Raw genomic sequence first — 56,917 nt, forward strand, 5'->3', positions numbered from 1 at the left:
GAAGTGCTGCCGCCGGGCAGCCGCCGTCTGTACTGGCGGGGTTCGGTCGACACCCAGGTGCGCGTGATGGCGCTGGGTGACGAGCCGCGCATTCCGGCGGACGTGCAGCAGCGCCTGGGCCAGTTGGGCGTGCTGCCGCGTGTGGCAGTGATCAGCACCGTGCCGAGCGAGTCGGTCGGCCTGCTGTTCATCGATGGCACGCTGCGACAGACGCTGGACGCCGGCCTGCACGCGTTCTGGAACTTCAATGGCAACGTATCGGTGGAGCGTGTGGAGCTGCGTGCACGTTCGCTGGACGTGTCCGGCCAGGAACTGCTCAGCCGCGACAAGGTGACCCTGCGGGTGAACCTGGCCGCGACCGTGCAGGTGGTCGACCCGGTGCGTGCACACCGTACGCTCAGCAATGCCGACGAGTTCGTCTACCGGCAGCTGCAGTTCGGCCTGCGCCAGGCGATTGCCGCGCGCAGCCTGGACGAGCTGCTGGGCGACAAGGCGGCACTGGACGGCGAGATCGCCGCGCATGTGCAGGCGGCGATCGAGGGCCACGGCGTGCGCTTGCTCGGCGTGGGCATCAAGGACGTGATCCTGCCGGGTGAGATGAAGGAGATCCTCAACGGTGTGGTGCTGGCCGAGAAGCAGGCCCAGGCCAGCGTGATCCGCCGTCGCGAAGAGGCCAACGCCACGCGTTCGCAGCTCAACACCGCAAAGCTGATCGAGGACAACCCGGTGCTGATGCGCTTGAAGGAGCTGGAGGCACTGGAGAAGGTCACCGAGAAGATCGACAAGCTCACCGTGTTCGGCGGCCTGGATGGCGTGCTGAAGCAGCTGGTGACGATCAGGTAGGGGGTCGCGGCGGCGCAGGGACGCGCCGCCGGCCCATCAAGGACAAACACGAAGACATGGACACTCAACACAACTATCAATGGCTGCACGCCGAGGGCACCACGCCGATCAAGGGCTGGGTCAACGGTGTGCCGCTGGAAGCGCAGGCGCATGAGCAGCTGCGCAACATCGCCGCGATCCCGTTCGTCGGGCCGTGGGTGGCCGTGATGCCGGACGTGCACCTGGGCAAGGGCGCGACCGTGGGCTCGGTGATCCCGACCCGCGGTGCGATCATCCCGGCGGCGGTCGGCGTCGACATCGGCTGCGGCATGGCCGCCGTGCGCACCACGCTGCGTGCCAACGACCTGCCCGATGACCTGCGGCAGCTGCGCAACAGCATCGAGCGCAGCATCCCGGTCGGCAACGGACGCGGCGGCGAGCACCACCGCATGCCCGACAGCATCCACACGCGGCTGGTGCAGTCCGGGCTGGCCGCCGGCCTGGAGAACATCAAGGACAAGCACCGCAGAATCCGCACCGACAAGCTGGACCGCCAGCTGGGTACGCTGGGCGGCGGCAACCACTTCATCGAACTGTGCCTGGACGAGACGGACACGGTGTGGGTGATGCTGCACAGCGGATCGCGCGGCACCGGCAACCTGATCGGCACCTACTTCATCGAGAAGGCGCGCGAGGAACTGGCCCGGCGCGTGCTCGGCTTCCATCTGCCGGACAAGGACCTGGCGTTCTTCATGGAGGGCGAGCCGCTGTTCGATGACTACGTCGAGGCGGTGTCGTGGGCGCAGGACTATGCCCGGCAGAACCGCGAGGCAATGATGTCGCGGGTGCTGGCCGAGATGCGCCACCGGCTGCCGAAGTTCCAGCTGGCAACGATGGCGGTGAACTGCCATCACAACTACGTGCAGAAGGAGACGCACCACGGCCAGGAACTGCTGGTGACGCGCAAGGGCGCGGTCAGCGCGCGCGAGGGCGAGCTGGGCATCATTCCCGGCAGCATGGGCACGCGCAGCTACATCGTGCGTGGCAAGGGCAACGCGGACAGCTTCCACAGCTGTAGCCACGGTGCCGGCCGGGTAATGAGCCGTGGCGCTGCGCGGCAGCAGATCACGCTGGCCCAGCACCGCGAGGCCACCGCGCATGTGGAATGCCGCAAGGACAGCGGCGTGCTGGATGAGTCGCCGGCCGCGTACAAGTCGATCGACGATGTGATGGCCGCGCAGCTCGACCTGGTCGACGTGGTGCACACGCTGCGGCAGGTGCTGTGCGTGAAGGGATGATGGAACGGTGCCGGCCTCGGCCGGCACCTGCTCGACGGGCACGGGCGACTGGATGCCCGGGATCCGTAGCGTCGAGCTTGCTCGACTGCTCTTCCACGCCATGCGTGGATGAAACGGCGCCGACCAAGGTCGGCATCTACCAGAGCAGCACGTCGCGTCGGGGGTCAGCGCGGCACGCTGTCCTCGGCCACCAGCGCATGATGCACGCCGATCCCCGCACGCACGCCCTCGGCGGTGGCCAGGGTGATGTTGCCGACCGTGGTCGCATCGCCTGCGGCATACACGTTCGGCACCGAGGTCTGCTTCATCATGTCGACCTCGATCAGCACCCCCAGCGGGCTCTCGACCAATGTGCACCCCAGCTGCTGCACCAGCGGCGTGGCCATCGCCTGGGTAGCCGGCACGAACAACGCACGCTGTGCGATACGGCGGCCATCGGCCAGCTCCACTTCCAGCCAGGTAGGCTGGTCGCCCTGCACACCCAGCACGGGTGACGTCTCGATGTGCACGCCACGCTGCTGCATGGCGGCGCGTTCCTCATCGGTGATCTCCAGACCCATGCTGAAGAACGTGACATTGCCCCAATCGGCGAACAGCGGCGCCTTGCTGGCGGACATCGGATGGCCGCCGAGCAGGCCGATGGCACCACCACCGACTTCATAGCCGTGGCAGTAGGGGCAGTGCAGCACGGTGCTGCCCCAGCGCTCGGCCAGTCCGGGCAGTTCCGGCAGCTGGTCGGCGATGCCGCTGGCCAGCAGCAGCTTGCGCGCGGCCAGCACCTGGCCATCGGCGGTACGCACTTCCACACCTTCGGCGGTGGTGCGGGCGTGCTCCACTTCGGCATGCACCCAACGCACCGTGGGGTAGTCCAGCAGCTGCTGACGCGCGGTCTTCAGCAGCTCGGCGCCACTGATGCCATCCAGCCCCAGCACCCCGTGCGAATGACTGGCGAAGCGATTGCGCGGTGAACCGGCATCGATGACGGTGACCGGGCGACGGGCACGGGCCAGGATCAGGCCGGCGGCAATGCCGGCGTAGCTGCCGCCGACGATGAGCACATCAGGATTCATGGTGACCTTCCAGGGAACGGTGATGGGCAAGATGGCGGGCGAAGTCGGCGCCGAGCTGGTCCAGCGTGGTCGCCTGCAGGCGCTGCTCAAGCAGCCGCTGCGCCTCGCGCGCGCCTTCGAGCAGGGCGCTGTTGACCAGCTGCTGGATCGGGCAGCCACCGCCGGAATCGCGAGCGCCGACCTGGACCAGCGGCGGTGCTCCCACCGCCAGATAGATGTCATGCAGGGTGATCGCCGCGGCATCGCGTGCCAGCAGGCTGCCGCCGCCGTGACCACGGGTGCTGCGCACCAGGCCGGCCTTGTGCAGCTGTGCCAGCAGACGACGGATCACCACAGGATGGGTCGGCAGGCAGGACGCCAGCTGTTCGGACGTGCGCGGGGCGGCATGGCCGACCAGATGCGCCATCACGTGCAGGGCGTCGGAGAGGGGGTTCGCGGATTTCATGTAACAACATTAGTTACATTTAATTCCTCTGTCGAGGGTCTGCTTTCGTTCCATATGGACACATCTGTCCTATGAAACATCTCCTTCACATCACTAAACGAAACGCGAATGTGATCAACATCCCACTTCAGGGCGTGCGCAGCGGGTCGATACCGCAGTGCCCCTTCCCGAGAGTTCTTCCCCATGAATGCGTCTGTCCGTGCTCCGCGCCTGCAGTCCAAGCTGCTCGGCGCGGTTTCTGTTGGTCTGGCTGTGGTCCTGCTGTGCGCTCTGGCCGGCCTGGCCTCCGCCTGGTTGAAGTTGTCCACCGAGGTTCCACCCGAAGTCGCGCACAGCCGCGATGCCGAACGCCTGCAGCGCGAGTTCCGCGGCCAGGTGCAGGAATGGAAGAACGTGCTGCTGCGCGGCCACGACGACGCGTTGCGCCAACGCCACCTGGACGCCTTCGACAGCGAGGGTCGTCTGGTCGAGCAGCTGGCCAAGGGCCTGGTCAGCAGCCCGGATGCACGCACGCGCGAACTGGCGCAGGCCTTCATCGGCCTGCATGCGCAGCTGCAGCAGGACTATCACGCGGCGCTGCAGGCGTTCGCCGAGGCCAGCTACGATCCCGCCGCCGGCGACAACCTCGTGCGCGGCAAGGACCGCCCGGTGGCAACCGCGCTGGATGCGTTGAGTACGCACGCCACGCAGGTGGCCGAAGCGGCGGTAGCGGCCCGTTCGCAGCAGGCGCGGCAGACGCTGCTGCTGTGCGCGGCGCTGACCGTGCTGGCCGCCGTGCTGCTGCTGATGGGCCTGGGCTGGTGGCTGCGGCGTGCGGTGGTGCAGCCGGTGCTGGCGGTGGAAGCCGCTGCGCGTGCAGTGGCCGCCGGTGATCTGCAGCATGTGGTGCAGGTGCGCAGCCGCGATGAGATCGGTCGGCTCGCGCAGGCCATGCAGGCGGTGCAGTCCACACTGCGCGGCGTGCTCGATGCGCAGGCCACGATGGCACAGGCGCATGAAGCCGGCACCATCAGCCACCGCATGGATGCCAGTGCCTTCCCCGGCGCATTCGGCACGATGGTGGCCGATAGCAACGCGCTGGTCGATGCGCACATCCAGGTGAAGCTGCGCGCGATTGCGATCATGGGCCGTTACGCCATCGGTGACCTCAGCCAGGACATGGAACGCCTGCCCGGCGAGAAGGCAGTGATCACCGACGCACTGGATACCGCCAAGGTCAATCTCGGCATGATCAATGGCGAGATCCGCCGCCTGGCCGAAGCCGCTGCCATGGGTGACTTCGGCCAGCGTGGCGACAGCGCGCGCTTCGAGCATGACTTCCGCGCGATGGTCGACGGCTTGAACCGATTGATGCAGACGACCGAACTGAACCTCGGCGAGGTCTCCAGCATGCTGCGCGCGATTGCCGATGGCCGCCTCGGCGCGCGCATGCATGGCGATTTCCAGGGCGTGTTCGCGCGCATCGCCGGCGATGCCAACACCACCGCCGCGCAGCTGGCGACCATCGTCACCGACATCAAGCACGCCTCCGGCAACATCCACACTGCGGCTGCAGAGATCGCCGCCGGCAACAATGATCTGTCGCGCCGTACCGAGCAGCAGGCGGCCAATCTGGAAGAAACCGCCGCGTCGATGGAAGAACTGACCTCCACCGTGCGCCAGAACGCCGAGCATGCACGCCAGGCCAACCAGCTGGCGATCGGCGCGCACACGGTCGCCTCGCAGGGCGGCAGCGTGGTCGGCCAAGTGGTGGCGACGATGGGTGCGATCGAGACCTCGTCACGGCAGATCGCCGAGATCATCAGCGTGATCGATGGCATCGCGTTCCAGACCAACATCCTGGCGCTGAACGCGGCAGTGGAAGCCGCGCGTGCCGGCGAGCAGGGCCGCGGCTTCGCGGTGGTCGCCAGTGAAGTACGCACGCTGGCGCAGCGCTCGGCGGCGGCCGCGAAGGAGATCAAGGCGTTGATCGAAGCCTCGGTTGAGCAGGTCGGCCACGGCGCGCAGCGCGTGCGCGAGGCCGGTGACACCATGGCCGAGATCGTGGCATCGGTGCAGCGCGTGACCGACATCATGGCCGAGATTTCAGCGGCCTCGCAGGAGCAGAGCGCGGGCATCGAACAGGTCAGCCAGACCGTGATCCAGATGGACGGCACCACCCAGCAGAACGCGGCGCTGGTGGAGGAAGCCAGTGCCGCCGCACGCAGCCTCGAACAACAGGCGAACCGGTTGATCGACGCGGTGGATGTGTTCGATCTGTCGACCACAACAGCGGCGAAGGACGCGTTGGCGCGTGCGGCCTGAGTGATCCGGTTGCCGGCCAGCGGCCGGCACTACCCGTGCGATGTGCCGGCCGCAGGCCGGCAGCGTCCACCGCCACTTGGGTAGCGCCCGACCGTTGGTCGGGCGACGGCAGGATCAGTGCGGACCAACGGTCCGCACCCACCAGAGCGGCCGCGCCCACCGGCGCGTGCGGTAGTGCCGGCCGCTGGCCGGCAACCTCCGCCCCAGCATGGGTAGCGCCCGACCATTGGTCGGGCGACGGCAGGATCAGTGCGGACCAACGGTCCGCACCCACCAGAGCGGCCGCGCCCACCCGCGCATGCGGTAGTGCCGGCCGCTGGCCGGCAACCTCAGCGCACGTAGTCGCTCTGCGCCATCGCGTCGGCCAGGTAATCCACGAACGAGCTGATCCGCGACGACACGGCGGTGTTGCGGTAGTACACCGCATGGATCGGCTGGTACACATCCAGCGTCTGCGCCGCCAGCACCTGCACCAGGGTGCCGGCGCTGCGGTCGCGATCGGTGACGAAGTCAGACAGGCAGGTGATGCCCACACCTTCCACCGCCAGCCGGCGCAGCGTCTCGCCACTGGATACGGCAATATCCGGGCGCACCAGCAGCAGCCCATCCGACTCTCCGGGCAGCGGCCAACGGTTGAGTGATTCCGGCTCGTTGAAGCTGACCAGCGTGTGCTGGCCCAGCGCGGCGACGCTGGCCGGTTCGCCGTGCCTGGCCAGGTAGTCCGGGCTGGCCACCAGCCGCAGCTGGCAGCGGCCCAGCAGCCGCGCATGCAGGGTGGAGTCGGCCAGCGGGCCGATCCGGATCGCCAGATCGGTGCGCCGTTCGAGCAGGTCGATGTAGCGGTCGGAACTGTTCAACTCCAGCTGTACTTCCGGGTAACGCGCGCGATAGCCGGCCACCAGCGGCGCAATCACGTGCAGCACGAACGGCATCGCCGCATCCACGCGCAGGCGCCCCGCCGGGCGCTCGCGGCGCGCCGCCATCTGTTCCTCGGCCGATTCCACCGCATCGATGATCGCGCGCGCATGGCGCAGGAACGCCTCACCCTCGGCAGTCAGGTGCAGGCGGCGGGTGGTGCGGGTCAGCAGGGTGATCCCCAGCTTGTCCTCCAGCCGCCCCAGCGCGCGGCTCACACCCGAGGGCGTCTGCCCCAGCTGCTCGGCGGCAGCACTGATCGAACCGCTGTCGATCACCGAAAGGAACGCCTGCATTTCATCGAGAGTGGTCTTCATGCCCTTATTATTGACTGCACGGCAATAGTGATTGGCGTGAAGACCGGTTTTTCAGCAAAGGTCGGCGGCGCAGACTGCGCAGCCTCTTCCTCCTGCTGGACCCTGTCATGATCCGTGGCATTCCCCTCGCCCTGCTGGCGTTGACCCTCGGTGCCTTTGCCATCGGCACCACCGAATTCGTCATCGTCGGCCTGATCCCGACCATCGCCGGCGACCTGCAGGTCAGCCTGCCCTCGGCCGGCCTGCTGGTCTCGCTGTACGCGCTGGGTGTGGCCATCGGTGCGCCGGTGCTGACTGCGCTGACCGGACGCGTACCGCGCAAGCAACTGCTGGTGGCGCTGATGGTGTTGTTCACGCTCGGCAATGTCGTCGCCTGGATGGCACCCGGCTATACCTCGCTGATCATCGCCCGCATCCTCACCGGCCTGGCGCACGGCGTGTTCTTCTCGATCGGCGCGATCATCGCCACCGCCGTGGTGCCGAAGGAGAAGGCGGCCAGCGCGATCGCCATCATGTTCACCGGCCTGACCGTGGCGCTGGTGACCGGCGTGCCGCTGGGCACCTTCATCGGCCAGCATCTGGGCTGGCGCGCGACCTTCCTGGCGGTGGCCGGCCTCGGCGTGGTCGCCCTGATCGGCGCGCTGCTGTTCGTACCGCGCAACCTGCCGCAGAGTGCGCCGGCCAGCCTCCGCCAGCAGCTGGCAGTGCTCGGCCAGCCACGCCTGCTGCTGGTCTATGCGATGACCGCGCTGGGCTACGGTGGCACCTTCCTGGCCTTCACCTACCTGGCACCGATCCTGCAGGACGTCACCGGCCTTCCGGCCAACGCCGTGAGCCTGGTGCTGCTGGTGTACGGCGTGTCGGTGGCGATCGGCAACCTGTGGGGCGGGCGCATGGCCGACCGCTTGGGCCCGGTGCCCGCGCTGAAGCGCATCTTCGGACTGCTGGCATTGGTGCTGTTCGTGCTCACGTTCACTGCCTACAACACCTGGTTGATGCTGCTGACGGTGCTGGCGCTGGGTGCGGTGGCATTCGGCAACGTGCCCGGCCTGCAGGTCTACGTGGTCAAGCAGGCGCAGCGCTATGCACCGCAGGCCACCGACGTGGCATCGGGCCTGAACATTGCCGCGTTCAACGTCGGCATCGCCATGGGCGCCTCGCTGGGCGGTCTAGTGGTGGAGCACATCGGCCTGATGCATACGCCCTGGCTGGGCGCGCTGGTGGTCGTACTGGCCTACGCGCTGACCGTGCTCAGTGGCCGCCTCGACCGCCGCGATGGCGTCGACCACCGCGCCGACGGCATTGCCGCCACCGCGCATTGATCCATGCAATGCACCGTTGCCGGCATGCATACGGTGCCTGTCCTAACCTCTTCCCTCTGCTACTCCCTTCCCCCCGTTGGAGCTTCCCATGACTGTCCCCGCTTTCGGTCTCGGCACCTTCCGCCTCAAAGACCAGACCGTGATCGACTCGGTGCGCAACGCACTGGAGGTCGGCTACCGCGCCATCGATACCGCGCAGATCTACGGCAATGAAGCCGAAGTCGGCCAGGCCATCGCCGAGTCGGGCGTGCCGCGTGATGATCTGTACCTGACCACCAAGGTGTGGATCACCGAGTTCAAGCGCGATGCGCTGCTGGCCAGCCTGCGTACCAGCCTCGAGAAGCTGCGCACCGACCGCGTCGACCTGGCGCTGATCCACTGGCCGTCACCGAATGACAAGGTCGATGTGCCGATGGAGGAATACCTGCCGGCACTGGCCGAAGCCAAGGCGCAGGGGCTGACCCGCGAGATCGGCATCTCCAACTTCACCATCGCGCAGACCCGCAAGGCGATCGAGATCCTCGGCGCCGAAGCCATCGCCACCAACCAGATCGAGATCCACCCGTACCTGCAGAACCGCCTGCTGGTGAAGTTCCTGCAGGACAACGGCATCCACATCACCGCCTACATGAGCCTGGCCTATGGCGAAGTGCTGAAGGACCCGGTGATCCAGGCCATTGCCGGCCGTCACCAGGCTACGCCGGCGCAGGTTGCGCTGGCGTGGGCGCTGCAGCAGGGCTTCTCGGTCATTCCGTCGTCGACCAAGCGCGAAAACCTGGCAGCCAACCTCGAAGCAGCGGCCGTACGCCTGACCGACGAAGACATGGCGCAGATCGCCAAGCTGGATCGCGGCCATCGCCTCGCGAATCCGGAAGGGATTGCCCCGGCCTGGGATTGAGGCATTGTTGTAGAGCCGAGCCCACGCTCGGCTCCGGGCCGTCTGCAGCCGAGCATGGCTCGGCTCTACAGGTAGATGCCGACCTTGGTCGGCACTGGCCTCTGGTCAGTCGATGACACATCGTGCCGACCAAGGTCGGCACCTACCAAAGGCAGCGCTATCCCTCGCCTTGCAGCAACCACCCACGCATGGCCGCACTGACCTCGTCCGGCTTTTCCATCGGTGCCAGGTGCCCGCAATCGGGCACCACCACCAGCTGCGAGTGCGGCACCAGGGCGTGCATCTCCTCGCTTACCGCCAGCGGCGTGATGCGGTCGTTCGCACCGCAGACGATCAGCAGCGGATCGCGGTAGCCGGCCAGCACGTCATGGCCGTCGCGGCGCTCCAGCGCGCTCTGGCGCAGGAACACTTCGGCGCCCAACCGCGCGGTCATGTCGCGCACACGCTGCACCAGCACGTAGTCATCCAGCCGAGAAGCATCGATGTAGCTGCGCATCAGCACGTCACCGAAGCCGTGGAATTTTCCCGGAAGACGCACGCTGGCACGTTGGCTGCGGCGCTGCTCGGCACGTTCCGGCGAATCGGCATGGATCGAGGTATCGATCAGCGCCAGCTGCAGCACACGTTCCGGCGCGATGCGCAGGATCTGCTGGGCGACGAAACCGCCCAGCGAGAAACCGGCCAGCGCAAAGCGCTCCGGCGCCTGCGCCAGCACGTCCTCGGCTACGCCCTGCAGGGTTTCACCGCGGGTCTGGTCGCCCACCGTGCAATCGGCGATGTCGGCCAGGTCAGCCAACTGTGAGCGCCACAGCTCGGCATCGTTGAGTAGGCCGGGCAGCAGCAACAGGGGGATACGGTCGGTCATGGGGCTATTGTCGCGCCATCACGGTGACGGAGCCATGCCAGCGACCGCGCAGAGCGCGGGGACGTGCCCCGGATGAGCCAGGCACGCCGGACCGGCGCCCGCTTCTGGATACCCTGTGGGACGCCAGTCAGACCGATGCCGCGCCTGCTTCCTCGGCATCGGAAGCAGGCGCCGTCGACGCCTCACGCTGTGGCCGCACCTCCTGGACGATCCGCCCCTGCTCCATTATCAGGACACGGTCGGCGCTGCTTATGGTCTCCGGCCTATGGGCCACGATCACCTTGGTCAGCTTCATACGTTGCACGGCTTCGTTGACCAAGCGCTCGCGCATGACATCAAGATGGCTGGTGGCCTCATCCAGAAACAGAATCCGAGGCCGGCGGTAGAGGGCACGGGCCAGAATCACGCGCTGTTTCTGACCGCCTGAAAGCGAGTTGCCCATGTCTCCGATAAGACCGTGATAGCCCATCGGCAGCCCCGCGATATCGTCGTGCACGGCTGCCATCCGAGCAGCTTCCTCGATGCGCTGTTCATCGAAGCCGCTATCGAAGCCGCTGATGTTGTCGGCAATGCTTCCGGCAAACAACTGGTCATCCTGCATCACCGCTCCGATCATGGAGCGGATGCCACGTGGACCGTGCTTCTGGATATCTACCCCGCCGATGCTTACGCTTCCTTCGCTGGGCTTGAGCAATCCGAGCAGCAGTTTAATCAGGGTCGACTTGCCGCAACCCGATGCGCCCACGATGGCCACTGCTTCACCCTGTTCCACGCGGAAGGAACAGTTGCGGACGATCCAGGGCTCACCTTCGGCGTAACGGAAGGAGAGATTCTCGACCTCGATGGAGGACGAAATTGGTACCACTGTCTCGATTTGATCGAGATCCTGGTCAGGTTCACTCAGAACGACATCCGCCAATCGCTCGCCATGCAGCCGAAGCATCCTGAACTCGACGGCCTTGTCGATCAGACCGGCCATTCGTAGTGCGAACTGGTCCTTGTACGCAAGATAGGCTACCAGCATGCCGACCGAGAACAGATTGTTCATGGTCAGCACCGCGCCAATCCAGATGACAGCAATCCTCTCGACTCCGAAGATCAGCTGACTGGTAACGGTGAAGCCGAGCGTCAGCTTCGAAAGCCTAACTTCCTCATTGACCGTGCCAACCATCAGGTTCTCGTAGGCTGCCCTCCGCATCGGCTCCTGGACGGCGATCTTGATGCTCTGCATGCCGCGGATCGACTCAAGCAGATGCGATTGCTGCTTTGCACTGGCAACGAGCTGGCGCTCGGTACGATTGCGAACTGGCGCGTACGCGGTGGCGCGGACCAAGGTGTACAGCACCACCGCCGCCAGCGTCACCAACGCCAGCTTCCAGCTGTAGAGAACCATGACTCCTAGCGTGACGATCGCCATCAGGCCATCGATGAGCGCTTCGACGAAACTGGTCGTTAACGTCTTCTGGATGGATTGCACCGACGAGACCCGAGAAATGATATCGCCCAGGTGTCGCTTCTCGAAGAAGTCCAACGGCAATCGCAGCAGATGCCCGATAACATTCCCCATCCATCTCAAGCCCAGAGTGGAGGAGAGATAAATGACAGACCAACCGCGCAACAGCCCGATGGCCACCTGCAACAGCATGGCAAGCCCGAAGCTTATCCCCAGTACCGTAAGCAGATCCCGATCTGCCGAAACCAGTGCCTGATCCACCACCCACTGGGTATAGAACGGCGCAAGGACCACGAAGATCTGGAGTGCGACCGAGAGAAGCAGGACCAACGCCAGTGAGGGCCACAGACCGTTGATCTGCCCCGTCAGCTGCCGTAGTGAGATCGGGGCCGGCCGGGCCTCCTTCTGGAACTCCGCAGTGGGAGTCAGCTCAAGCGCCACACCCGTGAAGTGCTCGGACACTTCCTCCAGTGCAAGCACCCGCTCACCGATGGCGGGGTCAAGAATCCTGAAACCGCTGCGGCCCACCTTTACCAGCACCACGTAGTGGTTCAGATTCCAATGCAGAATACAAGGCAGCTTGAGTTCGGAAAGGTGCTCCATCTCAAGCCGCAAGGGCCGCGAAGACAGTCCCAACTGCTGTGCAATGTGGATGAGCTGGCCCAGCTTGGCACCCTTGAGCGACAACGGATAGCGTCGGCGAATCTCGCTTAGGCCGATCTTCTTTCCATGAAAGTCGGCGATCATCGCGATCGACGCCAGTCCACACTCCGTTGTCTCCGACTGCAGTATCGCTTTCATTCCGATGACAAGCCCAAGATCCCAGTCAATCTGAAAAAGACGCGGCTGGTGCAAACTTCAGTACCAATGGCCTATACCAAGTACGCCGCATGTTCGCCCTCGGCCGCGTGATTGCCCCACCGCGCACAGACTTCAATGCGACGTATGATTTTTCTGAATCCGCTTGCGTCTTGTATCAGCGAATCTAGCGGTAGCTACCACAACCGCACCAGCACAGAGAAGTGGCCATATCCGGCTGTCTGAAGATGCCGCGATCACGGCCAGGCAGCACACACAGATGGCGAAAGTCCTTTGGTCGATACCCGGAAACTTCATGATCTTTTCTCCTCGTGCCAGTTCATTCCAGAAGCGTGTGCCTCCAAGCAAACTGCGTAGGAGTGCACGAACACACCTGCACGGGTTAAGTGCAACGGCGATTCCACCTCCGATGCACGCACCGGCAGCGGGCCCGGCAGGACCGCCAACTAGCGCACCGGCACCGTTGATGCAAGCAGCTTCCCCCTCGACTTCGAAAGCTTCATCCGTGGTCAGTTCACGCACAGTGAGTCTCCCTAGAATTGGCACACGTTCATTGTGCATGGGCTGCCTTAGCCAGCGACACGATGTCTCATCCAATGCTGCAGTCATTGCCCGAATACAGTTCCCTTGATTGAGTAGATAGGCTCAAGGGCCCACTCAAAGAACGATCTCGTCTCACCCAGAACATCTGCATCCACCAGCATTCCGGGCTTGAGTGACTCGGGCTTGCCGTATGCGCTTACGGTTTGCGATGCGAGAACGACCGTGATTCGATACATCGGTTCTGTCGCGCCACCGTTCTGTGTTGCACCCAGTGTGCTTCGACTAATCCGTGAAACCCGCCCCTCATGGTGTCCAAATTTCTGGTAAGGGTATGCTTGGTATCTGAGCAGGACCTTATCATCGGGCTCTATGAATCCTACCGCGCGGCTAGGAACGAGCAGCTCCGCCTCCAAATGACCATCCCCAGGCAGCACGCTCATGATCGGCTGGCCGCTTTGCACGGCTTGGCCGGCCTTGATCTGCTGGCTGGCTACAATTCCAGAGACTGGCGCGACAATAGCCAACCGTCCGCGCGCGACATTCTCCACACGTTCCTGCTCAAGCAAGGCGAGATCCTGCTGGAATGTCGCTTCCGCGGCCTCATGCTCGCCAGGCAGCTCATTGAGCGCCTGGATGATCTGCTCGATCATCCTGCGCGTGGCAATGGCCTGTCGCTGCAATGCCTGCATCTCACCCTTCTGTGTGAGCGCTGCAGATTCCTGCTGCTTGATCTGGAGGAGGCTGACGTAACGATCCTCTTCAAGGAGCCGGAGGCGTTCCAGCGTCTCCTCTGCAATCCTGATCTGATCCCGTCTTGTCAGCACTTCGGCGTCGAACTGCGCCAGCTCCCGCTGTGCGTTGGAAAGCTGCCTACGCAATCCCTTCTGCTGCGCGCTCAACCGCATCTTCTTGGCAGTCTGTACCGCCCCAAGGCCGGACGTCCTGCGCTCGAAGCGAGATTCCATCGCAGCCAGCGTATCCCCATCAGTGGTGGTGGCTCGCGGAACAGTCAGGACCGCAACTACCTCACCCGCTTCGACGTACTCGCCTTCGGCACTTCTGACTTCCGACATGAACCCATTGGCGGGCGCCATGACCTGCGCGATTCCATTGACTGGCACAAGCTGTCCACCCACGTGCGAACGGTGGGTATAGGTGCCAAATGTAAGCAGCAGCACTACTACTAGTGCGGTGGAAGAGGCTACGATGGCAAAAACCCAAAGCCTGAGCGGTTGCGTGATGGAAATCGACCCCAACCAACCGGCGCGCTTTCCTTGCAGAACTTCCCTGCGAAACAGATCTGAAGACACTCTTAGAAAGTAACTTTGCCCGCGTTCATTGGATGATAGCGAGGTCTCTTCGCAGAGTTAAAGAGCGAAATGCGTCAGCTCTCCTCCCATACAGTGACCATGATTCATTCATCTCTTCCGAGAGAAGCACCAACTACTCAGCGCACCGACGCGCAGGGCCATCCGCGCGCCGTCCAGGATGGCATACGCCGTCGTCGTGGTCCGCGTTCAGCCATCAGAACAACCGGCGTCAACGCTCTGATCGGCACGCGTTACGTCACCACCCAGCATGATGACCGGACGATGTTGTAGAGCCGAGATCCTATGTTCGTGGTAAGGCCCGCTGGAAGTGGGCTTTACCCACCTTCAGCATGGCCGGATCGAAATCGCGGCCACTCTTGAAGACATCCCAAGCGATCCTGGCCAGCTTCCTTGGCAGAAGGTTGAAGATGGTGCTGCAGGGGTGACCGCGTTTTGACAGTTCATCGTAGAGCGGTTGCCCCCGGCGACACTGCTTGAGGCCCATCGCGGCCATGTAGAGCATCTGGCGCAGCATCTGCGTACCCTGTTTGGACAGCCGACGCCGCCCAGTTCTGCCGCCAGACTCATTGGGCCGGGGATCCAGGTCGATGCAGGCGATCCATACGTCGACGTTAGCCAACGGCCAGCGCGTCATGTAGTAGATCAAGTGAGCCACGACGGCAGAGCCGACACCAGGAGTGGTCACCAGACGCTTGTAGAGCGCGCAGTGCCCTCCATCGCGACTCAAGCGCCACAGCGCGCTTTCAAGCTCGGCTAGCGTCCCAGCTAGGGCGCGGAACAGATCTGACAGTTCTCTAGGGGGCCACTTCCGCTTACCCCGAAGGATTGCTACGAGCGCACGCGTGTCTCCACCCGGGCCCGCCGCTTGTGCAGCAAATCGTGCATCAGTTGCTGCTCGTCGGTACGCGGTACGTATTCACGCAGACGATCGCTCTCCTTCTTCACGTAACGGGCGGTCGCTTGGGATGCACTGAACAATCGTTGCTGAGTGCTGGATTTCCAGCACCAGAATGCTCCTAAGTCATCAGCCGCAGTGGGTTGCCATGTCCTTTCGTGCTCGAAGTGCCCCTTCCGAGCACCTCGAGACGGATTGATCCCTATGCCAGCAGTAACTGCCAGTGCACCATCCACAGATTGCACAGCGCAAACAATGTCAGCTGCATGGATGGCTTCTCAACGTGTGCCTCTATTGTCTCTCAGGCTGCCGGCCAGCGGACGGCACTACCGAAATAGTTGTTCAGAGCGTCCGCAGATGCAGGCCATGAGGACGACAAATCTCGCACAGCCATGAGTGATCAATGGACTAGAAATAAACCAATCTATAGATACAGAACGCTAGTCATCCCTCTCGACCTGGACATCGACCTTATCCCGAAAAATAGCTGAGATGAAAGACAAGAGCAGAGCTGGAAGTGCCAGAAGCAGCACGAACGAAAAAGGCGCACCAAACGACCATAGAGCAGCAGAAAATACGACAGCCGAAACCCCAAGCAGCAGGAACGAGCACTTAACTTTCTTTATTAACAGGTAACTTGCCGTCGAACACAGCAGCGAAAATGCGGCAACGAAAACTCCAACCTCTTGAGGAACCTGCAAAGGCGCAGCACCCCGAAGCGCCGCCACCAGCATCAGCGCTGAGGCAGACGCCATTGCTACCAAGGAAATAAAATAGAACTTTCCATGTCGCCCATCAAATCCACCAGTAATTTTCATATCAACCCTCAAAGAATCGCAGGGCAAAAGCCCTGCGATCCAGCTAACTATTTACCAAGCCATCTGATAAAACTGATAACCCGCATAACCAGCACCAGCGATACCAACGCCGGCAACAAAACCTTTACCAAACGCGATTCCAATCCCAATGACGACCGGCACAACTGCACCGTCGACGCTCTCAATTTCAAGACCGGTCAATTCACGCACATCATTCTCCCGCTTTGAATTGGACATCAAACTAGTTATTTTGCATTGTATAGAACGGAACCACCGATGCCAATTCCAGTCATCGTGCCGGCCATGAACGCAACACTGGTCCAACTTACCTGGGAAAGAGCAACTGCGCCAACGAACATCAAAGGCAGCACCGCGCCATCAACATTATTAATCTCTTCCATGGTCATTTCGCGCATAGTACAACTCCTTCTTAATACGTGCATTTCCACGCACGGGGATCCGGGACGATTCCCGGAAATTTGAATCGGAGGTCAGTTGGCACTTACTTTTCACAGCAAGAGCATTCGCTAAGGAGCTTCTGAACAGCTTCCTGCGAACTGTGCAGTAGTGCCCGCCACAGATTGCCGCTTTGGGGGGACACTATTTAGCTGCGTAGTGGAATGCATCATACGGCTGACATTTGGGGATGCGCAGGGCCTGCGCAAGCGCAAGCAGACCCGGCGCGATATTTTCCTTTACGAGATGGACCAGATAGTGCCGTGGAAGGCACTGCTGGCCTAGATTGAGCCGCATTATCTGCGTCCCGGTCGCGCGGTTCGGCCACCGTATGCGATGGAGACGACACTGCGCATCCACCTGCTGCAGTGGTATGCCTTGAGCGATCCGGACATGGAGGAAGCCCTGCACTAGATTGCTTCGATGCGGCTGTTCCACCGGCTCAGCGGGCTCGATGCGATCCCGGATGAGTCCACGATCATCAACTTCCGTCGTCCGTTGGAGAGGCATAGGCTTGCCGCAAATATGCTGGAGGTGATGGACGTTAATCTCGCACGCAAAGACCAGAGTCTGCGCGCCAGCTCGATCGTGGATGCCATATACGCCCCTAGAACCGAGAACCAAACAGCAGTCAACACCGAGAGTGCGGCAAACAGAGTAAACGCCCAAAGCCCCAAGGATTGGGTGAGCACAATTCCACTCAACCAGCTACTTCGCTTTGCATCCAACACTTGGTTTCTAAACAACGAATCCGACATCCCGTCTCCGAACGCTGTTGGCGGGCGCATCACCCTAACGTGTACCAAACCGTAGCGTGACTTGCCGCAGAGATCCAAGAGGCATTTGCGACATCAATGTAAGCCATCCACTTCGTTCTATGCGGATGAGAAATCGACTTCTCCACAAGACTCGTAAGGAATACCTGATGTTGGGAGTTTTCTAAACAACTCCCTGCGAAATATGGGGCAGTGCCCGACCCAGATTGCCGCATTGGGGGACACTATCGAGCCATGTAATGACCCATCGGTTTCTGCTCAGGTCATGGGGTTAATGTAGCGGTATAGGCCGCATCTGCGGTCATCATCTTCAGCGCACTGATGAGTGCGCTGTTGGTCGTCGAAGGCGATGCAGTCAGTGATTAACCGTGTAGCGTGCATCTGGCTTTCGAAACGATGCCAGTGCACGCATTGCTCTTCCAGCGTTCGGATCACTCGCTCCATCAATCCGTTCTGTTGCGGGCAGTGTGGCGTGATGAACTCCTGCTTCGAGCCATAGCTGCGCATCAGTCGCGTGTAGTCGCGGCCGCTGAACACCAAGCCATTGTCAGATCGCAGCAGGATGCGCACGGGTGTCGATCCCCGGCCGACTACGACAAAGCCACCGCCTGAAATCCCCTGTCTACGTGTCTACCAAAACTTGACCACGACAAGTGGTATCGCACCGGCGTTAGCTTGCCTACATCGACAATCCCCTTTGGGCGCCGTGCGATCCCCTATCGACGTTCGTGTGCGGGATGGGGATCGCTCGGCTCGTCTGTCGGCTCGTCTGTCGGCTCGTCTGTCGGCTCATATCCGCAGATCCATGCTCGTCAGTCCCTCCACACCGGCTCCTACATACCGCGTAGGAGCCGGGAGGAACATACAAGGAACATACAAGCCCGTGCTCGGCTGCCTCTGGAACATCCGAGCGTAGCCTCGGTTCTACATCGGGGTTTGCGGTACTTCGACCTGCTGCACCGGCAGGGTCACCATCATCACCGTCGGATCGTCTGGATCCAGCCTGGTCTTGAAGCCCAGGCTCTGGCACATCGCCAGCATGGTGCTGTTCTCGCGCAGCACCTGGCCTTCGACCACGTCCAGGCCCAGCCACTTGGCGTACTCGATCATGATCGCCATCAACCGCCAGCCGATGCCGTGGCCCTTCAGGTCCGAACGGATCAGGATGCCGTACTCGCCACGATGGTAATCGGCATCGGCGTGCAGGCGCACCGCACCCAGCATTTCGCCGCTGCGCGGTTCGATCGCCACCAGCGCGATCGAGCGTGCGTAATCGAGCTGGGTCAGGCGCGCGATGAACTCGTGGCTGAAGTGCTTCACCGACTGGAAGAAACGCAGGCGCAGATCCTCGTCACTGACGCGGGCGAAGAACGCACGGAACAGTGCGTCGTCCTCCGGCCGCACCGGGCGCACGAAGGCACGGCCGCCATCGGACAGCTCGATGGTGCGCTCCCACTCCTTCGGGTACGGGAACACCGAGAAACGCGGATGGCCGCGGCCCTTGTGCAGGATGCGCGACGGCGCCACCGCTACGCGGGCATCGAGGGCGAGGATGCCCTTGCCGTCGACCAGCAGCGGGTTGATGTCCAGCGTGCGCACCTCGGGGATATCGGCAGCCAGTTGTGCAAGCTTCACCAGCGCCAGCGCCAGTGCGCGCTCGTCAGCCGCCGGCACGTCACCGTAAGCCTTGAGGATGCGCGAGGCGCGGGTCTGGCCGATCAGCTCGTGGGCCAGGCGCAGGTCCAGCGGCGGCAGCGCCAGCGCCTTGTCATTGATCACTTCGACGGCAGTGCCGCCGCGACCGACCACGATCACCGGACCGAACGTCGCGTCATCGGCGATGCCGACGATCAGTTCGCGCGCCTTCGGGCGGACGATGGTCGGCTGTACCAGCAGGCCATCGATGCGTGCATCCGGCCGCAGCTGGCGCGCGCGCGACAGGATCGCATGGGCCGCGCTCTGCACCGCCGGCAGCGCCGCCAGGTTCAGGCGCACACCATCCACTTCGGACTTGTGCGGAATATCCGGCGACAGGATCTTCAGTGCGACCGTAGCACCGCGTTCCAGCAGCGGCTGCGCCAGGTCCATCGCCTCGTGCGCATCGCGCGCATGCATCACCGGCGCGGACGGAATGCCATAGGCCTTGAGCAGTTCATGCGTGGCCAGCGGGTCCAGCCACTGCTGGCCGTTGGCCAGGGCGGCATCGACCAGTGCGCGCGCGGCGGCCGTGTCGACACTGAAATCCTGCGGCAGGCTGGGTGGTGTTTCCATCAGGGCGTTCTGCGCTTCGCGGTAACGCACCAGATGCTGGAAGCCGCGCACCGCTTCGGCCTCGGTCGGATAGGTCGGCACCCGTGCCGCGTTGAGCGTGGCGGTGGCCTGGTCATCGTTGCCCAGCCACACCGCGAACACCGGCTTGTCGCGGTAATGGCGCGGGCGCAATCCGAGCGTGCGGGTAAGCGCCTGTGCGGCGTCTGCGGATGAAGTGAATGCGGTCGGCACGTTGACCACCATCACCGCATCATTCTCGTTGTCGGCCAGCAGCGCCTCGATGGCGGCGGCATAGCGATCACCATCGGCGTCGACCACGATGTCGACCGGGTTGCTGCGCGACCAGCCCTGCGGCAGCACGGCGTCGAGTTTCTCGACCGTGCTGTCGGACAGGTTGGCCAGCGTGCCACGCAGTGCAATGAGCTGGTCCACGGCCAGGCGGCCGACACCGCCACCATTGCTGAGAATGGCCAGGCGACGACCGGGGAAGGTCCCCAACCGGCCCAACGATTCGGCGGCCGTGAACAGTTCGTCCAGCGCGCCCACGCGCAGCAGGCCGGCGCGGTTGAAGGCTGCACCGTACACATCGTCGGCGCGGGCCAGGGCCTGCACATGGGTATCGCGGCTGCCCGGCTGCACGCGCTCGGCGCGGCCGGACTTCACCACCACCACCGGCTTGGCGCGGGCGGCGGCACGCGCGGCCGACATGAACTTGCGCGCATCCTTGATCTGCTCGACATAGAGCAGGATGGCGCGGGTGCGGTAGTCGGTGGCGAAGTAGTCGAGCAGGTCACCGAAGTCGACGTCCATCGTGTCGCCCAGCGAGACCACGGCGGAGAAGCCGACCGAGCGCGCCACACCCCATTCCACCAGCGCCGCCGCAATCGCCGAGGATTCGGAGATCAGCGCGAGGTCACCGGCCTGCGGGAAGTGCGCGGCGATGCTGGCATTGAGCCGCGCATGCGGTGCGATCACACCCAGGCAGTGCGGGCCCAGGATGCGCAGGCCATGCTTGCGCGCCACCGTTTCCACCTGTTCCGACAACGAGCCCGGGCCTTCGCCCAGGTGCGCGGTGAGGATGATCGCGGCCTGCACGCCGCGTTCGGCTGCGGTACGCACTACCTGCGGCACGATCGCCGCCGGTGCGGTGATGACGACCAGGTCCGGTACCCAGTCCAGATCCTTCAACCGCTTGATCGTGCGGATGCCATCGATCTCGGCATGCCGCGGGTTGATCCAGGCCACCTTGCCGGGGAAGCCAGTGCCACGCAGGTTGCGCATCACCGCGCGCCCGGCCGAACGCTCACGCGGACTGCCGCCGATCACCGCGACCGACTGCGGACGGAACACAGACTGCAGGTGGTAGGTACTCATGCGCCTACGGTAACCAAATTCCATGGCGATGGGGTCAGGTCCCTTTCCCCAGGAAAGGGATCTGACCCTTGCGTGCCGACCAAGGTCGGCAACTACCGGGGCACGGTGCTTCAGGGGTCAGAGCCCTTCGCTGCGCGAAGGGATCCGACCCCTTAACCGACCCCGGTTTACAACAGTGTGCCGTGCAGGATCATCGCGGCGATGCTGAAATAGATCACCAGTCCGGTCACGTCCACCAGGGTGGCCACGAACGGCGCCGAAGCGCTGGCCGGGTCGAAGCCGAGCCGTTTCAGGATGAAGGGCAGCATCGAGCCGGACAGCGAGCCGAAGGTGACGATGCCGACCAGCGCGGCGCCGATGGTGATCGCCAGCAGGATCCAGTGCTCGCCGTAGTCGTGCAGGCCGCCCAGCTGCCAGATAACGATACGCACGATGGCCAGGCAGCCAAGGATCGCGCCCAGCACCATGCCGGTGGGCACTTCGCGCAGGGCCACCTTCCACCAGTCACGCAGGCGCAGTTCGCGCAGTGCCAGGCTGCGGATCAGCAGCGAGGTAGCCTGCGAGCCGGAGTTGCCGCCCGAACTCATGATCAGCGGAATGAACAGGGTCAGCACCACGGCGCGCGCCAGTTCATCCTCGTAGTGCTGCATCGCGCTCGCGGTCAGCATCTCGCCCAGGAACAGCACGCTCAGCCAGCCGGCGCGTTTGCGCAGCATCTCGAAGAAGCCGATCTGCATGTACGGCTTGTCCAGCGCTTCCATGCCGCCGAACTTGTGCGCGTCTTCGGTGGACTCCTCGATCAGCGCATCGAGCACGTCGTCCACGGTGACGATGCCAAGCATCTGCTGCTGGTCGTCGACCACCGGGATCGCCAGCAGGTCGTGGCGGCGGATCAGCCGCGCCACTTCCTCCTGGTCCATCAGCGCATCCACGGTCACCGGCGGGTTGACCTGGGCCACATCCAGGATCGATTCCTCGGGCAGGCCGGTGATCAGCCGGCGCATGGTCACTACCTGCTGCAGCTGCTGGCTGGCTGGGTCCAGCACGTAGATCGCGTACACCGTCTCGCGGGTGCGCTCGACCTGGCGGATGTGCTGCAGGGTCTGCGCCACCGTCCAGCTGGCAGGCACCGCCACGTACTCGGTGGTCATCAGCGCACCGGCAGTGTTCGGTGGGTAGCTGAGCAGCTTCTGGATGGCCTGGCGGGCGTCGGTGCCCAGCAGCGGGATCAGCCGCGCGCGTTCTTCCTCATCCAGCTCGTGGACGATGTCGGTGGCGCGGTCATCGGCCATCAGGCCCAGCAGCGCCGCAGCCCGCGCCGGCGGCAGCGCGGCCACCAGCTCGCCGCTGCGGTGCAGCTCCGGTGCTTCGAGCATCTTCACCGCGCGCGGCAACGGCAGCGCCGCCAGCGTTTCCGCAGCGCGCGTCAGTTCCAGCGTATTGAGGAATTCCACCGCGTCGGCGGTGTTGTAGTTCGCCAGGGGTGCGGCCAGTGCGGCGGCATCGGCCACCGGGCGCAGCAATTGCTTCTGGTTCATCGGTTTTGCCTTGTGGGGGTGCGACCTCGCGCAACACCAACGCAGGCAAACCGTCCCGATGTCAGGCGGTGGCCATCGCTGGCGTCGAACGAGGTCGACTTCTACTGTCGCTGGACATGGGTTGGGGACTCCGGGATGCGTGTGCTGGCGGACGCGCCGCCAGCGGCGGGCAGTCTGGACCCGTGGGCCATTGCAGGTCAACCCGGCAGCCTTGCGCAGGGCGCCTGCCCGGCAGGTTGTTCTCGTGCATACACAGGCCGGCGCGCATAATGACGCGGTGGCACTCGCCTCCCCTTCCCCCACCCGAACGGACGCACTGCGGGCTTCCCCGATGACCAGGTATTCCCATGCATAGCGGTGGTCTGGAACTGGCCCTGGTGCTGCTGCTGGCGGCGGTCATCGCCGTGCCGGTGTTCAAGAAGTTCGGCTTCGGCGCGGTGCTGGGCTACCTGGCGGCCGGTGTGGTGCTGGGCCCGGACGGGCTGGGCTTCGTGCAGGACGCCGACCGCATCCTCGGCGCCGCCGAGATCGGCGTGGTGATGCTGCTGTTCGTGATCGGTCTGGAACTGTCGCCGGCCCGCCTGAAGGTGATGCGGCGCTCGGTGTTTGGTGCCGGTGCGGCACAGGTGGCGCTGTCCGGGCTGGTGCTGGGCGGCCTGCTGCTGCTCGACCATTTCCAGTGGAAAAGCGCGCTGGTGGTGGGCGTGGCGCTGGCGCTGTCATCCACCGCGGTCGGCCTGCAGCTGCTGTCAGAACACAAGTCGATCAACAGCGACCATGGCCGGCTCGGGTTCGCCATCCTGCTGTTCCAGGACCTGATCGCGATTCCGCTGCTGGCGGCCATCCCGCTGCTGGGCGGGGTAAAGAACGAGACCCTGCGCTGGGAAGACGCCGCCGTGGCCCTCGGCGCGCTGGCGGTGGTGATCCTGTGCGGGCGACCGGTGCTGCGCAGGGTGTTCGGCATCATCGCGCGTACCCGCAGCCCGGAAGTATTCACCGCCACCGCACTGCTGGTGGTGCTGGGCACCGCCTGGTTCATGCAGGAGGCCGGCCTCAGCCCCAGCCTGGGCGCGTTCCTGGCCGGCGTGCTGCTGTCCGATTCGGAGTTCCGGCACGAACTGGAAGCGCAGATCGAGCCGTTCAAGGGGCTGCTGCTGGGCCTGTTCTTCATTGCGGTGGGCATGGGCATCGACCTCGACCGCATCGTTGCCGAGCCGTGGCTGATCGCCGCCGGCGTGGCGATCCTGCTGGTGGTCAAATTCAGCCTGCTGTACGTGATCGGGCGCATCGCAAAGCTCAGTTCACGGCACTCGCTGCTACTGGGCAGCGTGCTGTGGCTGGGCGGCGAGTTCGCCTTCGTGGTGTTCAACGAAGCGCAGCGCGCGCACCTGCTGGGCAACGCCAACCATGACCGCCTGGTGGCGATCGTCGGCCTGTCGATGGCGATCACGCCACTGCTGATGATCGCGCTGCTCAAGCTGCTCGGCCAGGAGAAGGCAACGCCGCGCGAGGCAGCCGAGGCCGACAAGGTGGCGCCGGACAACCGGCCGAAGGTGCTGATCGCCGGCATGGGCCGCTTCGGCCAGGTCATCGCGCGCCTGCTGACCGCGCAGAAGGTGCCGTTCGTGGCACTGGAAGCGAACCCCGATACCGTGGCCGACCTGCGCCGCTTCGGCAACCAGCTGTACTACGGCGACCCGACCCGGCCGGAGATGCTGCGCGCGGCCGGCGGCGAGCACATCGATGTGTTCGTGATCACCGTGGACGACCCGGAGACCAACCTGCGTGCAGTGCGCATGGTGCGCCGGCTGTACCCGGACGCGAAGGTGCTGGCGCGTGCACGCAACCGCCAGCATGCGTGGCGCCTGATGGACATGTCGGCTGAGCCGTTCCGCGAAGTGTTCGGCACCAGCCTGGAAATGAGCGGGCGCGTGCTGACTGCATTGGGTGTTGCACCTGAAGTGGCTGAACGCCACGTGCAGCGCTTCCGTGAGCACGACGAGCAGCTGCTGCGCGACCAGTACCTGGTGTACGACGACGAGGCGGCGGTGATCCAGACCTCGCGCGATGCACGCAACGACCTGATGCACCTGTTCGAGGCCGACGCGGAAAGCGACGGCAAGTAGGCGTGCCGACCAACGGTCGGCACCCACCACAGATTGCGGTAGTGCCGGCCGCTGGCCGGCAGCCTCGAGATTCCGGTGGTTTCATGAGGTTGCCGGCCAGCGGCCGGCACTACCCATTTCCAGCGATCAGCCGTTGTCGCGCAGGAACCGCGCCATCGACGAAACGCCCGGCACGCGCGGCTCGAACTCGCCGGCCACATCAATGAAGCCACGCATCACCGCGATCTCGCGCGGGCTGCGGTTGAGGCTGTCGCGCACTTCCGGATCGGCACCGGCGCGCAGCAGGCGCTGCACCAGCAGTGGCAGGCCGTGCAGGGCGGCCAGATGCAGCGGGCCGAAACCGCGCGGATCACGCACGTCCAGGCTCACGTCCTCGTCCAGCAGGCGCTCTACCGCCGCCATCACCACCTGCTCGTCGCAGGCGGTACCCGGCTCGGCACGCGCACCCAGCAGCAGCAGCAGCGGCGTGACCGAACCGGCGGCGGCCTGGTCCGGTTCGGCACCGGCCAGCAGCAGGGTGTCGAGCAGGGCCAGCAAACGCGAGCGGTCGCGGGCACTGAAACCGTACAGCGCGGCACAGTGCAGCGGGCCCAGCTGCTGCGCGTCACCGGCATGCACGTCGGCACCGGCGGTGAGCAGGCGCGCGACGATGTCCGGCAGGCCCAGCGCCGAGGCCAGCATCAGCACGGTCACCCCACCCGGCAGGCGGTGTTCCAGCTTGGCGCCGGCATCGAGCAGGGCCGACACGATATCCACTTGGCGCATGCTGACCGCCGCCGACAGCGGCGTCGCACCACTGGCCGCGGCATGCTGCGGATCGGCGCCACGCGCCAGCAGCAGGTCGGTCACCGCCAGGTGACCACCACCGGCCGCACGCAGCAGCGCAGTGCAGCCCTGTGCATCGACCGCGTCAACAGCAAATCCCAGATCGATCAGGCGGCGCACCGCATCCACATCACCGGCCATCGCGGCGGCCGGCAGATCGGCCTCGCGCAGAGTACGGCGCGGCAACGGCCACACCCGCCAGTCCAGCCAGTCGGCCAGGTCACGGCGACCGATCGACAGCGCCACGCCCAGCGGCGTCTGGCCGTCGGCGGCACGGGCTTCCGGCGAGGCACCGTGCTGCACCAGCAGCTTCAGCGCGCCTTCGCGGGCCAATGCGGTGGCCAGATGCAATGCGGTCATGCCATGGCTGTCACGCGCTTCACGATCGACACCGGCCTTGAGCAGGGCCTGCTGCAGGCGCAGCCAGCCCAGGCGCACTGCCAGCGACAACGGCGGGTCACCCGCCGGCGAGGCCGCGAACGGATCGGCACCACGTTCCAGCAGTTCCAGCGCCAGCTGCTCCAGGCCGCGGGCGGCCTGATCGTGCTGTGCGCAGGCGGCAAGGAAGCGCGCCAGGCCACCGCGTCCGGCTGGCGACAGGCCGCGCTGCAGCATGACCTGCAACGCCGGCACCGCATCGATGCCGCGCGACAGCAGCGCGAACATCGGCGTGTCGGAGCAGGCGTCACGCACGTAGGGATCGGCGCCGTGGCCCAGCAGCCAATCGACCGCACGCGGCTCCAGTGCCAGTTCCGGATCGAGCAGCAGGCCACCCAGTTCTTCCGGCTGGCACAGCTTGGCCAGCGCGGCCATGCCATCGGTGTTGCCGAAGCCCAGCGCTTCGCGCAGCAGGGTCAGCGGCGGACGGTCCGGCAGCAGGCCACTGGCGCTGGCGGCTTCGCCGCGCTCGGCCAGGCCATCACTGACGGCGGCCGGCAACGGATAGGACGGGTCCAGCAGGGCCACAATCGCCCAGCGACCGGCTTCGGCGGCGTAGTCCACCGCACGGCGGCCAACCGGATCGGTGGTGTCGGCGGCGATGCCCAGCTCGACCAGGCGCTTGATCAGCAATGGCGAGACATCCTCGGCCATCGCCGCCAACTGCACCGCATTGCGGCCTTCGCCGTCCACCGCAACCAGATCCGGCTTGTGCGGCAGCAGATGCTCGACCACGGCAGCGCGACCGGCACGGGCAGCTTCCAGCCACGGCGTACGGCCCAGCGCATCGCGCGCTTCCAGATTGGCACCGGCACCCAGCAGCACGCCGATGATCTCGACGTGGCCAGCCAGTGCGGCCTCATGCAGCGCGCTGCGGCGCTGGCGATCACGCGCGTCAGCCCGCGCCTTGTGCTTGAGCAGCAGCTGCACGCCGGCCGGATCGTCGTCTTCGGTGGCGGCCGCGGCCAGCAACACCGGGGTGCCTTCGGCCGGTTCGCTGCGCGCACCGCGTTCGAGCAGGAAGCGGGCCAGGCGCCAGTTGCCGACCTGGCAGGCCACGGCCAGCGGCGACCAGCCCTCGTTGTTCAGCGCGTCGACTTCGGCGGCGGCATCGCGCAGCAGCGCGGCCACGCCCGGGTCGGAACTGCGTGCGGCATGGTGCAGCGGGGTGTTGCCATCGCTGTCGATGGCACGCGAATCGGCACCGTTGGCGAGCAGGGTCATCACCGCTTCGGGACGGCCGTGCCAGCTGTCGCGGGTGGCGGCCAGCAGCGGGGTCATGCCCCGGTGCGGCGCATTCACATCGACGCCGCGGGCGATCAGTTCGCGCAGCAGGCGCAGGTCCGGCAGCACCGCCGCCAGCACCGCCAGGCTGCGCTGGTCGCGCCAGTTCGGGTCCGGTAGCGCATACGGATCGGCACCGGCCTGAAGCAGCTGCAGGCCGCGGTCGATGCGACCCTGGCGCGCGGCTTCATACAGCGCCGGTGTCAGTTCCTGCGGCGCCATCGCCTCCAGCGGCGCGGTTTCGGCCGCAGCGGGGAACATCGGTTCCTGTTCGCTGCTGGCCGCTGCGAACGGGCTGGGGCGCAGCGACACCAGCGGCGCGGGCGCGACCCGCTGCAGCAGCAGGTGCAGCACCGGCGACAGCAGCACCACCGCCAGCGCGGCGGGCCAGCGCGCGCCTTCCGGCAACAGGCCCGGCCAGGCCGGCAGCACCACCAGCGCGGCCAGCGCGATCACCAGCGCGGCGACACCGAGACCGCGCCAGGCGGTCAGGTCGCGTCCGGCCAGCGCCTGCCAATGCTGGGCGAGATTGCCATCCAGGCGTTCGACATCGTTCCACAGCGGCCAGGTGCGCCAGGCCGCCAGCAGGCCGGCACTGACCAGCACGCTCAGGCCCAGCACCGCGGCCAGGCTGCCGCTGTCACGCAGCGCCGCCAGCGGCCAGGCCAGCAGCAGCGCCAGCAACAGCGGCGCTGCCGTCCACAACGCCAGCAGCGCCGGCAGGTCCTGGCGCGCGACGATCTTCAGCGGCAGCAGCGCGCGGCTGCGACGCCACCACGACACACCCAGCGCGAACGCCGGCTGCGCCAGTGCCGCAAGGATGGCGCCTGGAACGCCGCCCACAGCGGCGCCCAGCGCCAGCACGGCACCCACGGCGAAGGCGATCGACAGGGCGCGCGGACGGGACGTGTCAGTCATAGTGGCGCGGCATCAGGCTGGCCACCGATGGCGGCACCTGCAGGTAGAACCCGCGCTCGCTCATTTCGCTGCGGACCTTTTCCGGATCGGCCTGGGCCAGGCGGCGCTGGGCATCCAGGGCCACGTCCAGGACGAAGGCGAGCGTCCCCAGCGAGGTGAGCAGCGGCGCAGGCAGCGCGCTGAAATCATCGCGACGGGGAACGTAGACGTAGGTGTCCGGCTTGAGTTGGCTTTTATAGACGTAGGCGTGCATGTCCGCGGGACGATAACCCGGGAAGAGCCATGATTGTGTCGGAAAGCCGACACCGGGGAAAGCCGTCAGCCGACGATGGCGGCGTGATCGGCGGCGTTTCCCCGGCGGGATTCAGCAATGTGGCGGCGGCGTTCAGCCAACGCCGCCGCCGCACGGGCGCTTACTTGACCTTGGCGTAGGTGCCCTTCAGCGCGACACCGGCGAGGATCGCACCGGCATAGCATTCGTAGTTGGTGCTGCTCTTGAACTCGTTCTTCTTGTAGTAGCTGACGATGTCGACCACGGCGTTGGCACCGCGCGACTTGGCACCGTCCTGCAGCGCGCGCAGCGCCGACAGCGCAACCCAGCGGCAGGCCTCGGCGTCGCTCTTGTTGGCGGCGTTGGTCTTCTTGTTGGTCACGTCTTCGCCCAGGCGCTGCTGCACGCTGACCGGCTGGCCGGCCAGGTAGAAGCGGACGCTGCCGTCGATGCCGGCGTCCTTGGCAGCCTGCGAGCTGACCAGTTCCTGCAGGGACTGCTCCACGCGGGTGTCGCGGGCGGAGGCGGTGGAGGTCAGGGCCAGCAGCGCGGTGGCCGTGGCGATCATCAGGGTGCGGCGCATCGGAACATCTCCTTGTCGAGGGTGCGGGTAGGTTGCGGGAACAGCGGTGGTGGGGCGGTGGATCACTCGCTCCAGCGGCGGAACACCAGCGAGGTGTTGATGCCACCGAAGGCGAAGTTGTTGCTCATCACGTACTCAGCCTGCAGTTCACGGCCCTGCCCGGTGATGAAGTCGAGCTGGCCGCAGCGTGGATCGACCTCGGCCAGGTTCAGGGTGGGCGCGAACCAGCCGGCGCGCATCATCTCGATGCTCATCCAGGCCTCGAACGCACCACAGGCGCCCAGCATGTGGCCGACGTAGCTCTTCAGCGAGCTGATCGGCATGCGGCTGCCGAACACCTGCGCGGTGGCCTGGGTCTCGGCGATGTCACCGTGGTCGGTGGCGGTGCCGTGGGCGTTGACGTAGTCGATCTGCGCCGCGTCCAGCCCGGCATCCTCCAGCGCCAGGCGCATGGCCTGGGCCATGGTGTCGGCACTGGGCTGGGTGACGTGCTGGCCATCGCTGTTGGTGCCGTAGCCGACCACCTCGGCAAGGATGGTGGCACCGCGCGCCTGCGCGTGCTCCAGGTCTTCCAGGATCAGCGTGCAGGCACCCTCGCCCAGCACCAGGCCATCGCGGCCGGCATCGAACGGGCGCGGCGTGGTCTGCGGCGCATCATTGCGCACACTGGTGGCGAACAGGGTGTCGAACACTGCCGCGGCAGTGGCATCGAGCTGCTCGGCACCGCCAGCCACCATCACCGTCTGCTTGCCGCTGCGGATCGCTTCGTAGGCCGCGCCCACGCCCTGGCTGCCCGAGGTGCAGGCACTGGAGGTGGTGTAGACGCGCCCGGACAAACCAAAGAACACACCGATGTTGACCGGCGCGGTGTGGCTCATCATCTTCAGGTAGGTGGTGGCACTGATGCCGTCGGTGGTGAACTCGTTGAGCATGCGGCCGAATTCACCGGTGGCCTCGTGGCTGCCCGAGGACGAACCGTAGGCCACGCCGGTACGGCCACTGCGCAGCACCGGGTGCTCGTGCAGGCCAGCCTCGCGCAGTGCCACCTCGGTGGCGCGCACCGACATGATCGCGACCTTGCCCATCGAGCGGGTGGTCTTGCGGTTGTAGTTCGGCGGCAGCTCGAAGTCCTGCGCCGGCGCGGCCAGCTTGGTGTTCAGGCCGGCATAGACATCCCATTCGGGCATCGTGCGCACGGCATTGCGGCAGCTGCGCAGGTGCGCTTCGATGGTGGGCCAGTCGTGGCCGAGCGGACTGATGGCGGCCGCACCGGTGACCACCACGCGACGATCGGCAGCCATCAGAGCATGCCTCCGTTCACCGAGATCACCTGGCGGGTGATGTAGCCGGCCGGCTCGGACAGCAGGAACGCCACCGTGGCCGCCACTTCGTCGGGACGACCGACGCGGCCGGCGGGAATCAGCTTGAGCGCGTGTTCGATCACTTCATCGTTGAGCATTTCGGTCTCGATCAGGCCCGGGGCCACGCAGTTGACGGTGATCTGGCGGCTGGCCAGTTCCAGTGCCAGCGCCTTGGTGGCACCGATGATGCCGGCCTTGGCGGCACTGTAGTTGACCTGGCCGCGGTTGCCGGCCAGCCCGGACACCGACGACAGGGTGACGATGCGGCCCGGCTTGCGCCGCCGCACCATCGGCATGATCAGCGGATGCAGCACGTTGTAGAAGCCATCCAGGTTGGTGTGGATGACCTGGTCCCAATCCTCCGCCGACAGCGCCGGGAAGGCGCCATCACGGGCAATACCGGCATTGCAGACCACGCCGTAGTACGCGCCGTGCGCTTCGACATCGGCCTCCAGCGCGGCGCGTGCGGCCTCGCGGTCGGCTACGTCGAACGCCAGCACGCGGGCCTGCTGGCCCATGGCCTGGATCTCGGCCACCACGGCCTGTGCCTCTTCCAGGCGGCTGCGGCAATGCACCACCACGTCGAAGCCATCGCGCGCGATGCGCAGCGCGATGGCCCGGCCGATGCCCCGGCTGGCGCCGGTCACCAGCACGCTTCGATTCCCTGTCATGCCTGTCCACTCTCCAGATAGGCCATCGCGTCGGCCGGTTCGAACACCGACACGTTGGCTGTCGCCCATTCGTCCTCGCCCGCCAGGATGCGGCAGGCGAACATCCCCAATCCATTGTCACCCAACAGCTCGCAGCGCGCCTGTACGCGCAGCCGCGAACCGCTGGGGAAGCTGCTGCGCGCGCTGCTGTAGCGGCGGCTGCCGAGCAGGAAGCCCAGCTGCTGCGGCTTGCCGGCCGCACGCGCGCGGCAGCCGGCCCAGGCCGCGATGGCCTGCGCCATGTATTCGATGCCGACCCACGCCGGCACTTCGCCGTTCTCCACGAACAGGCCGGATTCGGGCACCACCAGTTCAGCCTCGAGGGTGTCCTGGTCCCACTGCGTGATGCGCTCCAGCAGGCACATGTCCTGGCGGTGCGGCACCACGTCCTCGATCGCGTACAGCGTGTTCATCGACGCTCCAGTGCCAGCACGGCATTGCTGCCGCCGAAGGCGAACGAATTGCTCAGCACCCGCCGCGGCGCCTGCGCCAGGCAGGAGCCCGGCGCGACCAGCGGCAGCACCGGCAGTGCGGGGTCGGGCACGCCGTCCCACCAGTGCGGCGGCAGCTGCTGCTGTGGGTTCTCGGCCAGCAGGATCCAGCACAGCGCCGCCTCGATCGCGCCCGAGGCACCCAGCGTATGGCCGGTCAGCGGCTTGGTCGAACTGGCCGGCACGCCGTTGCCCAGCACCTGCGAGACCGCCAGGCTTTCCATCGCATCGTTGTGCCCGGTGGCGGTGCCATGCAGGTTCACGTAATCCACTTCGTCGGCGCCCCAGCCGGCGCGCAGCAGCGCCTGCTGCAGGGCGTCGATGGCCCCCATCCCCTGCGGATCGGGGGCGGACATGTGATGGGCATCGGCCGATTCGCCCCACCCGGCCAGGCACACCGGACCCGGCTCGCGGGTAAGCAGGAACAGCGCGGCGCCCTCGCCGATGTTGATGCCGGAGCGGTGCTGCGAGAACGGATTGCAGCGCAGTGCCGACACCGATTCCAGCGCGCTGAAGCCGGCCACGGTGAAGCGGCACAGCGAATCGGCACCGCCGGCAATCACCGCATCGACGATGCCGGCGCGCAGCATGCGCGCGGCCGACATCAGCGCCTTGGCGCTGGACGAGCAGGCGGTGGACAGGGTCCATGCCGGCCCCTGTGCACCACTGCGCTGGCGCACGAACTGCGCGGCGGTGCCCATTTCCTGCTGGGCGTAATCGAAGCCCTGCGGCCACTGGCCCTGTTCGGCGTGGGTGCGCAGGGCCTGCTCGGATTCACCAATGCCCGAGGTGCTGGTGCCCAGCACCACCGCCACACGCTCGGCACCATGGCGGGCGATCGCGGCGGCCACCGCTGGTGCGATCTGCGCCAGTGCCACGTCCAGCAGGGCGTTGTTGCGCCCGCGCAGGGCCACCGGCAGGTCCTCCAGCGCCGGCAGCGGCGTGCGCACCTCTCCCAGCGCCAGGGTGCGCCCCGGCAGCAGGCTGTCGTTGTCGCTGAGCCCACCCGGCACATCAGCGAACATCGCCGACGCGACCGCGGCGCGGCCATCGCCGAGCGCACAGACCACGCCCAGGTCGTTCAGGTAGATCGGTGCACTCATCGGTCCTGCCCGGCCATGTCGATCGATTCGATGCGCAGGGCGTAGCCTTCGGCGCGGTTGTCCAGCTGCACGCTGCCATCGTCCAGGCGCTGCAGCTGCAGCCACACCGTGCCGTCGCGCGACAGGCTGCGCTGCCGGCGGTCATCGCTGACCTGCCAACCTGCCGGCAACGCGGCGGCAATGGCCGCGGTCGGCCACAGCGCGAACTGCAGGTCATCCAGCACGCGCTCGGCACGCACCTGCGGCGGCAGCCACGGTGCGCGCTGCTGGGTCAGCTGCTGGCCGTCCCACTGCAGGCGCACGCCGGTCTGGCCCATCGCCTGCACCGCCAGCTGCACCTGCTGCGCATCGGCTTCCAGCAGAGCATCCAGGTCGCGCTCATGCGTACCGAAACGGAAATGCAGCTGCTGCTGCAATGCCAGCGGCGCCGGCAGGCTGGCCGGCGACAGGCGCAGCGGCGGCAGTTCCACCAATGGCTTGGGCATGCGGCCGGCACAGGCGGCCAGCAGCAGGCACAGCAGCACGGCCGCGGTACGGGCGATCAGGCGCTGCACAGCTGCTCCAGCACGCGCATGCGGCGGCCGCTTTCGTCGGCCACATACGGGTTGTTGGTGTCCCAGGCGTAGCCGGCCAGGATGGAACTGATCATGTCGCGTACTTCGGGCTGCTGCTGCGGGTGGTAGATGATCTTCTGGAAGCCGCCCTCGTACCAGCTTTCAACGAAGCGGCGGAAGGTCTTCACGCCGGCACGCAGCGGGATCGAGAATTCAGCTTCCCAGTCGACGGTTTCGCCGGCATAGCGGCGCGCCAGGCATTCGCTGGCCAGCTGCGCGGACTTGAAGGCGATGGTGACGCCGGAGGAGAACACCGGGTCGAGGAACTCGCCGGCATTGCCCAGCAGGGCGTAGCCCGGGCCCCACAACGAGCTGACATTGGCCGAGTAACCGGTGATGCGGCGCACCGGCAGCACCGCCCATTCGGCGTTGGCCAGCAGCCGGGTCAGGTTGGGGTCCTCGCCGACGATGGCCTGCAGCTTCTGCAGGTCGTCGCCCTCGTAGCGCTCGAAGAACGACGGCTCGGCGACCACGCCCAGCGAGCAGCAGCCGTTGGAGAACGGGATCGTCCAGTACCAGACGTCGATGTGCTCGGGATGGGTGGTGATCAGGATCTTGTTGCGATCGAAGTCCGCTTCGGCCGGAATGTTGTCGCGCACGTGGCAGAAGATCGCGCCGCGCACCGGGAAGTTGGACGGCGATTCCAGCTGCAGCAGGCGCGGCAGCAGGCGTGCGAAACCGGATGCATCGAGGATGAAATCGGCTTCGATGCGGTACTCGCTGCCGTCCGGACGGCGCACGGTCACCGCCGGCTGCTCGCCCGCTTCAACCGACAGCACTTCATCACCGAAGCGCAGCGTGGTGCCCATGCGTTCGGCGCCGCGCGCCAGCACGTTGTCGAAGTCGGCGCGCTGCACCTGGTAGGTGGTGCCCCAACCTGGCGAGAACTTCTTCCTGAAGTCGAACGCGGTGCGCGCCTCGCCATGCACGAACGCGGCGCCGTTCTTGTGCTGGAAGCCCGCTTCGACCACGTCCTGCAGCAGGCCTGCCGCTTCGATGTACTCCATGCTCTGCGGCAGCAGGCTTTCACCGATCGAGAAGCGCGGGAACTGCTGGCGCTCCAGCATCAGCACCTGGCGGCCCTGCTGGCGCAGCATCGCCGCGGCCACCGAGCCGGCCGGGCCCGCACCGATGATCAGGATTTCAGTACGTTCGACAGCATCCACAGCAGTATTCATCGGTGCGTCCTTGTTGCTCGATCAGGTGGAAAGAAGGAAGTCGGAAGACAGGTTCAAGCTGGCGGCAGGTCATGTGGCGGCGGCCGGAACAGCGGCGAGATCAGCCAGACCAGGCCGATGCCGAACAGCAGGGTCAGGCCGAACGCGCGCAGCGCTGGGGTCTGCGACAGGCCCAGCAGGCCGAACGACAGCCAGGTGCTGGCCGCGCCCACGCACACTGCCAGCCAGGCGCTGGCATCGCCACGGTGCTCGATCAGGAAGATGCCGTAGTCAATGCCCATGCCCAGCAGCAGCATCAGTGCCAGCACGTTGAACAGCTGCAGCGGCTGGCCGAACAGACCCAGCAGGCCCAGGGTCAAGGCACCGGCAATCAGGGTCGGTGCGAACACGCGCCAGGCCTGGCGGCGGTAGCGCAGCCACAGCGCGCCGAACACCAGCGCGATGCCGACCAGCAGCAGCCCACCCATCAGCTTGCGGTAGTGGCCCAGCAGCGTGGAGAAGTCGGCAGTACGGTCCACCCAGCGCACGCCCGGCAGGCCTTCGGCCGCACCCTGCAGGGTGGCCAGCGCATCGGCGCGCGACAGGTCATCGACCATCACCACGCTGATCATCTGCTCACCGACCTCACCCACCCACAGGTGACGGAACGGCTGCGAGGCCGGCGAGGCCAGGAAGGCTTCGGCGCTGAGTGGTGCGGCCGCGAACTGCGGTCGCTGCAGCGGCTCGCCCACGGCCTCGGACACGGCCGACAGCACGCCGGGTTCCACCCTCGCGGTCAGCGCGGCATCGGCCTGCTGGCGCGACGGCGACGGCAGCCAATCGCTGATCGCGCGATAGCCACCAATGCGCTTGTCGTTGGCCAATACACGCAGGCGTTCGGTCAGCGCTTCTTCGCGCTGCAGCAGCTGCGCGGCATCGGCACCCTGCACCAGGTAGAACTGCGCCGGGCTGGGCATGCCCAGCAACTGGCTCAGGCGGATCTGCTGCGCCATCAATGCCGGCGGCGACGACTGCAGGCTGCGCAGGTCGTCGTTGCTCTGCAGGCGCGCGATGCCGATGGCAGACAGTGCCAGCGTGATCACCACGAACATCGTCACCGCGCGGCGGCCATGCAGGCGCGGGAAACGCTCCAGCGTGTTGCCCAGCCACTGCGAGAAGCGGGTCTGGCGGATCTCGCCACCATCCAGCCACGGGAACCAGAAGATCACCGTGAGGAAGGCGGCAGCCAGGCCGACCACCGAGAACAGCGCCATCTGGCGCAGGCCCGGGAACGGGGCCAGGCCCAATGCCAGGTAGGCCAGCGCACTGGTCAGCAGGGCCAGCCACAGGCCAGGCAGCAGATGCCGCAGCAGTTTCCAGCGACGATCGGCCGGCTCGGCCTGGCGCGAGGCGAACCAGTGAATGCCGTAGTCCTCGGCCACGCCCACCAGCGATGCACCGAACACCAGGGTCAGCACGTGCACCTTGCCGAACACCAGCACGGTCACCGCCAGCGCCACGCCACAACCGATCAGCAGTGAGGCGGCGACCAGCAGGATCGGCCGCAGCGAGCGGAATGCCAGCCACACCAGCAGCAGCACCGCCGCCAGCGACCCCCAACCGATGGTGTTGATCTCCTGGTTGGCCTGCACCGCGGCGGCCTCGGCATGCAGCGGCACGCCGGCGTGCAGGATTTCCAGCTCCGGCGCCGCTGCTTTTGCGGCCTGCCCGGCACGTTCCAGCAGGCCATCGAGATGGCGCTCGCCATCCAGCTGGAACGCCGAGCCGGGCGTATCGAACTGCAGCACGGCCCAGTGCCTGCCCTCGGCTTCAAGCAGGCCGTCATCGCCCAACCGCAGCCCCGACCCCTGCGCCTGCTGCTGCCACCATTGCGGCCACAGCGACAACGGGTCCTGCCGCCAGTCGGTCAGGCGCGGCGCGCCCATCGGGCCGTACAGCGCGGCCAACGCCTGTTCGGCCAGCGCGCCCGGCTCGCTGCCCTGCAGCTGCTCGCGCTGGGCCGGGGTCAGCAGGCGGTCACGGTACGGCGCGTAGAACGCGCGCGCCTCATCGAACCAGCCTTCGATCGAGCCGCTGGGTACCAGCAGGGCGTGATCGGCGTCCTTGGCCATGGCTGCAGCAAACGCGGCCTGCGCACGCTTGGCGGCAGCGCCGTCCTTGCCGCCCAGCAGCACCACCACCTGCCGCGAACTGCCATCGGCAATGCGCCGGGTGACATCGCTCAACAGACGGTCGTGTGCATCCTGCGGCAGCAGGGCGAGGATGTCGGTGTCGATCCGCGATTGCTGGCTCCACAGGTGCCACTGCTGCGCGCCCAGTACCACCAGCACCAGCAGCCAGGCGATGCCCAGCCAGTGCCACCAGCGCCGCAACCGGTCCGGCGCGTTCGATGCTGCACCCTCACTCAAAGCGGCGCGCCTCGTCGGCGTTGAGCGTGGCCGGTGCCTCGCTCAATGCGCTGAACTGGATCTGCGTGCGGTCCTTGTTGGCCTCGACGATCTCGACCTGGCGCACGTAGCGGTCACCCTGCAGGGTCAGCGACTGGAACGCCTTGGCCAGCATCGCCGACTTCGGCGTCAGCCGCAGCCGCCAGCCCTGCCCTTCACGGCTGGCCGCCACGTTGAACTGGCTGGACAGCGCCTGCACGTCGCCACTCATCAGCGCGAACATGATCGCGTTCACCGAACGCATCGCCGGTTGCTGCCGTGCATCGAGTTCGACGCGGGTGCTGCCATCGCGCTGGCGGCTGAGGATGCGGTCGGCGGTGACCACCACCTCGGAGGGGAACGGCTTGAGCGTGGACCAGATCACGCCGTGCTGACGCGCGACCACGAAGCGGCCCTGCGAACGCAGCGGATTCTTGAAGCCGCTGACCTGCTTTTCCTGGCTGAACTGGCCACGCAGCACATCCGGCCGCGCCACCGCCTGGGTGATCGCATCGATGGCCGGATCGGCGGCCTGCACCAGCGGTGCGGCCACCAGCAGCAGCGCGCACAGCAGCGCACGGGCGAAACGGTTCGCTCGGCTCATGGCGCAGGCACTCCCAGGCGTTCCCACAATACCGGCGGGCACTGGTACAGCATTTCCTTGCTGGCAGCGTCCACCGCAACCTGGATGGTCATCGCGCGGGTCAGCACCTGGCCGCTCTGCGCATCGACGATCTCGTACTCGATCTTCAGCCGGTTCTCCCATTCCACGATGCGCGCGATCACGCGCAGGGCCTGGTTGAACAGCAACGGACGCACGTACTTCACCCGCGCATCGACCACCGGCCACAGGTAGCCCGATTCGAGCATCTGCGGGTAGTCGTAGTCGTAGCGGCCGAGCAGCGCGCAGCGCGCGATCTCGAAGTACTTGAAGTAGTTGCCATGCCAGACCACGTTCATCGGATCGCAGTCATGGAAGGCCGGGGTCAGCGAAATCTCGCCGGCCCGTTCGATTGCTTCATTCACCGGCATACAGCTCCCAACGTTGCGCGCGGATCTCCACCAGCAGTTCCCGCAGTTCGCGATCCAGCGCGCGGTCTTCTTCAACCAGGGCGATGCGCTGCCCCAGGTCGGCGTACATGTCGGCCAGACTGCCATGCAGCTGCGCGTTCAGGCCAACCCGTTCGCGCAGCGCCAGGCCCTGGCGGGCAGCGATCAGCATCGCGGCCACTACCTGTTCAGTCAGCTCGATCACGCGCAGGCAATCGCGCGCGGCAATGGTGCCCATGCTGACCTTGTCCTGGTTGTGGCATTCGGTGGAGCGCGAGAACACGCTGGCCGGCATGGTCTGCTTCAGCGCTTCGGCGGTCCATGCCGAAACGCTGATCTGCAGCGCCTTCAGGCCATGGTTGATGGCCGCGCGCGGGCCGGTGGCCGCCGACAGGTTGGCCGGCAGGCCGTGGTTGTAGCGGGCATCGACCACCAGCGCCAGCTGCCGGTCGAGCAGGTCGGCGACGTTGGCCACGGTGTTCTTCAGGGTGTCCATCGCCAGCGCGATGTGGCCGCCGTAGAAATGACCGCCGTGCAGGATGCGCTCGCCGTCAGCATCGATCAGCGGGTTGTCGTTGGCGCTGTTCAGTTCGGTTTCGATCAGCTGGCGCAGGAACGGCAGGCTGTCCTCCAGCACGCCGATCACATGCGGCGCGCAGCGCAGCGAGTAGCGGTCCTGCAGGCGCTGTTCATTGCGCGGCGGACGCTCGCTGTGCAGGTCGCTGCGCAGGCGCGCGGCGATGCGGCCCTGGCCCGGGTGCGGCTTGGCGGCGAACAGGGTTTCGTCGAAGTGATGCGCGTTGCCGTCGCTGGCCAGCACGTTGAACGCGGTCAGCCGCGTGGCCATGCGCGCCAGGTAATCGGCGCGCTGCCAGGCCAGGCAGGCCAGGCCGGTCATCACCGCGGTACCGTTCATGATCGCCAGGCCTTCCTTCGGCCGCAGCTTCAGCGGGGTCATGCCGATCTTCGCCAGCACATCCGCCGCCGGCTGCACGCGGCCGTCGTGCAGCACCTCGCGCTCGCCGCACAGCACCGCGGCCACGTACGACAGCGGGGTCAGGTCACCACTGGCACCCACCGAGCCCTCGGCCGGAATCATCGGCAGCACGTCGTGCTGCAGCAGTGTGGCCAGGCCTTCCAGCAGCGGCACACTGACACCGGACATGCCACGCACCAGCGACGCCAGGCGCGCAGCCAGCACCGCGCGGGTCTCGACCGGGTCCAGGTAACGGCCCAGGCCACAGCCGTGGTAGGTGTACAGGTGGTGCGGCAGTTCAGCCACCAGTGCCGGCGGGATGTTCACCGTGCACGAATCACCATAGCCGGTGGTCACACCGTAGATCACGCCATCCTCGCGCAGCAGGCGGTCGAGGAAGTCGGCACCACGCTGGATGTGCGCGCGGAACGCCGGCGCGTCGCTCAGCGCGGCCTCGCACTGGCGCTGGGCCAGGGCAACCACGTCTTCGATGGTCAACGGTGCATCGCCAAAGCGGCACACGGGTACGGCGTCAGTCGTCATGCGGAGCCTGATCCCAGAAGGGGAAGAAATTGAACCAGTCCAACGGGGACTGGATGACCTGGAGTTCCAGCCAGCGCGCGAAGCGCTGTGCCTGTTCTGCCAGTGCGGCGTCGCGCGAACCACGCGGCAGCACGATGCGTTCGGCGAACTGTTCAAACGCCACGCGATAGCCCTCGCCCTGGTGCAGGCAGGCCATGGTGTAGACCGGGCAACCCAGCGCGGCGGCGAGCACATAGGCGCCGATCGGGAACGGGGCGCGGTGGCCAAGGAAATCGGCAGTGACGCTGCGGCCGCCCTGCACCGGCGTGCGGTCGCCGACGATGGCGACGAAGCCACCGGCCGCCACGCGCTCTGCCAGCATCACCGCCGTGGCCGGGCCCATTTCGGTTACCTGCACCAGCTCCACCGCCGCCAGCGGGTCCAGCCGCTGCAGCAGGCGGTTGAAGCGCTGCGCATGCGCGGTGTGCACCAGCACAGTGATGCGGAACCCAGGCACCTGTTCGGCCAGCACCTGGCACAGTTCCAGGCAGCCGATGTGCGCGGTCAGGATCAGCCCGCCTTCGCGGCGCGCGATCTTTTCCAGCACCAGGTCGCGATGCAGGTGGATGCGTTCGGCCGGATAGCGTCCGCCCAGGCCGAGGATCTTGTCCAGCATCGTGTCGGCAAACGCGAAGAAGTGGCGCAGGCTGTCACCCCGGGTCGGCGTGCGGCCGAGCACGCCGCTGTATGCCTGCAGCCGCTGCAGGTACTGCATCGAGGCCTGGCGGCCAACGCGGTTGCCCAGCCAGTGGCAGGCCACCACCGGCCACACGCACAGGCGGAACGGCCAGCGCCCGAACCAGCGGTGCACCCAGCACAGGAACAGCACGCCGGCCACCGACGTCGATTCGCCGATGTCGGCCCAGTGCGGGGCCCCCTGCGCGGCCGCCATCTCAGCGCTGCCCCCGCAGGCGGCGCCACAGCAGGCGCGGTGCGCGCCAGAGCATGCCGAAGAACAAGCGGGTGTGCATGCGGCTGATGCGCACGTTGTCGCGCCACACATCGAAGTGCGAGACGCCATCGGATGGATAGGTCACGCGCGTGGCCAGGTGCTCGACCGGCAGGTGCCGCCAGTACAGGCGCACCATCACTTCGGTATCGAAATCCATGCGCCGGCCGATGGTCTCTTCGCCGACCAGGCGCAGCACTGGCGGCAGTGGATACACGCGGAAGCCGCACATGGTGTCGCGCAGGTGCAGCGACAGTGTGTTGATCCAGACCCAGATGTGGGTCGCGTAGCGGCCATACAGGCGCGCCTTGGGAACGCTGGCGTCGTAGGCCGGAATGCCACAGATCACCGCCTCGGGATGGGCGCGCGCCGCTTCGATGAAGCGTGGCAGATCGCGGGTATCGTGCTGGCCGTCGGCATCGATCTGCAGCACGTGGCTGTAGCCTCGCGCGCCGGCTTCGGCGAAACCGGCCAGCATCGCCCCGCCCTTGCCCTGGTTGACGTCCAGGCGCAGCAGGTCGACGCCCTGGCGCTGTGCCAGCGAACGCAGTGCTGCCGCGCACGCCTCATGCGAGCCATCGTCGACCAGCAGGCACGGCAGGCCGGCGGCCTGCACGCCGTCGACCACCGCCGCGATGGCGTGCTCGTGGTCGTAGACGGGAATCACCACCAGTGGCGCGAACGCGGCACCGGCACCGGCCGGATCAGTCCGCATCGGCGAAGACCACTTTGCCGCTGGCATGCACACCGTGCCTGGAGGTGTAACGGAAGGCCATCACGTTGCGTGCGGCATCCCAGTCCAGCTGCAGGGTCAGCTCATCGCCCGGGCGGGCCACGTGCTGGAACTTCACCGCATCCATGCGCAGGAACACTGCCGGCATGGCGAACAACTGGCGGCCAAACCGCACCGCCCAGTCCAGCTGGGCCACGCCGGGCAGGATCGCCGCCTGCGGGAAGTGGCCCTGGAACGGCCGCAGCGCCGGGTCCAGGGTCATCCGCAGCGTGGCGCTGGCCGCATCGCGGTGATCCCAGACCGGCACCGGCATCAGCGGCTGGAACAACGCTGCCAGTGCCGCCTGGGTGACCTTGCCCTGTGCGTTGATCGGCAGCGCCGGCACCAGCCGCCAGCGGCGCGGCCGGGTGACCGCGTCATGAGCCTGTGCCAGGCGTGTGCCAAGGCGCTGGCCCAGCGCGCGGCGCGCGGCCTCACCGCCCTCCAGCAGCGTCGGGTCGGCCGGTACCACCACCGCGGCCAGCTGCTCGCGCTGCCCGGGCAGCACCAGCACGCGCACGTCATCCACTTCGGCGTCTTCGCGCAACGCACGTTCCAGTGCATCCAGCGAAACGCGGCGCTCTTCAATCTTGACGATGCGGTCGGCGCGGCCCAGCAGGCGGAAGCGGCCATCGGCCAACGCTTCAACGCGGTCCTGGGTACGCCACCAATCCGGGGTTTCCAGATGTGCGGAGGCCACCGCCAGGCAGCCCTCCTCGATGCGCCACTGCACGCCGGGCAGCGGCTGCCACGGCGGCAGGTCGGTGTCCCAGCGGCGCCAGGCGATGCCGCCGGTCTCGCTGCTGCCAAAGACCTCGGTCGGTGCCACGCCCAGCCACTGCCGCACCTGGCGTGCGGCTTCTTCCGGCAGCGGGCCGCCAGAGGAGAATACCGCGCGCAGGCGGCCATGCAGGCTGGCCCAGTCGAGCTGCCCGGGCAGGCGCTTGAGGTGGGCCGGGGTCGCGACCAGCACCGTATCGGTACCGGCCAGCGCACCCACCAGATCTTCGTGGAAGAACCGGCGTGGATGGATCAGGCGGCCGGCAGCCAGCGGCCACAGCACGCGGAACAGCAGGCCATAGATGTGCTGGTGCGACACCGTGCCATGCACCTGCACGCCTTCCAGCTGCGTGCCGAACGCAGCGTGAAGTGCGTCCACCTCGCGCGTCAGCTGGTCCATGCGCTTGTTGATCGCACTGGGCTGTCCGGTGCTGCCGGAGGTGAACACGCACAGCTCGCAGGCGCGCTCGTCCAGCGCCTGAAGACCCTCGTCCGGTGCGGCGTCCAGCGCCGCCAGCGGACGATAATCGGCGGACACATCGCCTGCGAAACCACTCACCTGCGGCTGCAGCGCCTGCAGCGTGGCCGGCAGATTGTCGGCAGCCAGGAACACCCGCTTGCCGGCATGCCAGGCACCGAACAACGCAGCGGCAAAGGCCACCGCATCATCGAAATACAGGGCCCAGTCACGGCCTTCGGCCGCCGCAAACGCGGCGCGCCAGGCCAGTACGCGCTGGCGGAAGCGGGCGTGGTCGATCACCTCGCCATCGCAGACGCCAACGCTTCGATGCCGCCGCGCCTCCAGCAGCAGCCGGTCCAGGGCAATCCACTCAGCCATGCGCGTGCGCCGCCTTCACCCGCCGCCGCACCAGCCACTCACCTGCGAACAACACGCCCATCATCACGTACGCCAACAATCCGTTGTAGAGCATCCAGACCCGGTCCGACGCGTACAGCGCGGTCAGCAGGGCCAGGCTGCCGTTGAGAACGAAGAAGCCGCACCACACCTGGGTGACGCGGCGGGTATAGGCCACCGCGAACGGGGGCAGGTCCGGTTCCTGCAGCCGTGCCAGGCGTTCCACCAGCGGCGGGCCGAAACGCAGGCTGGTGCCGAATACCGCCAGCATCACTGCGTTGACCAGCGCCGGGTACAGCTTCAGCGGCAGGGCCTGGTTGAGCACAGTGGCCAGCACCGCCAGCAGGCCGGTGCCGGCGGCCGCGGCCCACCACAGCGGCTGACGCGTACTCAGCGCGCGCAGCAGGGCCAGGGTGAACAGCAGCAGCGACAACCAGCGTGGCTCGAAGCGGCCCATCGCCAGGTACACCAGCACCGGGTAGGCCAGCGAGATCGCAGCCACCACGACCGTGCGTGCGCGTGCCATGGTGGAGCCGCCGGCGCTGCGGTCAGGCGGCTGCCTGGTCCGGCAGCAGCCTGTGCACCACATCGACGATGTCCTGCACGGTACGCACAGCCTTGAACGCTTCCGGCTGCAGGTTGCGGCCGAGCAGCGGCTTCAGCTGAACGATCAGGTCGACCGCGTCGATGCTGTCGATGTCCAGGTCGTCGTACAGGCGGGCCTCGGGGGTGATCCGGGCGGTTTCGATCTCGAAGCTGTCGGTCAGGATGCTGACGATGCGTTCGAACAGTTCATTCTTGGTCATGGCAGGTCCTGGCACCGTTACGACTGGCGGGCGGCGACGAACTCGCCGAGCGCGCGCACGCTGGAGAAATGGCGACGGGTTTCTTCCGAATCGGCCGAGAGGCTCACACCGTACTTCTTCTGCAGCGCCAGGCCCAGCTCCAGCGCGTCGATCGAATCCAGGCCGAGGCCCTCGACGAACAGTGGGGCGGTCGGATCGATGTCCTCCGGCGTGATGTCCTCCAGCGAAAGGGAGGAAATGATCAATTCCTTGATCTCGTGCTCAAGTGCTTGCACGGTTCGGATCTCCAGACAGGTCGAAATAACGAGAAAGGTGCTCGGTGACGCGACGGGCTGCCAAGGCATCCCCCCTTGGCGAGTCGTCTTCGGCCAGAAATGGCGCGATCGGGATATCTTCGCCGATCTGCAGCCGAACGTGAAAGCGACGTGAGGGGACACGATACCACTTCTGCCCCTTGGTCAGCGTTGGCGGGCTGCAGGTAATCCGCACCGGGGTGACGTCCAGGCGGCCCCGTACGGCGATGTTGGCGGCCCCGCGCTGCAGCCGCGGCGGCTGGCCCGGCACGCTGCGGGTGCCCTCCGGGAAGATCACCAGGGTGCCGCCGGCATGTACCGCCGCCACGCAGTCATCGACCAGGCCGGCGCCATCGTCATTGGAGATGTAGCCGGCGGCCCGTACCGGGCCACGCATGAACGGGTTGCAGGCCACGGCCCGCTTCACCACGCAGTCGGCGTTGGGCAGCAGCGAGATCAGGCAGACCACGTCGATCAGGGTCGGGTGATTGGCCAGTACCAGCAGGCCGTCGCGCTGCAGGCGTTCACCGCCCTCGATCTCGTAGGTCATCACCCCCAGCCCGCGCATCAGCCGCAGATGGCTGGCGAAGGCGGCCTGGACCACGCGGCGGGCCCGGCGGCGGCGGACCACCGGGTCGCGCATCAGCAGCAGTACCGGCATCACCAGAACGCCGAGCAGCAGGCCGCCCAGGCCAAATGCGACAAAGCTCAGGCCGGTGCCAAACACCCGCCAGGCATGGTCGAGGCGGCGCAGCAGCTCAGCCACGGCGGCTCCAGCGCCAGCGCTGGCCGTGGGCCACGTGTTCCAGCGCCGGCGCGCCGGACAACAGGAACCGGTGCAGGTCCAGCGCATGCGGCAGCAGGCCGGGCGCAGTGCTGGCCTGGGCGTCGGCCGGCTGCCACTGCAGCGACAGCGTCGGCCGGCCCTCTGTCGGGGCGGTCAGGCGCCAGCACCAGGCAAAGAACGGGTCGGGTTCGTCGGCGAACGTCGCGTAAATTTCCGGAAGTGGCGACTCATAGACCACCACCCGCACCTCGCGGGCACCGTCGGCCAGCAGGCCGACGGCCTCCAGGCAAGCCGTCTCCACCGTGGCCTGGCCCGCCGCCAGCGCCAGGTAGTTGCCGCGGTGGCCGCGGGCGATGGAATACAGCGCGGCAATCGCGTTGTGCACGGACAGGCCGAATCCGGTCGGCGACAACGGCTGGTCGCCGACCAGCGCGCCCAGCAGGTCCATCGAACGGGCCACGTCGCCGTGGCGGCTGGCGAACACCAGCGGCACGTCACTGTCGGCGCCCTGCCCGTCCTCGCACCAGCACGCGGCCTGGATCGCCATCCGGCCCAGCCGCTCGATGCGGCGGCGCTGCATCGCCGGCACTTCGGCCAGCGCCGGCGTGTCCGCGCCATGCGGCGGGTACGGCGCATCGGCCCAGCCCAGCCACTGGCTACGCTCACTCAGGCCGGGCGCCCAGGCGGCCCAGTCGACGATGGAGAATTCGATCATTTAGCGATGGTGCTTCAACGGGAGAACGATAGGCACGAGCCATTACGGCGACGCGCGGCGGCCCCCCGTTCCTGCAGCCGTGCGTCCGTCCAGGACGTCGCCGGCTGCCCCCCTGGCCGCCGGAAAGGAGCGCACGCTAGCACGTCCCGCGCAGGGTGTGCAGGTTTCACATTCCCCAACAGGGGGCCCGGCACCGGCAGGCCCCGTGTTCAATCGATCAGTGGTAACCGGTGTCGGCGTGCACCTTGCCGCGGAATACCCGGTAGGACCACGCCGTATAGCCGAGGATGACCGGCAGCAATATGACCAGCCCGACCAGCGTGAAGCCCAGCGACGACGCCGGCGCGGCGGCCTGCCACAGGGTCATCGACGGTGGCAGCAGATAAGGCCACATGCCCAGCACCAGGCCGAGGAAGCCGAGCACGAACAGGGCCAGGCTGAGCAGGAACGGCGGCAGGTCACGGCGCGGGTGGGTGGCACTGCGCCACAGCGCGGCGGCTACCGCCAGGGTCAGCAGCGGCACCGGCGACAGCCACCAGAAGTTGCCGTCGCTGAACCAGCGATCCATCAACCGCGAATCGAGGAACGGCAGCCAACTGCTGACCAGGCCCATCGCCGCGATCACCGCCACCACCAGTGGCCGGGTCATCTGCCGCGCCAGCGCCTGCACGCGCCCTTCGGTCTTCAGGATCAGCCAGGTGCTGCCCAGCAGCGCATAGCCGGCCACCAGCGCGGCACCGGTCAGCATCGCGAACGGGCTGAACCAGGCAAACGGCCCGCCCTGATAGACACCGTCCACCAGCGGGATGCCCTGCACCAGGGTGCCAAGGATCACGCCCTGGGCAAACGTGGCCAGCAGCGAACCGAGGCCGAACGCCACGCTCCACAACCGGCGCGATCGATGCGCCTTGAAGCGGAACTCGAAGGCCACGCCGCGGAATACCAGCGCCACCACCAGCAGCAGCACCGGCAGATACAGCGCCGACAGCAGCACCGCATAGGCCTTGGGGAAGGCCGCCAGCAGGCCAGCGCCACCGAGCACCAGCCAGGTCTCGTTGCCGTCCCAGATCGGCGCGGCGGTGTTCATCATCAGGTCCAGTTGTTCCTCGTCCTCGGCGAACGGGGCAAGGATGCCGATGCCGAGCACGAAGCCGTCCAGCACCACGTACATCAGCACGCCGAAGCCGATCACCGCGAACCACGCCACCGGCAGCCAGGTCATCAGGTCCATGTCAGCGCTCCTCCAGCGGTTCATCGGCGGCCGACAACGGACGTGCCGGGGTATGGCTGCCATGGTCCAGCGACGGCCCCTCGGCATACGGCTGCGGCCCGTGGCGCAGGATCTTCACCAGGTACCAGATGCCCCAGCCGAACACGAAGGCATAGCCAACCACATAGACACCCAGCGACAACGCCGTCATCCACGCACTCTGCGGGCCGACCGCATCAGCGGTGCGCAGCACGCCATACACCACCCACGGCTGGCGCCCCATCTCGGTGACGAACCAACCCGACAGCAGTGCGATGAAACCGCTGGGCAGCATCCAGTTCCAGCCGCGCAGCAGCCACGGCGAATCCAGCAGCTTCCTGCGCCACAGCTGGAAAGCCGACACCCAGGCCAGCAGCAGCATCAGCGTGCCCAGCCCAACCATGATGCGGAAGGCGAAGAACACCGGCGTCACCGGCGGCCGCTCGCTGGCCGGCACCGAGGTGAGCGGATCGAAGGTGCCGTCCAGGCTGTGGGTGAGGATCACGCTGCCCAGCTTCGGGATGGCGACTTCGAAGTCGTTGCGCTCTTCCTTCTCGTTCGGCAGCGCGAACACCACCAGCGGTACGCCCTCGCCTTCCTGGGTTTCATGCCAGTGCGCTTCCATCGCCGCGATCTTCATCGGCTGATGCTTGAGCGTGTTCAGGCCATGCATGTCGCCGACGAAGATCTGTACCGGCACCGTCAGCGCCGCGAACGCCACCGCCGCGATCAGCATGCGCCGTCCGGCCTCGACATGTGTGCCCTTGCGCAGGTACCACGCGCCGACGCCACCGATCACGAAACAGGTGGTGATGAACGAGCCCAGCGCCATGTGGGCCAGGCGATAGGGGAACGAGGGGTTGAACACCACCTGCCACCAGTCCACCGGATGCACGATGCCGTTGACCATCTCGTAGCCGGCCGGTGTATGCAGCCAGCTGTTGGACGACAGGATCCAGAACGTGGAGAACAGCGTGCCCAGCGCCACCATGCAGGTGGAGAAGAAATGCAGGCGCGGCGAGACCCGGCCCCAGCCGAACATCATCACGCCGAGGAAGCTGGCTTCCAGGAAGAACGCGGTCAGCACCTCATAGGTCAGCAACGGACCGATGACCGTGCCGGCCACCTCGCTCAGCCGCGGCCAGTTGGTGCCGAACTGGAAGGCCATGACGATGCCGCTGACCACGCCCATGCCGAACGACACGGCGAAGATCTTCTGCCAGAAGAAATACAGCTCGCGCCACACGGGCAACTTCGTGCGCAGCCACCGCCATTCGATGAAGGCCAGCCAGCTGGCCGTACCGATGGTGAAGGCGGGGAACAGCACGTGGAAACTGATGACGAATCCGAACTGGATCCGGGACAACAACAACGCGTCCAAGGGACGCCTCCTGCCTGTGACCGGTGGGATACCGGACCACTTTAGGAGGATTTCGTTAAGGTGGGATGCGACCGGGTGACGCGCTGCTTCACTTTGTCGCAGGGAAGCTGGATGACAGGATGAACGGGCTACAGGGGCTTCAGCAGGGTCAAGGGCGGCTCCTTGGCGATTCGCAGGGCCCGGGGTACCAGTGCAGTCAAGCAGGCCGCCATCACCAGCACGACAGCGCTCGATATCGATAACCACAGTGAACCTGTGATGCCATCCTGTGGCGGCCCTATCCACTGCAACGACAACGCGCCGAGCAGGGCGCCCAGTGTGGTGAACAGTGAAACTTCGAACATGATTTCGGCAAAGATCACTGAGCCGCGAGCACCGAGTGTCCGTCGAACCCCAATGGAGTGCCGGCGCCGATCAAGCCAGGCGCCTACGACTCCGGAAACCCCGGCCATCAGCACACCGAGAACGATGGCCGTCATGACCGCGAGCACGGTCGTAGCGAAGCGATCAGCTTTGACGTAGGCGTCGCGATATCCCGCCAGCGTCTCGACACCGGTCGAATTCACGATCCGATAGGGCCGCTGTAGCGCATCGACAGTGCGATCAAGCGATGAACGATCAACCTCCGACTTCCACTTCGCCAGATAATAGCGACTGGCGCCCGTGGGAAGGCCCGGTAGCAGCGCCCATTGCGAGTCCCGCTCATTGCCTCCTGGTGCCGGTCCAGCAACAGACGCAAATACGCCCACGATGACCCGGCTGCTGCCGGGGCCGAAATACAGGTGGCGGCCAACAGCACTCTCCGTTCCGAACAGACGGGCAGCCAGCGCTTCACTGATCAGCACTACCGGAGCACCTTCAGCCATGTCGTCCTCTGTGGCATCCCGTCCCAGGACGATTCCCGCGCCCAGCATCGCCAGCAAGCCAGAACTGGCAGTTGCCACGGGAATGCGATCACATCCAGCAACGTCTGTCGTACCCGCGTTCATCGAGTACGCCATGGCCGACTCGCTGGTGCACACGCCGTATCGATGGGCTCTTCCCCCGAACGGAACAGCGTCGCTCACAACCGTGTCCTGAACACCGGGCAGCCGGATCGCGGACAGGTCTGCCCGCAGCACTGCAGCATCAGCGCCTTCTTCGACATCCGAGACCCTGACCACACCAATCGATACTGCGTCCCGGATGCTGCGGGTGTTCAATCTGGCGAAGCTGTCCAGCACAGATTGCAGTGCGAACGCACATGCCAGGCTTGCAAGCGCAGCCTGCACTGCAAGCAGTGCGGCGCTTCCCAGATGTCGTCGAGTCTCCCTCATTGATTCGAACATTTCAGGCAGCCCCCTTCGCGAAGGCACTCGACAGTGAGCTGACCCTGCAGATTTCAAACGATGGGACCAATGAACAGAGCAACGTCGTGACGACTCCCAGACCAGCCGCCATCAGCATTGCCCCGGCATGCATCGCTGTTATCGCGCTGGGCAGAACGTCTCCCGCAGCAACCACCCGTATTCCCAGCGTATAGGTGACGACAGCGAGCGCACCGCTTGCGACGCCCGCCGCGATGGATTCCCACATGAGCTGGATGAACACGTCTCGGCGTCGTGCTCCCAGTGCACGTCGTATCGCGAGCTCCCGCCGACGGCGCCCCAGACTGAAGCTCAGCAGCGCCGCCGCGTTGACGATGCACACGCCGAGCAGGATCAGCGACAACCGAAGCTGCATCCTGGCCTGCTCCGGAACCAATCCCAGCCTGTCCAGCCAATCCATCAACGGCCAGAGTGCCACCTGCTGGGCGCCTGGCTCGATCCGAAGCCCCTTTTCATGCGCATAGGCGTTCAGACTCGCGCGGTAAGCGGCGACATCGTCTGCGGTGGGCAGCCACGCCCACAATTGAAGCCAGGAAACATTGGCCCCTGCAGGATCCGTGTCCTGGTCACCACCCCAGATCGCCGTCCCGTCCACAACGGTCAGCTTGTCTGCGATTGCGGTTTCAAGCGGCAGGTAGATCTCGTCAGGCTCCACAAACGGTCTGCGCGCGAGGTCTCCCTGAAACATAGGCACCGGATGCCAATCCTCCGCGACACCCACCACGGTATAGGTGCGTCTGCCCAGGTCCAACTGATGACCAACACAGCCCTGTGCACACTCGCGCTCTGCGAGCGCACGCGACAGAACCACGATTCGACTCGCAGCATGCCCCTCCTCGGCGGTCCATGCGCGCCCTTGAACAACGGCAATGCCGAGGACACTGAAGACTTCGGACGTGGCGAACCTGGCGCGCAATCTTGCGCTGGGCTCTCCCGGCCGGGAGAGCGTCACCGCGCCCCCTGCCATTGCTGCCTGCTTCCACGTCCGGCCTTGGTTCAGAAGCACCTTCGCGTCTGGCCAGGTCAGTGACTGACCAGGATCCGGAGAGCCACTGCGCAGTGCATCTGGACGCGCGTCAAGGTAAGGGCGGAACAGTGCCGAGCTCCGGCCTGGAGCGGGATCCGACGATGCCTGGAGAACAATGGAAAGCATCACGGTGGTGATCCCTACCCCCGCACCCAGCATGAGAGCGATTGCCAGATGAGTGCCGACTCGCTGCTTGAATCGGGCAAGCGAAAGCTGGACGTAGTAGAGCATCATCCAACTTCATCCGGCATTGGCTTACTCGCGCACCTGTCCATGTGATTCTCACTCCATGCCTGTGGAAGCTGATGGTTGAGAATCTCTGATTGTGAAACTACGCCTCAAGTGGAGACATGGGATTTGCAACTTTCCTCAGGAAACACACGCAGCTCGTAGGTCCTGGATAGAGCCATCGCCATCGACGACGAGACCGAGGTGACGGAATCTGACGCGGAAAACCAACTGTCGATTTGCAGATAACGCCCGATGCCTGGCCATCTGATCAGGTGTTGGAGGAAAAAGCGTCCAGAATCAGGTGCAGGCGTCAGCGTTCTTCTAGACCCAGAAATACCACACAGCCGCCGCCACCAACGCTCCCAACAACACCACCTGCACCACCACATAACCCACGCCACTGTCGCGCGATTCAGCGGCAATGCGCTTCTGCAGGGCCTCGCTCACATCCGGCGTTTCTTCCTGCTGCGTCTGCTCACGCAACGCCTGCGCCAGCGCGCGTTCTTCCGCATCGCGAGGGTCGGTCGATGGGCTCACAGCAGTTCTCCGGCGGCGGCATGCCGCGTCAGTTCCTGCTTCAGGACCTGGCGCGCGCGGTGCAGGTGGCTCTTGATGGTACCGCGTGCCAGCCCGGTCACCTGCTCGATCTCGACCAGGTCGAAGTCCTCCAGGTAGTGCAGGCCGACGATCAGGCGCTGCGGTGCACTCAGCCGCTCCAGCGCCACGCCAAGATGGCGCCCCGCCTGCAGCGCCTCGCTCAGTTCAGCCGGCCCCGGTCCTTCATCGCCGATTCCCAGTTCCTCCGGCACCTCCACCGCCACCATCCATTGCGCCTCCAGCCGCCGCCGGCGCAGGTGCTGCAGCGCGGTGGTGTAGGCCACCCGGGAAATCCAGGTGCGCAGCGAGGATTCAAAACGAAAGCGGTGCAGCTGGCGGAACACGGCCAGGAAGGTCTCCTGCAGCAGGTCGGCCACCTGATCGCGGTCGCCCACCATGCGCCCGATCACATGTGCGCAGGTGCGCTGATGTGTCTCGACCAGTTGCGAAAACGCCGCCTGCGAGCCATCGATGATGGCCCGCACCAGGGCCTGGTCCGCATCCAGCGGTGCGGCGGGTGCCGCCGTCGCCGCTGCATCATGGCGGCGACGGCCCCGCAGTGCCGACAATGCTTCGCCGAGCAGGCTCATCTGCGGGGCGCCCCCTGTGCCCGTGACATGGGCCGGCTCAGCCCTTGCGTGCGGCGGGGCGGGTGAAGTGCCAGGCCAGCAGCTGGCCCAGGCCAGCACTGCCGACCAGCGCGGCGGCGGCGCCAAAGGTCAGGTCACGGGCACCGATGGCTTCCAGCAGGGCCATGGCCAGCGCCAGGCAGACCAGGCTGATGCCCCAGCGCAGCGCGCCCTGGCGGCGGCGCTCTTCTTCCAGCACCGCCAGCGAGCGGATCACTTCCTCCGGCACGTGCGGGGCCACCAGCTTGCTGCGCGCGCGCGCATCGGCAATGGCATGGATCGCGTAGGCGATGCAGATGAAGAGGGTGATCGGGATCAGTTCCTGCATGGTCGGGCTCCGGTTCGGTGGATGATGCGGGTTCAGAAGGATGGATGCGCAACCCCGGCAACCGGTTGCACCACTTTGCCAATCCCGCTGCCATGACCTGTGGCCCCTGCCCCGGGCCCTTGCGGCTGCTACGCTTGCCCGGTTTCCTCTTCTGGTGCCGTCCGCCCATGTCCCGAGTGCTGCCCCTGTCCCTCCTGCTGTCGGCCGTGCTGGCCGCACCGGCTGCGCATGCCGCGCCGACGCCGATCACCATCGAACAGGCCATGGCCGACCCGGACTGGATCGGTCCGCCGGTCGAGAAGGCCTGGTGGTCGTGGAACAGCCAGCAGGTGGAATACCAGCTCAAGCGCAGCGGCAGCCCGGTGCGCGATACGTTCCGCCAGCCGGTGGCGGGTGGCGTGGCCGCACAGGTGGCCGATGACCAGCGCGGCACCCTGGACGTGGCCGAGCCGGTCTACGACCGCAGCCGCAGCCGCAGCGCCTTCGTCCGCAATGGCGACGTGTTCGTGCGCGACCTGCGCAGCGGCGCGCTGACCCAGCTGACCCGCAGCAACGAGCGCGCGGGCAACGTGAACTTTGCTGCCGACAATGGCGTGATCTGGCGCGTTGGCCAGAACTGGTTCCACTGGACCGCCGCGAGCGGCGTGCAGCAGGTGGCCAGCCTGAAGGCCGAGAAGGATCCGCGCACGCCGCCGAAGGCCGACGTGCTGCGTGACCAGCAGCTGCGCACGCTGGAAACCCTGCGCCGCGACCGTGACCAGCGCGAAGCACTGAAGGACCAGGACCAGCGTTGGCGCCAGGCCGACCCGACCCGCGCGCCGGGCCCGGTGTACCTGGGCACCGACGTGGAGATCGCCGACAGCGTGCTGTCGCCGGACCTGACCCACCTGATCGTGGTGACCAAGCCGAAGGACTTCGATGACGGCCGCGGCGGCAAGATGCCGCTGTACGTGACCGAGTCGGGCTACGAGGAAACCGAAGACACCCGCACCCGCGTCGGCCGCAACGGCTTCGAGCCGCACACCCTGTGGTATGTGGACGTGCGCACCGGCAAGGCCGAGAAGGTCTCGCTGTCCAGCCTGCCCGGCATCGCCACCGACCCGCTGGCCGAGCTGCGCCGCAAGGCCGGCAAGGATGCGCTGAAGGGCGAGCGCAGCCTGCAGGTGATGAGCGACTTCATGGGCGGTGGCATTCGCTGGAGCCCCGACGGCCAGCAGGCCGCAGTGATGCTGCGTGCCAACGACAACAAGGACCGCTGGATCATCAGCGTCAACGCTGCCGATGGCCGCGTGCAGAACCGTCATCGCCTGACCGACAACGGCTGGATCAACTGGGGCTTCAATGATTTCGGCTGGATGGCCGATGGCCGCACGCTGTGGCTGCTGTCGGAGGAATCGGGCTTCTCGCACCTGTACACCCAGGCCGGCACGGCCAAGCCGCAGGCGCTGACCAGCGGCAAGTGGGAAACCTCGGCGCCGGTGCCGTCGGCCGATGGCAAGGGCTTCTACTTCCTGTGCAACCAGCAGGCGCCGCATGACTACGAAGTCTGCGCGGTCGATACCGGCAGCCGCCAGGTGCGCGAGCTGACCAGCCTCAACGGCGTGGAAGACTTCTCGTTGTCGCCGGACGGCCAGCAGCTGCTGGTGCGCTATTCCGGCGCCTACCTGCCGCCGCAGCTGGCCGTGCTGCCGAGCACCGGTGGCCAGGCCCGCGTGCTGACCGACACCCGCACCGCCGACTACAAGGCGCGCCAGTGGATCCAGCCAAAGCTGGTGGCAGTGCCGTCCAAGCATGGCGCCGGCGTGGTCTGGGCCAAGTACTACGAACCGGAAAACAAGGAACCGGGGAAGAAGTACCCGATTGTGATGTTCGTGCACGGCGCCGGCTACCTGCAGAACGTGCACCAGCGCTACCCGGCCTACTTCCGCGAGCAGATGTTCCACAACCTGCTGGTGCAGAAGGGCTACATCGTGCTGGACATGGATTACCGCGGCAGCGAGGGCTACGGCCGCGACTGGCGTACGGCGATCTACCGCAACATGGGCCACCCGGAACTGGAAGATTACAAGGATGGCCTGGACTGGCTGGTCGACACCCAGCAGGGTGACCGTGACCATGCCGGCATCTACGGTGGTTCCTACGGCGGCTTCATGACCTTCATGGCGCTGTTCCGCTCGCCGGGTACGTTCAAGGCCGGCGCCGCGCTGCGCCCGGTGGTCGACTGGCACCAGTACAACCATGGCTACACCAGCAACATCCTCAACACCCCGGACATCGATCCGGAGGCGTACCGCGTGTCCTCGCCGATCGAGTACGCGCAGAACCTGCAGGACAACCTGCTGATCGCCCACGGCATGATGGATGACAACGTGTTCTTCCAGGACTCGGTGAACCTCACCCAGCGCCTGATCGAACTGCACAAGGACAACTGGTCGATCGCACCGTACCCGCTGGAGCGCCACGGCTACGTCCGCGCCGATTCCTGGCTGGACCAGTACAAGCGCATCCTCAAGCTGTTCGAGCAGAACCTGAAGTGAGCAACGCCGCGGCCACGATCCATATCGTGGCCGCGGTCATCCTGGATGACCGCGGCCGGGCGCTGGTGGTGCGCAAACACGGCGCCAGCCGCTTCATCCAGCCCGGCGGCAAGCCCGAACCCGGCGAAGCACCGCTGCAGGCGCTGGCGCGTGAACTGAATGAGGAACTCGGCGTGCAGCTGTGCGTCGAGACCGCCGTCGCGCTGGGCACGTTCGAAGACTGGGCGGTGAACGAGCCCGGCCACCGCGTGCAGGCCCAGGCCTGGTGGGTGCAGGTGGACGGCATGCCACAGGCACGCGCGGAGATCGCCCAACTGGCCTGGGTGCCGCTGCAGCCACCGCACGGCCTGCCCTTGGCACCGCTGAGCGAACACCATATCCTGCCGGCCGTCGCCACCCGGGTGACGGCCCGCTGAGCGCGCCGGCACCGATTGCAAGGACACCGGATGTCAATGTCGATCCCGCCGATTCCTTCGCTGGTCCAACCGACCTATCACGCCTGGGTGCGCCCGATCGCACACGCCTCGTTCTGGCTGTCACTGCTGCTCACGGTCTACTTCGTGATGCAGGGACTGCTGCTGTGGCCGCTGCACAACCTTCCGATCTGGCACCTGGTTGAGAGGGAAGTACAACTCCAGCACCTGCACAGCCTGATCTGGCTTCTGGCGCATCCGGTGGCCGCGTCGATGATCGTCGCACTGCTGTGCCTTGCCTCGACGCTGGCCAGCTGGGGACTGCTGCGCGAGCGCAGCTGGGGCCTGTGGAGCTTTGTGGCCATCCTGCTGATGAGTGCATTGACCAACTTTGCGATCGCCGGGTGGCTGGACGTGTTCATGCGCGACGTCATCCCGTTTCTCTCCGACGACGCCGTCCTGCAACAGGAACTCCATCTGAAGCGCTGGTTGATCACGCTGACCATGGTGGCCATGTCATTCGTACTCCTCGGCCTGCAGGGCTGGCTGGCCTGGCGCCTGCTGCGACCAGACATCCGCTCGCGCTTCCACTGAGCCACACCCCTTTCCCGCACGACAAGGACCGTCGCATGCGCTTGCTGACCCGTCTCCCCGCGCTGCTGCTGTTCGCCGCGCTGCCTGCCGCCGCCGATGCGCTGCGCTGTGGCGAATACCGCAGCACCGAAGGCGGCATGGCGCTGGTGTTCACATCACCCAGCACCGGCTACCGCCACGACGACGGCAGCGAGCCGGAGCCGCTGTGGGTCGATCGCAGTGCGGCGCAGGCCCGCCTGGTCATGCTCGACGATGGCGTGGCGCTGCCGGTCCGGATCAGTGCCGATGGGCAGCGCATCGAAGACGAGGTTGTGGTGGTCTACACGCTGCGCCAGTCCCGGGACTGCGCCAGCGAGCCCAGCGCGATTGCCGGCAGCTGCCGCGCCGCCGGCAGCCACTGCATTGCGAAGCTGCCCGCGGCTTCGCCCAGCCAGGCCCAGCGCGCGTGCAGCGAAGGCGTTGGCGCGGGCTGCTCGGCGCTGCTGCGACAACTGCGGGATGGCAGCCCAGCAAAGGCCACCGACGACGTCGGTGCCACGGGCTTTGATCGCCCACCTGCCTGCCGCGAACACACGCCCGGGCATGACCCGCAGGCCTGCGAGGCGCTGACCAATGATGCATTGGCTGCCGCCATGCAGCGGGTGAATCAACGCCTGCAGCAGGAAGACGAAGACACGCTGGATTCGCCGCTTCCGGCCGCTGCACGCGATCAGCTGCAGCAACTGTGCCTGCAGCACCGCAGTGGCCGCTTCTGCGTGGAAGTGGCCGCGCAGCAATTGAACGCGCTGGAACCTGCGTTGGCAGTGCAGGCCCTGCAGGTGGTCTGCGATGCGGGCCGCGTCAGTGCCTGCGAACGTACTGCACCGCTGCGTGAACTCGGCACCGACCTGCGCCTGGTTCCGCTGCAGCAGGTGCCGTGCGGCCGTTACCAGGCCGACGGTGGCGTGATCGACATGCTCGACTTCGGTGATGGCGCGCATGCCCGCCTGCATGAAGGCGCCGTCCAGCTGCAGCAGAACGGCGAAACCCTTGTGCTGCGCCAGCTCGGCAACGGCGACCTGCTCGGCATGGATACCCAGACCGGCTACCAGCGTTACCGGCCACTGCGCGACGCGGCACAATGCACGCCCCCGCGCGAGG

At 66.3% G+C, this 56,917-nt stretch carries 51 protein-coding genes and 1 pseudogene (2 of these 52 cut by a window edge); 11 read left to right on the plus strand and 41 right to left on the minus strand.

All coding sequences use genetic code 11. The features are described 5' to 3' along the window. A protein-coding gene (locus tag ACSYAO_RS21240; protein WP_049398660.1) for a slipin family protein crosses the window boundary here: on the plus strand, positions 1–843 show its 3' portion. Its footprint begins 282 nt before the window's first position; the window shows 843 of its 1,125 coding nt (coding positions 283–1,125); the start codon falls outside the window, past its left edge; the stop codon is at positions 841–843. A gap of 56 nt (positions 844–899) precedes the next feature. Beyond that, entirely contained in the window at positions 900–2,120 is a 1,221-nt protein-coding gene (locus ACSYAO_RS21245) for an RtcB family protein (protein ID WP_049460613.1), read from the plus strand. A 164-nt stretch (positions 2,121–2,284) separates the two neighbouring features. Here the strand turns inward: ACSYAO_RS21245 and ACSYAO_RS21250 are convergent, their stop codons facing one another. Further along, complete coding sequence (locus ACSYAO_RS21250; protein WP_049398662.1) at positions 2,285–3,190, minus strand: NAD(P)/FAD-dependent oxidoreductase; 906 nt, start codon at positions 3,188–3,190, stop codon at positions 2,285–2,287. Continuing rightward, the gene (locus tag ACSYAO_RS21255) at positions 3,180–3,635 is read right to left on the minus strand and encodes an Rrf2 family transcriptional regulator (protein WP_033833804.1); all 456 of its coding nucleotides are present in this window, start codon (positions 3,633–3,635) and stop codon (positions 3,180–3,182) included. Before ACSYAO_RS21255 ends, ACSYAO_RS21250 begins: the two co-directional genes overlap by 11 nt. A gap of 183 nt (positions 3,636–3,818) precedes the next feature. Between ACSYAO_RS21255 and ACSYAO_RS21260 the strand changes: the two genes are divergently transcribed. Next, entirely contained in the window at positions 3,819–5,939 is a 2,121-nt protein-coding gene (locus ACSYAO_RS21260) for a methyl-accepting chemotaxis protein (protein ID WP_049460615.1), read from the plus strand. 329 nt (positions 5,940–6,268) lie between these two features. Here ACSYAO_RS21260 and ACSYAO_RS21265 read toward each other — a convergent pair whose 3' ends face one another. Further along, the gene (locus ACSYAO_RS21265; RefSeq protein WP_049462124.1) at positions 6,269–7,171 is read right to left on the minus strand and encodes a LysR family transcriptional regulator; all 903 of its coding nucleotides are present in this window, start codon (positions 7,169–7,171) and stop codon (positions 6,269–6,271) included. A gap of 107 nt (positions 7,172–7,278) precedes the next feature. On the opposite strand from ACSYAO_RS21265, the gene ACSYAO_RS21270 reads away from it, so the two are divergent. Both ACSYAO_RS21270 and dkgB read left to right on the plus strand, forming a co-directional pair. After that, positions 7,279–8,493 carry an MFS transporter gene (locus tag ACSYAO_RS21270; protein ID WP_049424175.1) on the plus strand — a complete coding sequence of 405 codons (1,215 nt, stop codon included), beginning with the start codon at positions 7,279–7,281 and terminating at the stop codon, positions 8,491–8,493. Positions 8,494–8,581: 88 nt separating this feature from the next. Beyond that, positions 8,582–9,391, plus strand: coding sequence for a 2,5-didehydrogluconate reductase DkgB (gene dkgB, locus ACSYAO_RS21275; RefSeq protein WP_032129158.1), 810 nt, complete (start codon positions 8,582–8,584; stop codon positions 9,389–9,391). A 157-nt stretch (positions 9,392–9,548) separates the two neighbouring features. On the opposite strand, the gene ACSYAO_RS21280 is transcribed toward dkgB, so the two are convergent. The 7 genes from ACSYAO_RS21280 to ACSYAO_RS21310 form a co-directional block, all read right to left on the minus strand. Next, a complete protein-coding gene (locus ACSYAO_RS21280) occupies positions 9,549–10,256 on the minus strand; it encodes an alpha/beta fold hydrolase (protein WP_049462125.1) in 708 nt (235 codons plus the stop codon). A gap of 127 nt (positions 10,257–10,383) precedes the next feature. Continuing rightward, positions 10,384–12,510, minus strand: a complete 2,127-nt coding sequence (locus ACSYAO_RS21285; protein WP_049462130.1) for a peptidase domain-containing ABC transporter — start codon at positions 12,508–12,510, stop codon at positions 10,384–10,386. A gap of 623 nt (positions 12,511–13,133) precedes the next feature. Continuing rightward, positions 13,134–14,381, minus strand: coding sequence for an HlyD family secretion protein (locus ACSYAO_RS21290; protein ID WP_049462126.1), 1,248 nt, complete (start codon positions 14,379–14,381; stop codon positions 13,134–13,136). 301 nt (positions 14,382–14,682) lie between these two features. Continuing rightward, positions 14,683–15,036 carry a transposase gene (locus ACSYAO_RS21295; protein WP_053093390.1) on the minus strand — a complete coding sequence of 118 codons (354 nt, stop codon included), beginning with the start codon at positions 15,034–15,036 and terminating at the stop codon, positions 14,683–14,685. Between the two features lie 701 nt (positions 15,037–15,737). Further along, positions 15,738–16,115, minus strand: a complete 378-nt coding sequence (locus ACSYAO_RS21300; RefSeq protein ID WP_149908938.1) for a hypothetical protein — start codon at positions 16,113–16,115, stop codon at positions 15,738–15,740. A 51-nt stretch (positions 16,116–16,166) separates the two neighbouring features. After that, positions 16,167–16,352 carry a hypothetical protein gene (locus ACSYAO_RS21305; protein ID WP_152911143.1) on the minus strand — a complete coding sequence of 62 codons (186 nt, stop codon included), beginning with the start codon at positions 16,350–16,352 and terminating at the stop codon, positions 16,167–16,169. Between the two features lie 8 nt (positions 16,353–16,360). Continuing rightward, positions 16,361–16,531, minus strand: coding sequence for a hypothetical protein (locus tag ACSYAO_RS21310; RefSeq protein WP_157805916.1), 171 nt, complete (start codon positions 16,529–16,531; stop codon positions 16,361–16,363). 211 nt (positions 16,532–16,742) lie between these two features. Between ACSYAO_RS21310 and ACSYAO_RS21315 the strand changes: the two are divergent. Further along, positions 16,743–17,168: pseudogene (locus ACSYAO_RS21315) on the plus strand (transposase); the annotation flags it as partial. Positions 17,169–17,605: 437 nt separating this feature from the next. On the opposite strand, the gene ACSYAO_RS21320 reads toward ACSYAO_RS21315, so the two are convergent. The 3 genes from ACSYAO_RS21320 to mgtE form a co-directional block, all read right to left on the minus strand. After that, complete coding sequence (locus tag ACSYAO_RS21320) at positions 17,606–17,917, minus strand: integrase core domain-containing protein (protein ID WP_223224680.1); 312 nt, start codon at positions 17,915–17,917, stop codon at positions 17,606–17,608. Between the two features lie 354 nt (positions 17,918–18,271). Then, a complete protein-coding gene (locus tag ACSYAO_RS21325; protein WP_049462128.1) occupies positions 18,272–20,992 on the minus strand; it encodes a bifunctional acetate--CoA ligase family protein/GNAT family N-acetyltransferase in 2,721 nt (906 codons plus the stop codon). A 167-nt stretch (positions 20,993–21,159) separates the two neighbouring features. Next, positions 21,160–22,530, minus strand: coding sequence for a magnesium transporter (gene mgtE, locus ACSYAO_RS21330; protein ID WP_032129164.1), 1,371 nt, complete (start codon positions 22,528–22,530; stop codon positions 21,160–21,162). 347 nt (positions 22,531–22,877) lie between these two features. Between mgtE and ACSYAO_RS21335 the strand changes: the two genes are divergently transcribed. Continuing rightward, a complete protein-coding gene (locus ACSYAO_RS21335; protein WP_049462129.1) occupies positions 22,878–24,656 on the plus strand; it encodes a monovalent cation:proton antiporter-2 (CPA2) family protein in 1,779 nt (592 codons plus the stop codon). A gap of 126 nt (positions 24,657–24,782) precedes the next feature. Here the strand turns inward: ACSYAO_RS21335 and ACSYAO_RS21340 are convergent, their stop codons facing one another. From ACSYAO_RS21340 to ACSYAO_RS21475, 28 genes are all read right to left on the minus strand, one after another. Next, a complete protein-coding gene (locus ACSYAO_RS21340) occupies positions 24,783–28,121 on the minus strand; it encodes an ankyrin repeat domain-containing protein (RefSeq protein ID WP_049462298.1) in 3,339 nt (1,112 codons plus the stop codon). Next, positions 28,114–28,374: a YcgL domain-containing protein gene (locus ACSYAO_RS21345; RefSeq protein WP_010482302.1), complete on the minus strand. Its 261-nt coding sequence runs from the start codon at positions 28,372–28,374 to the stop codon at positions 28,114–28,116. Before ACSYAO_RS21345 ends, ACSYAO_RS21340 begins: the two co-directional genes overlap by 8 nt. Positions 28,375–28,534: 160 nt before the next feature. After that, a complete protein-coding gene (locus tag ACSYAO_RS21350) occupies positions 28,535–28,975 on the minus strand; it encodes a hypothetical protein (RefSeq protein WP_049454153.1) in 441 nt (146 codons plus the stop codon). A 62-nt stretch (positions 28,976–29,037) separates the two neighbouring features. After that, the gene (locus ACSYAO_RS21355; RefSeq protein ID WP_049462297.1) at positions 29,038–30,276 is read right to left on the minus strand and encodes a beta-ketoacyl-ACP synthase; all 1,239 of its coding nucleotides are present in this window, start codon (positions 30,274–30,276) and stop codon (positions 29,038–29,040) included. Next, positions 30,276–31,007 (minus strand): 3-ketoacyl-ACP reductase FabG2, encoded by a 732-nt coding sequence (locus ACSYAO_RS21360; RefSeq protein ID WP_012512461.1) that lies wholly within the window; start codon positions 31,005–31,007, stop codon positions 30,276–30,278. Before ACSYAO_RS21360 ends, ACSYAO_RS21355 begins: the two co-directional genes overlap by 1 nt. Further along, a complete protein-coding gene (locus ACSYAO_RS21365; protein WP_049462296.1) occupies positions 31,004–31,459 on the minus strand; it encodes an ApeP family dehydratase in 456 nt (151 codons plus the stop codon). Before ACSYAO_RS21365 ends, ACSYAO_RS21360 begins: the two co-directional genes overlap by 4 nt. Continuing rightward, on the minus strand, positions 31,456–32,640 hold the full coding sequence (locus tag ACSYAO_RS21370) for a beta-ketoacyl-[acyl-carrier-protein] synthase family protein (RefSeq protein ID WP_049424190.1): 1,185 nt from the start codon (positions 32,638–32,640) through the stop codon (positions 31,456–31,458). Before ACSYAO_RS21370 ends, ACSYAO_RS21365 begins: the two co-directional genes overlap by 4 nt. After that, positions 32,637–33,194 (minus strand): DUF3261 domain-containing protein, encoded by a 558-nt coding sequence (locus ACSYAO_RS21375; RefSeq protein ID WP_049462295.1) that lies wholly within the window; start codon positions 33,192–33,194, stop codon positions 32,637–32,639. Before ACSYAO_RS21375 ends, ACSYAO_RS21370 begins: the two co-directional genes overlap by 4 nt. Continuing rightward, the gene (locus ACSYAO_RS21380) at positions 33,182–34,432 is read right to left on the minus strand and encodes an NAD(P)/FAD-dependent oxidoreductase (RefSeq protein ID WP_049462294.1); all 1,251 of its coding nucleotides are present in this window, start codon (positions 34,430–34,432) and stop codon (positions 33,182–33,184) included. The genes ACSYAO_RS21375 and ACSYAO_RS21380 overlap by 13 nt, the downstream gene beginning before the upstream one ends. A gap of 53 nt (positions 34,433–34,485) precedes the next feature. Then, positions 34,486–36,840, minus strand: a complete 2,355-nt coding sequence (locus ACSYAO_RS21385; RefSeq protein WP_049462293.1) for an MMPL family transporter — start codon at positions 36,838–36,840, stop codon at positions 34,486–34,488. Continuing rightward, the gene (locus tag ACSYAO_RS21390) at positions 36,833–37,462 is read right to left on the minus strand and encodes an outer membrane lipoprotein carrier protein LolA (RefSeq protein ID WP_049462292.1); all 630 of its coding nucleotides are present in this window, start codon (positions 37,460–37,462) and stop codon (positions 36,833–36,835) included. The genes ACSYAO_RS21385 and ACSYAO_RS21390 overlap by 8 nt, the downstream gene beginning before the upstream one ends. Next, on the minus strand, positions 37,459–37,890 hold the full coding sequence (locus ACSYAO_RS21395; protein WP_049462291.1) for an acyl-CoA thioesterase: 432 nt from the start codon (positions 37,888–37,890) through the stop codon (positions 37,459–37,461). Before ACSYAO_RS21395 ends, ACSYAO_RS21390 begins: the two co-directional genes overlap by 4 nt. Next, positions 37,877–39,427, minus strand: a complete 1,551-nt coding sequence (locus tag ACSYAO_RS21400) for an HAL/PAL/TAL family ammonia-lyase (protein ID WP_049462290.1) — start codon at positions 39,425–39,427, stop codon at positions 37,877–37,879. The genes ACSYAO_RS21395 and ACSYAO_RS21400 overlap by 14 nt, the downstream gene beginning before the upstream one ends. Then, on the minus strand, positions 39,417–40,358 hold the full coding sequence (locus ACSYAO_RS21405) for an LpxL/LpxP family acyltransferase (RefSeq protein ID WP_049424200.1): 942 nt from the start codon (positions 40,356–40,358) through the stop codon (positions 39,417–39,419). Before ACSYAO_RS21405 ends, ACSYAO_RS21400 begins: the two co-directional genes overlap by 11 nt. A 1-nt stretch (position 40,359) precedes the next feature. Further along, entirely contained in the window at positions 40,360–41,130 is a 771-nt protein-coding gene (locus tag ACSYAO_RS21410) for a glycosyltransferase family 2 protein (protein ID WP_049462289.1), read from the minus strand. Further along, positions 41,120–42,805: an ApeI family dehydratase gene (locus ACSYAO_RS21415; protein WP_049462288.1), complete on the minus strand. Its 1,686-nt coding sequence runs from the start codon at positions 42,803–42,805 to the stop codon at positions 41,120–41,122. Before ACSYAO_RS21415 ends, ACSYAO_RS21410 begins: the two co-directional genes overlap by 11 nt. Beyond that, positions 42,798–43,349 carry a membrane protein gene (locus ACSYAO_RS21420; RefSeq protein WP_012512473.1) on the minus strand — a complete coding sequence of 184 codons (552 nt, stop codon included), beginning with the start codon at positions 43,347–43,349 and terminating at the stop codon, positions 42,798–42,800. The genes ACSYAO_RS21415 and ACSYAO_RS21420 overlap by 8 nt, the downstream gene beginning before the upstream one ends. A gap of 22 nt (positions 43,350–43,371) precedes the next feature. Next, a complete protein-coding gene (locus tag ACSYAO_RS21425; RefSeq protein ID WP_006402206.1) occupies positions 43,372–43,629 on the minus strand; it encodes an acyl carrier protein in 258 nt (85 codons plus the stop codon). Positions 43,630–43,646: 17 nt separating this feature from the next. Next, complete coding sequence (locus ACSYAO_RS21430) at positions 43,647–43,904, minus strand: phosphopantetheine-binding protein (protein ID WP_005411610.1); 258 nt, start codon at positions 43,902–43,904, stop codon at positions 43,647–43,649. After that, positions 43,891–44,688: a lysophospholipid acyltransferase family protein gene (locus tag ACSYAO_RS21435; protein ID WP_006402207.1), complete on the minus strand. Its 798-nt coding sequence runs from the start codon at positions 44,686–44,688 to the stop codon at positions 43,891–43,893. Before ACSYAO_RS21435 ends, ACSYAO_RS21430 begins: the two co-directional genes overlap by 14 nt. After that, entirely contained in the window at positions 44,681–45,424 is a 744-nt protein-coding gene (locus tag ACSYAO_RS21440; protein ID WP_049398632.1) for a beta-ketoacyl synthase chain length factor, read from the minus strand. The genes ACSYAO_RS21435 and ACSYAO_RS21440 overlap by 8 nt, the downstream gene beginning before the upstream one ends. A 217-nt stretch (positions 45,425–45,641) precedes the next feature. Continuing rightward, positions 45,642–46,655: a cytochrome d ubiquinol oxidase subunit II gene (gene cydB / locus ACSYAO_RS21445; protein WP_010482330.1), complete on the minus strand. Its 1,014-nt coding sequence runs from the start codon at positions 46,653–46,655 to the stop codon at positions 45,642–45,644. 1 nt (position 46,656) lies between these two features. Further along, on the minus strand, positions 46,657–48,054 hold the full coding sequence (locus ACSYAO_RS21450) for a cytochrome ubiquinol oxidase subunit I (protein ID WP_049462287.1): 1,398 nt from the start codon (positions 48,052–48,054) through the stop codon (positions 46,657–46,659). A 128-nt stretch (positions 48,055–48,182) separates the two neighbouring features. Continuing rightward, positions 48,183–49,382 carry an ABC transporter permease gene (locus ACSYAO_RS21455; protein ID WP_049462286.1) on the minus strand — a complete coding sequence of 400 codons (1,200 nt, stop codon included), beginning with the start codon at positions 49,380–49,382 and terminating at the stop codon, positions 48,183–48,185. 1 nt (position 49,383) lies between these two features. Beyond that, positions 49,384–50,682: an ABC transporter permease gene (locus ACSYAO_RS21460; protein WP_049462285.1), complete on the minus strand. Its 1,299-nt coding sequence runs from the start codon at positions 50,680–50,682 to the stop codon at positions 49,384–49,386. Positions 50,683–51,000: 318 nt separating this feature from the next. Then, positions 51,001–51,216 carry a hypothetical protein gene (locus ACSYAO_RS21465; RefSeq protein ID WP_012512479.1) on the minus strand — a complete coding sequence of 72 codons (216 nt, stop codon included), beginning with the start codon at positions 51,214–51,216 and terminating at the stop codon, positions 51,001–51,003. Further along, the gene (locus ACSYAO_RS21470) at positions 51,213–51,866 is read right to left on the minus strand and encodes an RNA polymerase sigma factor (RefSeq protein ID WP_049462284.1); all 654 of its coding nucleotides are present in this window, start codon (positions 51,864–51,866) and stop codon (positions 51,213–51,215) included. The genes ACSYAO_RS21465 and ACSYAO_RS21470 overlap by 4 nt, the downstream gene beginning before the upstream one ends. Before the next feature lie 37 nt (positions 51,867–51,903). Continuing rightward, positions 51,904–52,233 (minus strand): hypothetical protein, encoded by a 330-nt coding sequence (locus ACSYAO_RS21475; protein WP_005414880.1) that lies wholly within the window; start codon positions 52,231–52,233, stop codon positions 51,904–51,906. A gap of 167 nt (positions 52,234–52,400) precedes the next feature. Here ACSYAO_RS21475 and ACSYAO_RS21480 point away from each other — a divergent pair, with 167 nt between their 5' ends. The 4 genes in view from ACSYAO_RS21480 to ACSYAO_RS21495 are tightly spaced (at most 35 nt apart) and all read left to right on the plus strand, a layout consistent with a single transcriptional unit that may run on beyond the window. Further along, positions 52,401–54,770, plus strand: a complete 2,370-nt coding sequence (locus tag ACSYAO_RS21480) for a S9 family peptidase (RefSeq protein ID WP_049462283.1) — start codon at positions 52,401–52,403, stop codon at positions 54,768–54,770. Beyond that, entirely contained in the window at positions 54,767–55,186 is a 420-nt protein-coding gene (locus tag ACSYAO_RS21485; RefSeq protein ID WP_049462282.1) for an NUDIX hydrolase, read from the plus strand. Before ACSYAO_RS21480 ends, ACSYAO_RS21485 begins: the two co-directional genes overlap by 4 nt. Before the next feature lie 30 nt (positions 55,187–55,216). Then, positions 55,217–55,777, plus strand: a complete 561-nt coding sequence (locus tag ACSYAO_RS21490) for a hypothetical protein (protein ID WP_049398641.1) — start codon at positions 55,217–55,219, stop codon at positions 55,775–55,777. Between the two features lie 35 nt (positions 55,778–55,812). Further along, a protein-coding gene (locus ACSYAO_RS21495; RefSeq protein ID WP_049462281.1) for a hypothetical protein crosses the window boundary here: on the plus strand, positions 55,813–56,917 show its 5' portion. It continues 17 nt past the right edge of the window; the window shows 1,105 of its 1,122 coding nt (coding positions 1–1,105); the start codon lies at positions 55,813–55,815; its stop codon lies beyond the right edge, outside the window.

The sequence above is a fragment of the Stenotrophomonas sp. STK16_22 genome (assembly GCF_051984505.1).
Classification (GTDB): Bacteria; Pseudomonadota; Gammaproteobacteria; order Xanthomonadales; family Xanthomonadaceae; genus Stenotrophomonas; species Stenotrophomonas maltophilia_A.

What these genes read in the sequence shown, in the direction of transcription:
- ACSYAO_RS21255 (WP_033833804.1), bottom strand. Translation starts at nt 3,635, where the DNA reads ATGAAATCCGCGAACCCCCTCTCCGACGCCCTGCACGTGATGGCGCAT.
- ACSYAO_RS21440 (WP_049398632.1), bottom strand. Translation starts at nt 45,424, where the DNA reads ATGATCGAATTCTCCATCGTCGACTGGGCCGCCTGGGCGCCCGGCCTG.
- ACSYAO_RS21325 (WP_049462128.1), bottom strand. Translation starts at nt 20,992, where the DNA reads ATGAGTACCTACCACCTGCAGTCTGTGTTCCGTCCGCAGTCGGTCGCG.
- ACSYAO_RS21285 (WP_049462130.1), bottom strand. Translation starts at nt 12,510, where the DNA reads ATGAAAGCGATACTGCAGTCGGAGACAACGGAGTGTGGACTGGCGTCG.
- dkgB (WP_032129158.1), top strand. Translation starts at nt 8,582, where the DNA reads ATGACTGTCCCCGCTTTCGGTCTCGGCACCTTCCGCCTCAAAGACCAG.
- ACSYAO_RS21475 (WP_005414880.1), bottom strand. Translation starts at nt 52,233, where the DNA reads ATGCAGGAACTGATCCCGATCACCCTCTTCATCTGCATCGCCTACGCG.
- ACSYAO_RS21250 (WP_049398662.1), bottom strand. Translation starts at nt 3,190, where the DNA reads ATGAATCCTGATGTGCTCATCGTCGGCGGCAGCTACGCCGGCATTGCC.
- ACSYAO_RS21355 (WP_049462297.1), bottom strand. Translation starts at nt 30,276, where the DNA reads ATGGCTGCCGATCGTCGCGTGGTGGTCACCGGTGCGGCCGCCATCAGT.
- cydB (WP_010482330.1), bottom strand. Translation starts at nt 46,655, where the DNA reads ATGGACCTGATGACCTGGCTGCCGGTGGCGTGGTTCGCGGTGATCGGC.
- ACSYAO_RS21305 (WP_152911143.1), bottom strand. Translation starts at nt 16,352, where the DNA reads ATGTCCAATTCAAAGCGGGAGAATGATGTGCGTGAATTGACCGGTCTT.
- ACSYAO_RS21420 (WP_012512473.1), bottom strand. Translation starts at nt 43,349, where the DNA reads ATGGCACGCGCACGCACGGTCGTGGTGGCTGCGATCTCGCTGGCCTAC.
- ACSYAO_RS21390 (WP_049462292.1), bottom strand. Translation starts at nt 37,462, where the DNA reads ATGAGCCGAGCGAACCGTTTCGCCCGTGCGCTGCTGTGCGCGCTGCTG.
- ACSYAO_RS21310 (WP_157805916.1), bottom strand. Translation starts at nt 16,531, where the DNA reads ATGCGCGAAATGACCATGGAAGAGATTAATAATGTTGATGGCGCGGTG.
- ACSYAO_RS21460 (WP_049462285.1), bottom strand. Translation starts at nt 50,682, where the DNA reads ATGATGCTCTACTACGTCCAGCTTTCGCTTGCCCGATTCAAGCAGCGA.
- ACSYAO_RS21265 (WP_049462124.1), bottom strand. Translation starts at nt 7,171, where the DNA reads ATGAAGACCACTCTCGATGAAATGCAGGCGTTCCTTTCGGTGATCGAC.
- ACSYAO_RS21360 (WP_012512461.1), bottom strand. Translation starts at nt 31,007, where the DNA reads ATGACAGGGAATCGAAGCGTGCTGGTGACCGGCGCCAGCCGGGGCATC.
- ACSYAO_RS21480 (WP_049462283.1), top strand. Translation starts at nt 52,401, where the DNA reads ATGTCCCGAGTGCTGCCCCTGTCCCTCCTGCTGTCGGCCGTGCTGGCC.
- ACSYAO_RS21490 (WP_049398641.1), top strand. Translation starts at nt 55,217, where the DNA reads ATGTCAATGTCGATCCCGCCGATTCCTTCGCTGGTCCAACCGACCTAT.
- ACSYAO_RS21415 (WP_049462288.1), bottom strand. Translation starts at nt 42,805, where the DNA reads ATGGCTGAGTGGATTGCCCTGGACCGGCTGCTGCTGGAGGCGCGGCGG.
- ACSYAO_RS21455 (WP_049462286.1), bottom strand. Translation starts at nt 49,382, where the DNA reads ATGTTCGAATCAATGAGGGAGACTCGACGACATCTGGGAAGCGCCGCA.
- mgtE (WP_032129164.1), bottom strand. Translation starts at nt 22,530, where the DNA reads ATGAACCAGAAGCAATTGCTGCGCCCGGTGGCCGATGCCGCCGCACTG.
- ACSYAO_RS21470 (WP_049462284.1), bottom strand. Translation starts at nt 51,866, where the DNA reads ATGAGCCTGCTCGGCGAAGCATTGTCGGCACTGCGGGGCCGTCGCCGC.
- ACSYAO_RS21380 (WP_049462294.1), bottom strand. Translation starts at nt 34,432, where the DNA reads ATGAATACTGCTGTGGATGCTGTCGAACGTACTGAAATCCTGATCATC.
- ACSYAO_RS21340 (WP_049462298.1), bottom strand. Translation starts at nt 28,121, where the DNA reads ATGACTGACACGTCCCGTCCGCGCGCCCTGTCGATCGCCTTCGCCGTG.
- ACSYAO_RS21425 (WP_006402206.1), bottom strand. Translation starts at nt 43,629, where the DNA reads ATGACCAAGAATGAACTGTTCGAACGCATCGTCAGCATCCTGACCGAC.
- ACSYAO_RS21370 (WP_049424190.1), bottom strand. Translation starts at nt 32,640, where the DNA reads ATGAGTGCACCGATCTACCTGAACGACCTGGGCGTGGTCTGTGCGCTC.
- ACSYAO_RS21300 (WP_149908938.1), bottom strand. Translation starts at nt 16,115, where the DNA reads ATGAAAATTACTGGTGGATTTGATGGGCGACATGGAAAGTTCTATTTT.
- ACSYAO_RS21410 (WP_049462289.1), bottom strand. Translation starts at nt 41,130, where the DNA reads ATGCGGACTGATCCGGCCGGTGCCGGTGCCGCGTTCGCGCCACTGGTG.
- ACSYAO_RS21260 (WP_049460615.1), top strand. Translation starts at nt 3,819, where the DNA reads ATGAATGCGTCTGTCCGTGCTCCGCGCCTGCAGTCCAAGCTGCTCGGC.
- ACSYAO_RS21365 (WP_049462296.1), bottom strand. Translation starts at nt 31,459, where the DNA reads ATGAACACGCTGTACGCGATCGAGGACGTGGTGCCGCACCGCCAGGAC.
- ACSYAO_RS21400 (WP_049462290.1), bottom strand. Translation starts at nt 39,427, where the DNA reads ATGACGACTGACGCCGTACCCGTGTGCCGCTTTGGCGATGCACCGTTG.
- ACSYAO_RS21335 (WP_049462129.1), top strand. Translation starts at nt 22,878, where the DNA reads ATGCATAGCGGTGGTCTGGAACTGGCCCTGGTGCTGCTGCTGGCGGCG.
- ACSYAO_RS21245 (WP_049460613.1), top strand. Translation starts at nt 900, where the DNA reads ATGGACACTCAACACAACTATCAATGGCTGCACGCCGAGGGCACCACG.
- ACSYAO_RS21350 (WP_049454153.1), bottom strand. Translation starts at nt 28,975, where the DNA reads ATGCGCCGCACCCTGATGATCGCCACGGCCACCGCGCTGCTGGCCCTG.
- ACSYAO_RS21405 (WP_049424200.1), bottom strand. Translation starts at nt 40,358, where the DNA reads ATGGCGGCCGCGCAGGGGGCCCCGCACTGGGCCGACATCGGCGAATCG.
- ACSYAO_RS21345 (WP_010482302.1), bottom strand. Translation starts at nt 28,374, where the DNA reads ATGCACGCCTACGTCTATAAAAGCCAACTCAAGCCGGACACCTACGTC.
- ACSYAO_RS21295 (WP_053093390.1), bottom strand. Translation starts at nt 15,036, where the DNA reads ATGACGCGCTGGCCGTTGGCTAACGTCGACGTATGGATCGCCTGCATC.
- ACSYAO_RS21395 (WP_049462291.1), bottom strand. Translation starts at nt 37,890, where the DNA reads ATGCCGGTGAATGAAGCAATCGAACGGGCCGGCGAGATTTCGCTGACC.
- ACSYAO_RS21270 (WP_049424175.1), top strand. Translation starts at nt 7,279, where the DNA reads ATGATCCGTGGCATTCCCCTCGCCCTGCTGGCGTTGACCCTCGGTGCC.
- ACSYAO_RS21280 (WP_049462125.1), bottom strand. Translation starts at nt 10,256, where the DNA reads ATGACCGACCGTATCCCCCTGTTGCTGCTGCCCGGCCTACTCAACGAT.